Raw genomic sequence first — 57,069 nt, 5'->3', positions numbered from 1 at the left:
GAGATGCCAGCGGCGGCAGATATCACCGAGGTTTGGCAGCAAGACCTAGCTGCGGTCGCTGATTTCGCCGCTGGCCTGGTCGGTACCGATAACTTGCATGCCATCGGCCTACGCGCCGGTGCGGCTCTGCTGGCGGCCAGCAAGATCGACTTCAAGAGCCGGCTGTTGTGGGAGCCGATCGGTGGTAAAACCTTCTTGCGCCAGCACTCGATGCTGCGTCACGTCTCGCTTGAGGAAGCTCCGATTCCCGCTTCTCTGGGCACCGAGCTCGGCGGCACCATCTACCTGCCAGAGCAAGCGCTCGCGCTCTCCGCGGTGCCGAATCCGCGCAAGCTGGCAGCCTCAGAATTGCCCGCTGGCAGCCAGCTGGTGATCGAGGCCGACCAGGACGTGGCGAAGAGCATTTACGCTGTCGCCTCGGTGTTCGCCACCGTGCCACCCACCTCCATCCAGAACCTGATCGACCTACTTCCCGAAACCACCGCTTCGATGGCGCTACCAAACTGGGTTGCCCTGCAAACGGTACAGCTTTCGGTGCCGGGTTTTGCCGGTCAGATCATCGAGGAGATTCTTGAGATCGGTCCGCAGAAACTGCCGGCGGTGCTTTCTCGACCCGCAGACGACGCAGAAACCGCTGCTGGCTCAGCTATTTTGGTCGCTGCCTCGGCGGAACCAAAGGACGGTGTCACCTCGCTCTGGGTACTGGCGGCGCGTCGTCTCGCCGCGCAGGGCTTAGCCACGATCAGGGCGGAACGCCGGGGCTCGGGTGATCTGGGGAACCCGGAAGCTCTGCGTGACCCCAACCCTTATACTCACCAAGCCGTAGAAGACATCGAAAACGTCGCGCACTATCTCGCCGCCAGGTTCGAAGGGCCGGTCACCGGCATCGGGCTGTGCGCTGGCGCCTGGCTGGTGGGGATGGCAAGCCAGAAATCACCGCTGGATAAAGTGGTAATGCTCAATAATGTCGCCTGGCGTGATCGGGTCGACTACTACGAGCGGATCTACTCCGAGAACAACGTCGAAGAGATGCTGGCCGACGAGCGCAGATCGGCCGCCGGGCAAGAAACAAAGACCCTAAAATCACGAATCAAATCTATGCTGCGCAGGTTCGGGCCTTACCGGCTGTGGCTCTGGCTGGGCAAGAAGACCTTGACCAATGCACCAGAAGTGTTGATGGACGCTTCGTCTCGAAATGCCGAGTTGCTGATGTATTTCGGTGACGCCGACTACGGGATTTTCTCGATGGAACGTGGTCAGCAGGGGTTGAAACGCTTACGGAAAGCCGATCGAAAGATCAGCATGCGGGTAGATGCCCCGCTTGACCATGCGCTGTTAGGCCATGAATCGCGACTTAAAGCCATTGAGATCATCGAGGAAGTGCTGCTCACCGAACCCGCCCAGCTGAAGGCACTACGCTAAGAATTAGGCGGCTAAAAGCTGCTGGTAGAGCTTCCGGTATTTCTGCGCAGTCACCCGCTCATCAAAACGCTGCTCGGCGCGACCACGAGCCTGTGCCCGAGCCGCCCGATAGCGGGCGGGGTCAAGCTGAATGAGCTTGAGCATTGCTTCCGCCAGCTCCTCCGGCTGACGAGGAGCCACTAAGTAATCGTTACCGATGGCCAGTTCGGCACAGTCACCAACATCGGTGGTGACAACTGGAAGACCTGAACTTAACGCTTCAATCCCCGCCATTGGCAATGCTTCTCCGTGCGAGCTGGAAATAACCAATCCTCTCGACGTATCGAATAACGGTTTCACCGACTGCACCGAGCCGTGCAGGGTTACTGCATCATCGACTCCCGCTGAGTTGATTAGTTCTGTGATGGCCGGATTATCAGCATCGACGTTCAACCCTGCACAGTGCAAAGCAGCCGCGGGGAATGACTCACGGACAATTCTCAACGCTTGAAAAAGATTCGAATGATCCTTCATTTCGTGCCAGCGCGCTAAATGCACGAAGTTCTGGCTCGATACCCCGTTCTCAACGGACCAGCCGTCCAGCTGAGTGCCATTGAGGATGATGCTCGACTGTGATCGATAGTTGTTCCGCTGCGCATAACGTTGCGCAGAGGCTGAACACGCCACCACAGCGTTGAACCGCCCGCTCAATCGGGCAACGACCTTCCCGACTAGTCCTGAAATAGCGCGGCTCTCATGGGCGCCGCTAGTGTGTACGGTTGAGACTCGCGGAATCTTCAGCGGGCTGAGCAAGCTAATCAGATCCGATTGCATAAGGTGCGAATGGACCAATTCAATGTGGTGTCTTTTCACTAAGCGATTCATAGCGCGGACAGCTCGGGCGGGGAAAACATCGCGTTGCTTCATCCCGACATAACTCACCGAAGTAGCAACTTCCTCAAGCCTGGTTGACAGCGAACCACGGCCCATCAGCACCAGAAGATGAATCTGATCCCGCTCATCTGCCTCCCGTCCCAAGGCCTCGATGAGGGTTTGCGCTCCTCCGGTCTGAGCGTCATTCACCAGATGCAGAATTCGCACGTTAATCTTTCTCTCGACTCCCCTCACAGACTTGTCCGCCGTCTCGAAACTGAGGCTTCGAATCTCGGCGGACAAGTATCTGCGAATGGACTTGCGCTGCAAAGCGCCCAAGCAGAGGCCCCCAATTGACCCTGCTCTCAGTTATAAGTGGGGCAGCCGCCCGAAACGTGACGCAAAAAGTGTAAAGATTTTTACAAATTTCATATTCGCGTAAATGATTTCTGTTTAGGCCGCCAGGAGGGCGCCGCGGCTGATCTCGGGGGCTGCACAAGCTGAATGAATTACTGTTCGACTCTAGGTTTCTAAGTGCTGAGGCGCACATTTGCGGCGTTTGCACCAACTACTTCTTGGGTGCCGTGTCGGTGAACTAGCTGCTGCTGTTCGCTCAGCACCGAACTGGCATTGATGCCAAGGGCTATTGCCAGCCAAAGCGGTGCATAGGTCAGTTCGGTGACAGTGAAAGATGCTACCAAGGTGGCCGCAACCGCCGGCAACAGCATAGCTGCGGTGTTTGCGCCGCGGCTCCCAATCGGGAGAGCCCGGCCGGCCTTGAAGGTCCAGATCAATGTCGCTACCGCAAGCACCAGGAATAACGCAGTGCCGACGATGCCAGTGCCGAACAGCAATTCAACGTAGCTATTGTGCAGGAAAGCAACCACGAAATCACCAGGCGGGGTGGTGAAAGCCTCTGCGATGTATTGCTGGATGGAGCCGATGCCGTAGCCGCTGAGCGGACGTTCGGCGAACAATCTCAAGCCGAGCTGCCAGGCCGTCAACCGGGAGTCAACGTTATCCCCGGCGATGAATTCCTTTTGCTGCAGCGCAGTGCTGATTTGCTCAGAGAAGAACGGCGCTATGCAAAGCGCAAGGATCCCCAGCACCAGGGCGGCCGCGAGCATCTTGAGCCGTTCTCGCCGGTACAGCAGGAAGTAGAGCACCAGTCCCACCCCGATAGCTAGCCAAGTACCTCGAGACAGCGAGCCAACTGCCACCACCAAGCAGAGCAAGGTGGCCGCCAGGAAAACCAGGCGTTGCAGCCGACCCAGGGTACGTTCCCTAGCCAGACCGAGGGACAGGAAAAAAGCAGCCGCCACCAAAACCCCGAAGTCATTGACGTCTCCGCCCACCGGGGTCAGCGCCACCGAGTTCCCCGCCAAGAAAAAGGCGATCACCAAGGCACAGCCGGCCGCGATTGACAGACTGTAAGACTTGGCCAAATTCAGCATGCCAGCGCGCCCTGGAGTGAGCTGATACAACGCAATGAGGGAAAAAGCCCAACCAATAATGGAAATCGAATAGCCGCGCGAGAAGATACTATTGCCAGCGGCTTCACCGGCTATTAGGCTCCAGATTCCAAATGCCAGAAACACCAAGTGCGCCCAGTGCAGGCGCGGGATTCGGGTTCGGAAGAACATTGCGAGCGCCACCCCGGCGACCAGCAGCGCGGCAGACGGTTTGAGCGGTGCAATCGGCCAGTTCGGAAAGGTCCACACCAACCCAATTACCGCCAGGTAGATCGGCATCAGCGCGGCGGGATAATTCACTACCAAAAAAGTGCCGAGCACGCCCAGTACCGCCAGCCCGGCGAGCGGTGCCAGCAGCGCGGCCGCACCAGCCAAGGCGAGCCCCACCAGAGTCAGCAGCACGGTGCTGCGGAGGGGCAACAGCGGCTCGAACGCCGCCTCGTCCCGCGGCCTTCTCATCTGGCCATATCCTGCTGGTAACCATTGAGCGCGTCAAGCTTGGCCTGCCGCCACTGCAGCAGCCGGATGCCGCCCGGCAATCGGGCAATTTTAGCTTTCGCGCTCAACCTGCCCTGAAAGGAAACCAGCGCACTGGCTTCAAACAAGTCTCGCTTTGCCGCATCGAACTCACCGTTTCGCAAGCCATCTTCAAATCGAGAAATCAATCGCAAGGGGGAGCCCGAAGCCAGTCTGCGCTCAGCTAATTCGCGTTCCGCCTCGCTCATGTTTTCGCCCTGGCTTGCCAGTAATTTACGGATCACCACGTCCTCGGCCTGATAGACCTGATCGGTTCCGCTGGACACCGAAGCCGAGGTCCAACGGTAGATCGCTTGCGGCTCCGGCTGCCGAACAATAGTCCAGCCAGCGAAAATCGCGCGCAACCACAGGTCCCAGTCCTCGCAGGAGCGTAACTGCTCATCGAAGGCGCCAAGCTGCTGCACGAGGGCCCGTGGAAAGAGCATAAAAATACTGCCGAAGTTATATTGGATCCCCACCAAGCGCTGCTGCTCGGCCCTTGGATGGTTGTCCCGCAATAGCGGCCGGTCCGCCGCAATGCCGTTCGGGGTGAGCACGAAGGCGTTGCTAGCCACCATGGTTGCGGCCGAATCGGCTTCTTGCAGCATCGACACCGCGCGTTCCAGATAACCTGGCAGCAGCACATCATCAGCGTCGCAGATGGCCAATAACTCACCGCTCGAGATCTCGATGGCCCGGTTCCTGGCCGTTGACTGACCGGCGTTCTGTTGCCCTTGGTAAAGCACCGTCCGGCGCAGGAGTTCTCCCGAGGCAGCACGCTGGTCCAAATCCTGTTCCAGGTAGCCAGCAACTAGCTGAGCGGTGGAATCAGTTGAGCCGTCATCCACGACGACAATCTCAATATCACCTTGATACTCCTGGGTTAACGCACCACTGAGGGTGGCACCGAGAGTAGCCGCCGAATTGTAGGCGGCTATGATCACGCTAACGCTGGGCAGCACGAGCTTGCCTCCGCTTCATAACGCCTGAGGAATCCAGCAAACGATCATAAAGCGTTTCCCATTCGGCGAGAGAGCGATCCAGGGTCATCTCCGCTACTGCCTGACGACCGGCATCGGCCCGCTGCTGTGCCTGCTCTGGATTCTGCAGCGCAATGATCAGGGCGTCTCGGAACGCCTGCTGGTCCCCGGCCGGTACCGTCCAGCCACCCTGGCCGTGATTGACTAACTCTGGGATACCACCGACCTCGGTGGCCACCACCGGAACCCGGTGCGAAAACGCCTCCAACACCACATTGGGCAGCCCCTCGCTGGTCGATGGCACCACCAGAACGGCAGCCTGAGCTAGATACTCCTGAGGGTTAACCTGATCTAGCAGTTGTACGCTTTCTGTGAGCACCGGCTGGCCGGCAATCTGAGCCGCTAGCGAAGCTTTCAACTCCAGCTCATCGGCACTCACCGCCGCTCCGGCCATCACCAATTCAGCCTCCGGGACTGCCGCCTTGATCTCGGGCCAGATATCGAGCATCAGTTGATGCCCCTTACGAAAATCCACCCTGCCCAGTAGTTGCACTCGCCCAGGCTTAGGGGCCCGATCCGGCCAGGCTGGCACCTCGACACCAAGGTAAACGGTATCGGTGCGGGCGGCGCTGGCTCCCCGGCGAATGGCAGCCTCAGTGACTGCACGAGCACAGCCCACCACTAAATCCGCGCAACGGTAAGAGAGCCAGTCAGCAAACTTGAGGATCTTGCCCTTCCATTCATCAAGACCCACTTCGGCCATCACAGTTCGGGCAGCCAGCGGGCCGGGTAGCGATCGGCTTACCAATGGCGCCCAAAGGTTAGGCGTTGGCGCCCAGCTATGCACGATATCGGGGCGACGTTTTTTCAGTTCCGCGCGTAATTGACGGATAAAAGCAAAGTCGATCAGGCCTTTTTTATTCAGAACAACGGTGGGTACTAGTGCGGCGAACTCCGCCGCCAGCGGCCCATCTCGCACCAGAATAACCTCGTGCCGATATTCGGCGTCCTGGCGTGCCACCGCGGTCCGAATCAAGGCGAGCAGCTGCCTCTCGGCACCACCTTGATTAGCACCACTGAGGTGAGTGACTACTCGCGTCACTTTTTGACAGCCCAGTTTTTACGCTGCGAAAACGCCCAGATAGCTGCAGCAAAGACGAGTAAACCGACCACACCGCCAGCCGCGATCAGCAGCACCTTCGGTAAGCCTTGATTCTTCGTTGGCTCTTCGGCTCCGGTTACCACGGTCAGCTTGGCCTGCGCTGGCACCAGCGAATCAACTACCTTCGGCATTTCCGGCATTGACTTCTCATAGGCCCGCGCCACATCGTAAGCCTCTTGAGCAGTGGTGGCACTTACCTGAACATTGAAGATCAAGGGCGAGTTGGGGATCAATCGCTGTTGAACCTGCGCGTTGATCTGATGTCCCACAATTGACTCGACCGTATCGCTGGTGACCGGATCAGCCACCACGGCAGCGATCACCGGGGTCAGCAAGGCGAGCTGCCCCGGCTCGGTGCGTGGTTGCACCCCGGCGGTGGCTGGATTAGCGGTCGAGCTGGCACTAGGGCTCTGCACAATGGCGTAGGTGGTGGAGGCGGTGTAGCTATCCTTCTGCATGCTGCCCGCGACCGCCCCAACGGTCAACCCCAGCAATAACCCAATGATCAAAAGCACGGCTTTGCCCCAATGCCGGGCGAAAAATCCTCTACGAGACTTCAGCTCAGCCCTACTACGACCGACAACCGGCTCTTGCTGAGCGGGCTCGGCTTGTTCTTCCATTGACATTCCTGTCATGCCTTCCATTGTGGTCCCTGACCGCTGAGCAGATGTCGCGACACCCGCCAAAATCCATTTTCTCAGCTGACCGGGCAGTCGGGTCAGCACTGAACCGGCTATCTCTACATCACTTTCCCGCAACGGCTTGATGAACGGGAAGGCGATAGCCAGCATGAGCAGTCCCGCAATCATTCCACCAGCAACCACCAGAAGCGGAGCGGCGCCCAGCAGCAGAAGTCCCAGCCCGGGTAGCGCTATCAGCACCAGCAAGAGCACTGCCCTGGCCACCTCAGCAGCACGCGGCAGCTGCAGACCGGCATAACGTCGCGAGGAAATCATCAGCGCACTCACTACCACCAGCTGCCCCACCGAATTAGCTACTGCGGCACCATAGATCTCAAAGGGTGGGATCAGCAGCAGATCGAGCAGTAGCGTTGCGACCGCGCCAATTGCTTGCGAACTCACCACCGCCCGCAAATGCCCCAAACCAAGCAAGGTGGCACTGACCATTGCCGACATCGGCCCGATCAGCACCGGCAACACTGCCGCGATCAGCAACACGCGCCCCGCGGGTTCGTAGGCTTGTCCCCAGATCAGCACTACCAAGGAGGCGCCGCAGGCCAGCAGGAATCCGGATGCTATTGAGCTGATCACCAGCATGATGCGTTGGGCTCCGGCATAGCCTCGACGCACTTTGTCCAGCAGACCCGCCGCGGCCAGCGCTGAGACGGTCGGTAAGATCACCGGGATCAGTGCTAGTGGAAGTCGCACCGCGACCTGGGTAGCGTTGAATGCGACGTTATAAAAAGCTAGGTGCTCGGGTACCTCGCTGTGGAAGTAAGCCAGGAAGGCCAGCTCGCTGCGTTGCATCACCACGGTGTCCAACAACACCGAGATGCCCCCACCGAAGGCAAAAACGAGTAGCGCTTTGCGAGCAGAACGACGATCCGCCCGATCCAACCGCGCCAGCCGAGCGGCGGGAACCAGCCCCAGCTCGGCGATAGCCCGGCGCAGCAGCCAGATCGTGATGACAGCTGAAAGTGTCGAGGTCACCGACAGTACAAGGACCACGGCGGTGATTCCACCGCCGAAGAACAGCCAGAGAATGGTGAGCGGCACGCCGATGAGCTGCCCACTGAGGCCAATCACACTGGCGGCACGATATTTCCGCATCCCCAACAAGGCCTGCGAGCTCACCGAGTGCACGGTGGTAGCTGCCGCGTAGACAGTCACCGCGAGCCAATCCACCCAGCGTCCTGGCTCGTAGATGCGACCAACCGCAAAGGTGACTCCGGCCGCAATCAGACCGGGGAGGAAACTCGAGCTCAGTGACCAATTCACCAGATAGCGCAGACGCTCCGGCGCTTTGGCACCGAGCGCCTCGGAAACCGAGCGTTGCAGGGCTACCGGCAAACCCAGGGCACACACCACTGAGGCGGTGGTAGCGACGAAAATCATGAAGCTTTGGACGCCTTGTTCGGCCGGACCGAGCAATCGTCCCACCGCAATTGAGAGCAGCAAGGTGAGGAATTGGGGCAGCACCGAAGCCAGTGCGTTCCACGCTATCCCCTTACCCACCGAAGAGACCGAAATCTCCTCCGTTGGGCGCGGGACAGTATCCTCTTGCGCCATAGTGTTACTCATCGATAGTTGAAATTCTCCCCAGTTTTCGCAATGCACCCGCTAGCAGCGGGCTCGGAAGCATGATGGCGTACTCATTGAGCACTTATTACCACGGCTTTCGAGCCCGCTCACCAGTGCGGATCGCCTGCCAACGAGATCACGATCGCGTGCATGGCCAAGCTGGCCTGATCAGGTCTGGCTGTTGAGCGGCCCCCCAAAAAAACTTCCCGCTCGTGGGTTAAGTGTCGGAGGCCGGTGAATCGTGACGAGGAAACAGAAAGATTCTTAGTTCCCCGCAGCTTTAGGGCTCGCTGCGGCACAGATCAGCTTGCCCGGGTTCCGATCGACTTTATTCGCTGGCGTCGCGCCATCAAAGGCAGCAGCCAGGTAGACATCGACCGTGTTATCGGTGCGATCGTCGTGCCGATACTCCAGGCCGGGCAGATTACGTTGCAGATTGAAGGCGGCGGCTTGGCCAGCCGAGCCGGAAACGATCACCCCGGGAGCACTGGTACTCACCTTGCCATCGGCGACTTTGAGCACCCGGTAGCCACGCTTTTTCAGTTCGCTGGCTAAGGTCGCAGCTAAGCCGGTACGCATCGTGCTGTTGAAGACATTGACCGAGACGGAAATATTCGCCGGGTATTCGAAACTGCCACTCGGGCAGAACTCGGTCTTAGCAGCCGTTGGAGTCGCAACCGGCAAGACAATAACCCCACGCCAGACCAGAATGGCCAGCACTGTGACCACGATCAATAAACCGGCCACCAGCGCAAGGCTGAGCCGATGCCAGCGACGGTGATTGCGGCGAATTGGCTCTAGTTCCGGATCCTCGTCGAAGGCCGCCCGCAAATCCTCCGCAGCCACCACCCGGTGACCGTGGTAGACGGTGCCTGTCTCGGCATCGAAATGCAGCTCACCATTGCGCTCAGCACGCTGCAGCCGGGAAAGCTCTGCCCGCCGCTGGCGTTCTGCTTTGCCCCGTTCGCGCCGCAGCTTCCGCGGCGAGAGCTGAGGTTTCGGCGGAATGATCGGTGCTGGTTCTCGATCAGTCATCCAAGACCAGCACGCGGGCGTGCAGGACTGTTCGTTGATGCAGCGCGGTCCGCACCGCTCGATGCAGTCCGTCTTCTAGGTAAAGGGTGCCTTTCCATTGCACAATGTGCGGAAACAAGTCACCGAAAAAAGTAGAGTCCTCAGCCAGTAGTGCTTCCAAGTCCAAGGTGCTCTTGGTGGTCACCAACTCGTCCAGACGCACTTGACGCGGCGCTACGCCGGCCCAGTCTTTGGGCGTCAGATAGCCATGGTCGGGGTACGGTTTGGCATCGCCTACTGCTTTGAAGATCACCTAACCAGCCTAAAGAATTTGTTCCAACAACTGAACTTATTCTTGACGCCGCAGCTTTGTTGTAGCCAAATGGTTACGTTCTCGCTCGCGTTCAGGCGGCAAGTTCCCGTTCGATGGCGCTAGTGATTTCTTCGGCGTCCGGCTCAACATTGGGGGCGAAACGTGCCACAACTTTGCCTTCAGAGCTGATCAGGAACTTCTCAAAGTTCCACTTGATCAGACCGGGCAGGATGCCGTTCTTGAACTTGGTCAATTCGGCATAGAGCGGGTGTTGGTCCTTGCCTCGGACATCTGCTTTTTTACTCAGGGTGAAGGTTACGCCGAAGTTCCGGCTGCAGAATTCCTGGATATCCTCGTCGGTGCCGGGTTCCTGACCGGCGAACTGATTACAGGGCACGCCAAGTACTTCAAAGCCCTGAGCCCGATACTTTTCATAGAGCGCCTCAAGCCCGGCGTACTGCGGAGTGAAGCCACACTGAGAGGCGACATTCACCACCATTACTGTCTTGCCCTGGAAGCGGCCAAAGTCGGTCTCGGTGCCGTCGTTGAGGGTTAGCGGGATGCTGTAGAGCGATGCCTCAGAACCGGTCATCTTATTTTCCTTTACGGTCGATAGTCCCCCACTCGTACAACATCCGGAATGCAGCGCTCTATTCCGGCGGGATAACGGCGGGCCTGTGCTGCTCACCAGCCTAGTCCTCCCGCGAGCGCAGCACCGCGGAACCCAGGCCCGCAGAACGCTGGCGCCGCAAGTAAGCTAAAGGCATCCCAGGGAAGCTGGCGGCACAACATAACTCAGCGGAAGGTTGTTGTCATGAAGCTCGTACTTACCGAATTTGTCTCGCTCGACGGGGTCAGCCAGGGGCCAGGCTCCCCGGATGAAGACACCAGCGATGGTTTCAGCCGTGGTGGCTGGTTCGTACCGCATCTCGATGAGGCCTTCATTGGCATCGCGGCTGGTTGGTTGGACCAGGCGGACGCTCTGCTTTTCGGCAGCCGAACTTACCGGAACTTTGCCCGAGACTGGCCGAACATCACCGATCCCAATGACCCGTTCACCGCGAATATGAACGGCCTGCCCAAGTATGTGGCCTCACAGAGTCTGACCGAAGCCAGCTGGAATCCCAGCACCATCCTTTCCGGGGATGTGGTGGCTCAGGTCGCGGAGCTTAAAGCACAGCCCGGGCGTGAACTGCAGATCCACGGCAGCGCCCGGCTCGCGCAATCATTATTGGCTGCGGGTTTAGTGGATCTGGTGCGCCTGGTAGTCGCACCGGTGGTAGTTGGCAGTGGCCGGCGGCTCTTCCCCCTTGAAGGACCGAACCTCGGCTTGCAGCTAACCAGCACCGAGCACACCCCGGCCGGCTTGGTCATCCAGAGTTACCAGACCACCGGCGACGCCGAATACGGCATCTACCCGGGTTAGCGGTCAGCCAGTGCCTCATTTTTTTCGACGCTGGCAAGACGAGTTGAAACGTACCTTTACCGGCCATCCGCAGTCTCGGCCGGAATGGGTCGAGGAACTCGCCGAGGGAGACGACGCCGGATTTCTCTTGCCCTCCTCCGCAGTGTGGACTGTGCATTCTTCGATGACCACGATTGTCGCCGGGGTGAGGGCTTTACTCATGCAGGCCTTGCACCCGGGGGCGCTAGCTGGCGTGTGGGATCACTCCCGGTTTCGTGAAGATCCTCTGGGTAGGCTGGCTGGCACTATTCGCTGGATCTTTACAGTTACCTACGGTTCCACCGCCGCTGCTCGTGGTGCATCGCAGTGGGTGATTCGGCTGCATGAAGCGGTACGTGGTGAATTCGTCGACGGCCACGGGCTGAGCCGGAGTTATTCGGCAAATGATCCGGAGTTACTGAGCTGGGTGCACATTGCCTTTACTGATGCCTTTCTGAGCTCTTACCAGCATTACGGCTCGACTCAGGTTCCGGCCGATGACTACGTCCGGGAATGGTCTGTGGCCGGCGAACTTATGGAGGTTCCCGAACCGCCGCTGAACGAAACCGAAATGCGGGCCCGCTTGCATCAGTTTTATCTGGACGGTGAACTGCGCTTCGATCACCGCGTCGCCGAAGTGGTTGCCTTCATCCGCAAACCGCCACTCCCCGCCTCCCAGCGGCTGGGTTATCGGATAATTTTCGCGGCCGCAGTGGAATCCTTGGAGCCTCAGTTTCGGGAGTTACTCGGCTTACGAAGGGCGCGCTGGCCTTGGCTGGTGCGGCAAGGCGTTCGCGCCGTACTGGCCATCATCGGGCTTGCGCTTGGCAAGGTAGGACCTTCGGAGCAGGCCGCTCGGCGCAGGCTCGAAAGACTCAGTTTGTCGGACTCTTAGGCTCCAGGCAGTCCTTGAGCACTGAACGCTGAACCACTGCTGCCTTATCGTAAACTTCACAACCCTTGGCGGTTAGTTCGACGAGCATGCTCCGCCGGTCTGTGGTGCAAGCAGCACGAATGACCAGACCAGCCTTTTCCAGGCGGTCAACGATCCGGGAGAGCGCGCTTTGGGTTAGCGGGGAGTCGACGGCAAGATCTTTCATCCTGCATTGCTCCGAGGTGTGTCCAGCGAGCAGATCGAGAATCTCGAACTCGCTACAGCCAATACTGAACTGGCTTTCCAGCTCACGCTCGATGGCGTTCGAGGTGCGTAAATAGGCATCCTGCACGGAGCGCCATTGCTCTACCAGCCCGGAATCTTCAGCATCTCGGGAGGTTTCCACCGCGATGCTGGAGCGGACTCCAACAGTCTTTGTCATGACCGCCACTATACCATGACGAAGAATTAATTTCCATTGCATCATTTTCCTTGTCATTCAATGACGTGTCATATAGTTTGGTCTCATGACCGCGACAGAACTCGTTACCAAGGCGCCCTCGAACGGGCCAGCCGAGGCTAGTCTCCCCCATTCATCTAAATGGTCAGCAGCTCAGATCATGCTGCTGATCGTGCTCTGCACAGTACTGGCCCTTGATGGTCTCGACGTCTCAATGGTCGGCGTAGCACTGCCCTCGATGGGCCGCGAACTTGGCCTGAACACTGAATCCCTGCAATGGATCGTTTCCGGCTACGTGCTGGGCTACGGCAGTTTGCTGCTGCTCGGCGGTCGGATGGCCGACTTACTGGGGCGGCGCAAGATCTTCTTGATCGCCCTGACAGTGTTCGCCGCCGCCTCGCTATTAGGCGGCCTGGTGAATGATCCGACCCTGCTCATCGCCACCCGTTTCATTAAGGGACTTGCCGCCGCCTTCACCGCGCCCACCGGTTTCTCGATCATCACCACGAACTTCGCCGAGGGCAAAGCGCGCAACCGGGCAATCTCGATTTACTCCACGTTCGGTGCCAGCGGTTTTTCACTCGGTCTGGTGCTCGGCGGTCTGATGACAACGCTGAGTTGGCGTTGGACTTTCCTGATCGCGGTGCCGATCGCGGTAACCGCTGTGCTCTTGGGCCTGAAATACATCCCGAAAGATAAGCCCAGCACCGAGGGCGGCCACGATATTGGCGGTGCGATAACCCTGGCGCTGGGCATGCTGGGGCTGGTCTATACCTTGGTTTCTGCGCCGGAGGCGGGCTGGGGTTCACCGCAAACCATTATCGGCTTCGCCGTCTCTGCGCTGGTGCTAGCCGCCTTCGCGGTGATTGAGAACAAGGTCAAGCATCCGTTGATCAGGTTCGGCATTCTGCGCCAGGGCTGGGTAGCACGGGCCAATCTGAGCATTATTGGGCTCTTTGGTTCCTACCTGAGTTTCCAGTTCATTCTGACCATGTACCTGCAGAACGTGCTCGGCTGGTCGCCGCTCGGGATGGCCCTCGCGCTGCTACCCACCGGCCTGATCGTAGTGGCGAGCTCGCCATTCGCCTCCAGGCTGATTGACCGAATCGGCGCCCCTCGGCTGATTATCGCCGGCATGATCGCACTGACCTTGGGCTATGTGTTGTTCCTCCGAGTAGGCGCCAGCCCGAACTACGCGGCCGATATTTTGCCCTCGGTGATTCTGCTGGGCATTGGCTTCGCGCTCGGCTTCCCCTCCATCAATGTGCAAGCTACCGCTGGTATTCACGACGCTGAGCAGGGCCTCGCCGCCGGGCTGATCCAGACCAGCAGCCAAGTCGGCGCCGCACTAGTACTCGCTGTGACCACCGCCCTGGTCACTGGTTCACATTCAGCCACTACTGCTAGTGACCCATCAGCGATGCTCGACACCTTCCGGCCCGGCCTGATCCTGAGCGCCGCGGTCGCCTTGGCTGGGCTGCTGATTGCGGCCGCCCCGAAGCGGCGGGCCAAGGTACTGGCGGTCGCCTAATTCGCAGCACGAGCATGAGCGGTGTTCGTGCGGCCGCGGCCAGACTCGGTCCGGCCGCGCGAACACCAAGCGCCGAAGCATTACTGGAAAGGAAAAACATGACGAACCGGCATTTTGTCTTTATTGAGGGCAGCTCTCGACGGGACGGCAACAGCGCCGCACTGGCTAGCAAGGCCCGCGAGCACCTGCCCGAGGGGGCGACTTCGGAGTGGCTCAATCTGGCTGACCTGCCACTGGCCGACTTCGAAGACCCTCGCGGGCCGGAGGGCGCCTCGCAGGTTTATCCGGATGGCAATGAGGGCGTGCTCTTGGCTGCCACCCTCAGAGCCACAGATTTGGTCCTCGTCTCGCCGCTGTATTGGTACACGGTCTCCGCGCCGATGAAGCGGTATTTAGATTATTGGTCTGGCTGGTTGAACATCACCGGCTTGCGATTCCGCCGACAGATGGCGGGCCGGACGCTGTGGGGAGTCACCGTCGGCCATGCTGACGACCCGGGCCAGGCAGACGGTTTAGCTACCTCACTGAAGTTCAGCGCTGACTACATGGCAATGCGCTGGGGCGGGCTGCTCTACGGCATCGGCGACCGGCCCGGTGACGTACTGCGGGACACCGCGGCCTTGAGAGCGGCGGAGACCTGGTTCTCCGCGGCGCTGGTGGGTGCGGAGTAGCTGTACCGCAGCATTTGCTCGGCCAAACGAGGTGATGAGTAGGCTGAAGGAACGAACGAAAGGCAGGAGCATTATGCAAATCGATCTTTCCGGCAAAACAGCTTTGGTCAGCGGCTCTACTCAGGGAATCGGTTTGGCGATTGCCACCGGCCTGGCCAAAGCCGGCGCACGGGTCGTGGTCAATGGTCGACGCCAAGAATCCGTAAGCGGCGCCGCCCAGGAAATCCGTGACCAGCTAGACGGGGCAGACATCGTCGAACTGGCAGTAGATATTGCTACCGAGGAAGGGGTTGCGCGGGCACTCGAACTCATCCCTTCAGCCGATATCTTGGTGAACAATCTCGGTATCTTCGGCAGCAAGGATGCACTCGAGATCACTGACGAAGAGTGGCGTCAGTATTTCGAGATAAATGTGCTTGCCGCGGTTCGGCTAACCCGTGCTTATTTGCCCGCAATGATGTCCGCAGGCTGGGGCCGAGTAAGCTACATCGCGAGCGACTCCGCAATTGTCACCCCGGCCGAAATGATTCATTACGGCGTTTCCAAGACAGCGTTGTTGGGAGTTTCCCGAGGTTTCGCCAAAGCCGCCGCTGGCACCGGAGTCACCGTCAATTCGGTGATTGCTGGCCCGACGCACACCGGCGGCGTTGAAGATTTCGTCTATGAACTGGTGGACAAAGATCTACCCTGGGACGAGGCACAACGCGAATTCATGCGGCTACACCGGCCGCAGTCCTTGATTAAGCGATTAATCGAACCCGAGGAAATCGCCAATATGGTGGTCTACCTATCGTCTCCCCTTGCCTCCGCAACCACCGGTGGAGCGGTGCGAGTGGACGGCGGGTACGTGGATTCGATTGTGCCGTGACGACACCTACTCCACAGTGGCCCACAACTCATGAGTAGCCTTGACTCATGAGTCGAGTGATCTTCATGTGCGGACCGGCTGGGTCAGGGAAGTCGACCCTCGCTAAGCGATTAGCTGCGACGGAGAATTTGGAGCGTTTATCTTTTGACGTCGAGGCGTGGGCGCGTGGGCACCGAACTATGCCGCTAGATGTCGATAGTGCTGCGCAGATTGAGGATTTCTTGCGTATTAGACTCATCGAATTGATAGGAGATAATCGCGACGTGGTGCTAGATTTCTCTTTTTACTCCCGGCAGATGCGTGAGCAGTGGCGCAGGCTATTGGCACCATTCGGAGTAGCACCAGAAACCTACTATCTGAAGACTGACCGGGCCACCGCATTAGCCCGGGTGCGCGCACGTGCGGCGGACAGCGCCGATGACTTTTGTCTACCAGCGGAGCTCGCCGCTCAATATTATGATCGATTCGAGGAACCCACTGCCGAGGAAGGACCGCTGACGGTGGTGGACACTTCTCACTAACCCATACCAGGTCTTGAGACTAGCCGAGCGCTTCAGCCCTGAAGCGCCGATCCGCTAAGAACTCCGATAGGCGTCACGACGATGCAAAATCGAAACAATCTCGATGACAATTTCGCGTTCGAGAATCGAATAAATGACCCGATATTCGCCGCGGCGTGCTGAAAATAGCGGATAGAAAGGTTCGCCGAGCTGTTTCCCGAGGCGTTGAGGATTCGCCGCCAGGTTGCCGGTAATAAATTCGAATGCCGCCGCAGCCACCTTCTCAGGGAGAGCGTGAGTCAACGCTCTACGTGCGGACTTACTGAATCGGACCTCGTACTTTTGGCTCACGCCTTGATGCGCCCCGACCGAATAAGTTCTTCTCGCACTTCATCGGCGGAGAAAGTCTGATCGCTATTGAACTCAGCGATCCCCTTCCGAACCGCAGCAACAGCATCCGCATCACTCAATATGGCGACTGTTTCGAGCAAGCTGTCATAGTCATCGGCACCGAGAAGCACAGCGGCACGATTGCCGTTACGGGTGATCTCGAACCGCTCATGAGTGCTTGCAGCCGAGTCAACCAGACGTGAAAAGCTAGCCCGAGCTTCTGCCAACGATAATGTACTCATGTACATAATTCTAGCGCATTTGGCGCTGACTTTGAATGAGATCTGAGAAATACAAAGACCCTCGACTTCGAAAAGTCGAGGGCCTGCTGGCGGAGGATGGGGGATGGCTTTCGAACCCTGAGTGGGAAGTGGAGCGGCTGCTGAAGTCAAAAGAACTATGAGACAGCCGCACAACCTGAGACCGACAAGCAAAGCTACTGAGCGGCAGCTGATCTACCGTTGCCAACCCGTCAGCGGTCTATTCACCTGCGTCGGGAGCAGCGTTCTGTATTGCCTCACCGGCATTGAATGGCGAGAATCTTGTATCTGCAGAAATCTTTGCTTCAAGAGACGCGACGATCGCCTCAAACTCGACCCGCGTTTCGGCCTGCACCTCGAGCGCCTCACCGATGCCGACAGCATCTGTGCTGATACGCGAGGCCAATCCGAGCGCGCGGTGACCCTGAATCGGGTCCTTTAGCCCGTAGGCGTGCATATGCACGGTGTCAGAAATGGTGGCAGGTTCGTGGAAGTGATCGAATTTGAATTCTCCTCGCATGTAATCGAGGAACTCGTTTTGGATCACCAACACCAGCTTGCGGTTGACGTGCTCGAACGTGGATGCCTTGTGGTGCATTTGCACAAGGATCGTCTTTGCGGTCATCTTCCAGTTCATGCCGAATGCCTTCGTGGTATCCACCGCCGGATCATTTGTGGCGATCCCCAGGCGTTCAACTACCCGCTGTCGTTCGGGCCATACGGACCCGGTAGTGTCGAGAGTTTGCAACTCGATGCCAACAAAGTCCACGACTTTATCGTTCTTGGTTGAGACGAGGAAGTAGTCAACGTTGCCACCAGGAATCTTGACCTCAGGTACCAAATGAAGTTCGTTCCCCGGCTCATGCAGCGTCAAGAGGTGCAAGCAGTCTGTGAAAATTTGGCCGCGATCCAGCAAACGTGAAGGACAAATTAGGATCGGGGCAGGTGGCTTGCCGAAGCTCACCGCGCATGTGCCGATTGAGATCTCGGGTGCCGACTTCCGAACCTTATAGCATCGCTTGTGCGTAAATGGGCATTCCTGCTCACTCAGGACGGCGCCCCATGGCTGATTCGAGTCGGTCGCGTCGAGTCCGAATAGCTCAATCACGGTGCGAGGAGGAAGATTCACCACGATGTCACTCCCATCCGCTCACGGGCCGCCTGCAAGTAGTTTGCCGAGATGTCGATGCCAATGGACCTTCGCTTAAGTTGCGAAGCGGCTACCATCGTCGACCCGGTACCGCAGAAAGGATCGAGGACTATACCATCGGGCGGACAGGTAGCCAGGATCGGGATGTAACAGAGCTCAACCGGGTAAACAGCGAAGTGCCCCACTTCGCGCGCCTGGGTGTCTTCCGGCAAAATATCCCAAACGTCTGACGGTTTAGTACCTTTTGGATGATACCGGAGGAAGTAATAACCCTTGTCGATCAGCTCTTTTGCGCGCCCTGAGACCTTTGCCTGATCGGAGTGTGTCACTCGCTGTTGCCCGCGAATTACCATCCGAAAGTCTGAAATTCTCCCCTCAGATACATCACTAAGCATGGCTTCCAGGTCCCGGTTAGCATTGCGCTTCTCGACACCCGTGAGAACGGTAGACAGTTCGATCTGTCGCCGATATCGAACACCTGACACGCCCGTCGCGGAGACTACCGCCCCATTGATCACTTTGGCCACACGCCCGGTTGTGCGGATGGAGTCCACGTCATAGTAGTAACCCCGGGATCGTTTCACGAAGTGGAAGATTAGTTCGTGAGTATTGGCGAGCCTGTCCCGAGACTGGTCCATGCCGCCCTTGAGTTTGTTCCAGACCACCTCGTTCCGCAATACCCAACCCTGCTCATCAATCATCTTGATTGCGAGCCGCCAAGGAATGCCAGCGAGAGCCTTCTTGTGGTAACTGTCCCCGATGTTGAGCCAAAATGAACCAGTCGATTTCAGTACACGGTGCATCTCTTGGGTGATCGCGAGCATCTCATCAATGAACTCCGCAGATGACCGCTCTGAACCGATTCCATCCGAATCGTAGTTCCTCTGGCCCCAATACGGCGGCGACGTGATCATCATGTCAACTGACTCATCCGGGAAGCTGGCTAGGACTTGCAGAGAATCACCGTGGATGTAGCCAACTCGTTCATTCCCAGAACGCACAGCTTCGAAGTCGCAGAGCCAACGAGACTCGGGGGTGTCGGATAGGGGTGCCGCCTGTCCAGATTCGAGGAGGTCTGTCATGCATACAATCCTAAACGGCGACTCCGACACGGCGTCCCGGGGCGCACCGCTCGTTCGACGTTCGTCGATGGTCGATGGTCGATGGTCGATGGTCGATGGTCATCGTTATCAGAGAAGCAATCATTCCTAAAGCTACGCCCACGACTCTGGTGAGAGGACCAACAATGGCAAGTTCCAGACAAAACGCGCATGAAATGACTTTGCCTGATCAACCGGTGGCCTTTAGTATCCTGGCCTCAGGTATTCGTTGTTGCACCCTGGGTTCACCAATTGAAATGCTCACCGCGACTGGCACAGAAGGCCCCGCGGTGGGCTTCGATCTTCAAACCAAAGCGGAGCCGGAAGCTAACGAACAGGCGAGGAAAGAACAACGCCGACCGTCACCGAGCTCGGTGCTTCTCAGCTTCGCCGGATACAAACAAGCCCGAGCCCAACCTTCATCTGAACCGGGTTCGGAAAAGAACTATGCCCTCTGACCATCAACAGAGGTCAGAGGGCCAGCGGAGGATGGGGGATTTGAACCCCCGAGGGCGTTAACCCAACACGCGTTCCAGGCGTGCGCCATAGGCCGCTAGGCGAATCCTCCTTTTGCAGCTGCCACGCACCACCCGCAAGGGGCCGGGCGCAGAAGAGCAGACTCCAGAATACCCGAAAGCACAGCTTGCCAAGAAATCCAGCTCATCAGGAAGGATTTTCAGCCCTCAGCGAGCATCAAAGACCCAGAAACGACGCAAGCAATTGCCTTCCGTCCCGGCAGCAGCACCAGCATTGCGAGCAACTTCTACCTCGGCATCAGCCATTCCGCCGTCCGCTAAGCCCCAGACACCAAGCCAGCTGGCAAAAGCCCGACAAATTTTCGGCTAAACTTATTGGCAGCCCCTCGTGCGGCGTCATCCTGCGAACTCCCCCAGGACCGGAAGGTAGCAAGGGTAAGTAGGCTCTGGCGGGTGCACGAGGGGTCCTAAGTTTCTAGGAGCCGCAGATGCCAGCTGGCCGTTTCGCGCCGAGCCCCTCCGGGGAACTGCACCTGGGGAATCTCCGCACCGCCGTGCTCGCTTGGCTTTTTGCCCGGCACACCGACCGCCGCTTCCTGCTTCGGATCGAAGATCTCGACCGGGTACGCGCCGGCTCTGAGGCCGAACAAATCCGTGACCTCGAGGCGATCGGACTCGACTGGGATGAGGCCCCGGTCCGGCAAAGTGAGCGTTCCGAACTCTATTCAGCCGCCATTCAAAAGCTCCGGCAAGCCGATTTGCTCTTCGAATGTTTCTGCACCCGCCGCGATATTGCCGAAGCTGCCTCCGCCCCGCATGCCGTCCCTGGCCACTATCCGGGAACTTGCCTCAACCTCTCCGAGGCCAAACGGGCGAGCCTGCGTCGCGAGCGGCCCGCCGCGCTCCGGCTTCGTGCCGACGTCGAGAACTTCACTGTCCTCGACGGCCTGCACGGTGAATACCGCGGCGAGGTGGACGACTTCGTGATCGTCCGCAATGACGGTGTTGCCGCTTATAACCTCGCGGTGGTGATTGATGACGCTGGCCAAGGAATCGATCAGGTGGTGCGGGGCGATGACTTGCTCAGCTCGGCCCCACGTCAAGCATATTTAGCGAGCCTGCTCGGCTATCAGGTACCGGAGTATCTGCACGTTCCGCTGGCGCTCAACCCGGAGGGCAAACGACTTGCGAAGCGTGACGGCGCGGTGACGCTGCGCCAACTCGGTGTCGAAGCCACTCGCCAGCTGGTTTTCGATTCGCTCAGGCTACCGGCCTCACTGGACCAAGCACTCCAGGTTTTCGATCCGAGGACGCTGCCTCGCGAACCCTGGATTGTGCGAGGATGAAACTGTCGGGCTCAAGCACTAAGGTTTCTTAGGTGACCACTGCTCTTTATCGCCGCTACCGCCCCGACACGTTCGCGGACGTGATCGGCCAAGAGCACGTCACCGAACCGCTGATGACGGCACTGCGCAAAAACCGTGTCAACCACGCATACTTGTTCTCCGGCCCGCGTGGGTGCGGCAAAACCACCTCCGCCCGCATTCTGGCGCGCTGCCTGAATTGTGCGCAGGGCCCCACTGACACTCCCTGTGGCAGTTGCGATAGCTGCATTGAACTGGCCCGTGGCGGCTCCGGCAGCCTCGATGTGATCGAAATTGATGCCGCCAGCCACGGCGGTGTGGACGATGCTCGCGATCTGCGTGAGCGCGCCACCTTCGCCCCAGTGCGCGACCGCTACAAAATCTTCATCATTGATGAGGCACACATGGTGACCAGCGCGGGCTTTAATGCGCTACTGAAAATCGTTGAAGAGCCGCCGGAACACATTAAATTCATCTTCGCCACCACCGAGCCGGACAAGGTGATTGGCACCATCCGCTCACGTACCCATCACTACCCTTTCCGCTTAGTCCCTCCGGAACCGTTGATGGCCTACCTGAACCAGCTCTGCGAGCAGGAGCACGTATCAGTGGCTCCCGGTGTCCTTTCGCTCGTGGTGCGGGCCGGCGGCGGCTCGGTGCGCGATTCGCTCTCGGTGCTGGACCAGCTAATGGCCGGCGCAGGCGAGCAAGGTCTTGACTACGAGTTAGCCGTTTCACTGCTCGGCTATACGCATGCCTCGTTGCTCGACGACGTGGTCGATGCCTTGGCCGCGGCCGACGCCGGGACAGTCTTCCGGGCAGTGGATAGAGTGATTCAGACCGGCCTCGACCCGCGCCGCTTCGTTGAAGATCTGTTGGAACGATTCCGCGACCTGATCATCGTGCAGGCGATGCCGGAAAGCGCTCAGATCATCCTGCGCGGCATGCCAGAAGATCAGATCGCCCGAATGCAGACGCAATCCACCCAGCTGGGTCGAGCAGAGCTCTCCAGGGCGGCGGACGTCACCAACAACGCACTGACCGAAATGACCGGCGCCACCTCACCCCGGCTGCATCTCGAATTGCTCTGCGCCAGGCTGCTGCTGCCCGGCGCGGACCAGAGCGAACGCGGCATCACCGCGCGGGTTGACCGGATCGAACGCCGTCTCAGTTACGCCGCGCCAGCCGCCAATACTGCCGCAGCGCGGGAGCCATCGCAGGCTGCACCGAGCCAGCCGACAGCGGTTACCGCCCCGGTGAGCGGTTCCGTCGATGGTGCTCCCTCGCGGCCAGCCGATGTCCGTTCACAAACCAGGCCAGAGCCACAAACCAGACCCGAGCCCCAGAGCAAGCAAGAGACACCGAGCAGACACGAGTCCCAAGACAGCGATTCTCGCTCCAATCCGACTGAAGCGCCGGGGCAGGTAATGGACCCTGCCCCGGAACCCCGGGAAGACACCGGGCACACGTCCTCAGCGGCTGAGCCAACGACGGGCCAAGCGCCTGTGGATCCTCCCCGTTCCGCACTCGACGACTGGGGACTCCCGGTGATCTCCTCACGCCCGCGGGAGGAGCCCGCGACTAGCCGCGAGGCAAGTGCGCCAGCGGCCGTCGCCGAAAGCCAGCCGACCGTTCAGCCCGCCACTCCCCCCTCGAACAGCACCCCGTCGAACAGCACACCGACTAACGCCGCGAACGCCACCTCGGCGGCGGCTGGCATCGACATGCTGCGCCGGGCTTGGCCTGATGTGCTTGATCAGCTGACCAAGATCAAGCGCTCCAGTTGGGCCCTGATCGCACCCAACGCCACACCGCAGAGCTTCGACGGCCAAACCTTGGTGCTCAATTTCAGCACTGATGGATTAGCCGGCGCCTTCAGCCGGGGAGAACATGCGGAGAATCTCCGGGCCGCTATTAAAACCACCCTCGGTGTGGATTGTCGGGTTGAAGCCGGCAGCGGTGCGCCCACCGGAAGCAGCGAGCCGAGGGGCGCTGCGCCAAACCCAAAAGACCTGACTGAACCCGCGGCCGCCGCCGCGGGTGGCCATGCCGTGCCGGAAGATCCGCGCCAACAGGTCTGGCAACGCCCAACGCAACAAACTGCTGCGCAACCAACTACTACGCGGCCCAATCCCGGCCCCGACGCATCGCCACGTCCCGAACCGGCGCCCCAGGCCGAGCCTGGCTCGCCTAGCTTGCCGACCCGCGCAGCCAGCCCGACGCCAGTTGTTGAACCAGGCTGGGGCGATCTGAACGAAGCCCCGGAGTGGATCAGCGGGGGCGAGGAACCAACCACTGAAGCCGAGCCGCCGGAGGATATCTCGCAGGCCGCTGTTGCCTCGGCTCCGCCAGTCATCATTGAATCAGTCGCGACGCAGCCAGTGACAAGCACCGAGCACCCGGAGGTTCAAACCGCGGCCGCTTCGCAGCGCGACAATGACGCGACAGGCTCCTCAGCCACCAGCACCGAGCAGGAAGCTGGCACCAGCCTTTATCAGCGGCTGAGCCGACAGGCCAAGCTGAGCCAACGCGAGGAAGCCCCCGAACCCGAGGAAACTAAGCCCTACATTGAGGACATTCCGAGCGCCGATGATGAGACGATTGAGGAATCAGGTTTAGTTGGTCAGGCAGCGGTGGAAAGAATTCTCGGTGGCCGTTTAGTTGAAGAGCGCCGCACGACGTCGCGAGGGGAGTAAGCCGTGTACGAAGGAGCGGTTCAAGAACTGATCGACGAGTTAGGTCGGTTGCCGGGCATTGGTCCTAAATCTGCGCAACGCCTAGCATTCCATATTCTGGAAGCCGACCCAGACGATATGAAGCGATTGGTAACCTCGATCGTCACGGTCAAGGAACGTGTGAAATTCTGCGAAATTTGTGGCAACGTCTCGGAGGCGGAGACTTGCAGCATCTGCCGCGATCCGCGCCGTGACCCCACGGTGATCTGCGTGGTGGAAGAATCAAAAGACGTCATTGCCGTTGAGCGGACCCGCAGCTTCCGCGGCCGCTACCACGTGCTGGGCGGCGCGATTAATCCGATTGCCGGTATCGGCCCCGATCAGCTACGCATCCGAGAGTTGCTGAACCGGCTGAGCGACAGCCAGATCGAAGAAATCATTATCGCCACCGACCCGAATCTGGAAGGCGAAGCCACCGCGACTTATCTGGCGCGGATGCTGAAGACTATTGGCATCACCGTAACCCGACTGGCCTCTGGCCTACCGGTCGGCGGCGATCTTGAGTACGCCGACGAGATCACCTTGGGCCGGGCCTTCGAAGGGCGCCGGAACGCACTGAACTAAAATATTGAACGGCGGTGCACACAGCACACCGGGCGAGACTTGGGGGAAAGATGACTGATAGCTGGGAAGCCAAGATCGATGACTTCTGGGCTAATGCCGATGACAGCGATCCCGATAAGGTGCTCCGAGACATTCGGGCGCTGATCGCCGAATGCCCAGAGCAAGACGGCCGGGCTTATTTTGAATTGGCCTCAGCCCACGACTTCTTGGCTAACGAAGCACAAGCTGTGGCGCTCTATCGCGAGGCCCTTCAACTTGGCTTGGACGCCGAGCGAGAGCCACAGGCGAAGATCCAATTGGCCAGCACACTACGGAATCTGGGCCAATCCGGCGAGGCAATCGAGATCCTTGAACAACTGGAGAGCGACGAAACCACCGGAAGTGCGGCTCAGGCCTTCCTGGCCTTAGCGCTTTTCGACTCGGGACGGAAGTCGACAGCGCTCAAGGTGGCTTTGCGCGCTCTTGCACCGACCTTGCCGCTTTACCGCAGATCGGTGCTCGGCTACGCGGACGAACTCCCCGCCGACTAGCACAGCGCGTACCTCAAAAAAAATACTCTGCTGATCGCCCGTCGCTAGCCCTTATGAGGCCCAATCATGCCCGAATCTGGCCAGGCAGTGCCAGACCTTCTTTAACAAATCGGGATCATGATGACCACCGTTTACCGCCTCCCCAACGATCTTGGGAGTCAACCAGCCATCCTGGGCAATTGCCACTCCAAGCTCAACTACGTTTGCCCCGCGAAAGGCCTCGTGCCCACGCAATTGATCGACATGCAACTTAAAGCCGTGATGCCAACTGAACGGGAAGGGCAGTTTTGCAGCCGCTTCGGCAACCGGAGTGTCCCGGAATGAAGGATCAAGTACGAGCTCTGAAACATCTTGATCGAGGCGCATTGGTCCGTGGATATGTGCTTCAATGTGATCGTCGATCACATCTAGAGTGTCCTCTAAGGCAAGCTGGACTAACGGCAGGTGCGCGGCTGTACCGAAATCGGTAGGCTCTGTCACGCTATCTGGATAACAAAAAGTGGTCCTCTCAAGGACGCTAGGCGCCAACTTGAGATGAGCCGAGCCGAAACGCACAGATCCACCCGCAGCATGACGCCGGTAGTTAAGCGAACCATACTTTGGCCGCTGGTCCGCCGGCGAAATATCGTAGTGACCCCCGAAAATCCGATGTTCCCACCGCCAGCGATCTCCCCCAGGATAGGCGGTTAGCCCCCCATTGCTGGTCCCGGTTTCAAATTGGGAACGGTAAACCCCATCGGAGGCTAAGTGATCAAGAAGCGACTTTCCGTTGATCGCTCGATCGGGATGAAAATGGACTGTCACCTCAAGATCAGCGTCTATTCGTGGACCAGCCGGTACAGCCCCGGCCAGATAAGCGAATGCGCGTTCCCAGGCTTCCATTTTTGAATCCTATCTGGACAGCTGAGGGACTCCGAACGCTGCCTCCCTCACCGGGTCCCGCAGAAGCAAGCTCAACCAGCCAGCAAAGCCTCAATCTTTTCGCGCTTGGCCGATAAGGCATCGACTTGCGCCTCAACATCACACAGGGTCTCGCGAATGACCTGCACCACTGAGGGGCACAGGTCGATCTGCGCTGGCTCGGCCGCCATACAAGGCAGAATCGACTCAATCGCCTGCAGGCTGAAACCCGCAGAAATCAATGAACGGATGAATCGCACTTGCGGCACTACCTCGGCGGCATAGTCGCGGTAGCCATTTGCGGAGCGTTGTGAACCAATCAAGCCGTGCTCTTCGTAATAGCGAAGTGAACGCGCCGAGGCGCCAGTCGCGGCAGCAAGATCTCCAATCAACATCCACTCAGTCTACAACTTGACCTTGACGCCAATGTCAAGGTTTATCGTCGCATCATGACACAGCACAGCATCAGCACGCAGCCCGGAGTCCACCACAGCGGCAGTGGCCCGGCAGTCCTCTTTGCCCACGGCGCGGGCGGAGGTTTCCAGGCCAACTTCGCCCCCGTCGTCGAAAGCTGGCAGGCGCAGCGCAGCCTGATCGGCATTGACTACCCCGGTGTCGGTGAGGTGCCACGTGCGCGGCAGCCCCTGCAATTAGCAGAGCTGGCCGACCAGCTGGTCGACGCCGGGATTGCGGCTGGCTTTCAGAAATTCCCAGTCGTGGGGCTTTCGCTTGGCAGCGCAGTGGCGATTACCGCCGCCTTGCGTCACCCTGACCGAGTTAGCGGTCTCATTCTGACAGTTGGCTTTGCCGCGCCAGATGCCCAAACCGAGCTGTTCGGCTCGCTGTGGCAGCATTTCGCGGAGGCTGGGAATCAACAGCAGCTCGCCGAACTTATTCTGTTGCTTTCGGCGCCGAGCGGGGTACTGGACGCCCTGGACACTTCAGGACTGGGCGAGGCCACAGCCCAAGTTACGGCGGGGTACCCCAGCGGCGGCCTGGAACACATCGAACTGGTATCACGGGTCAATCTGAGCGCTCAGCTGACTGAGATTGCGGTACCCACTCTGGTCTTCGCCGCCGGACAAGACAGAATAGTGCTGCCCTCGAGCACTCGTGATCTCGCCGCCGGGATCAGCGGCGCAGAGCTGATTGAATACCCCGACGCCGGCCACATTTTTAACCCGGAGCAGAGCTCGCGGTGGATCACTGATATGCAGAACTTCTTGCAATATCACCAGCTCTAATGGCTGGCTCAGTCAAGCGCAGCAGCTCAGTCGCCAGCCATCGTTCTCGAGACAACTCGAACGGCCTAGCACTGGCTCTGCTGGCTGGCACTCTCTTCGTCTTCCTCAGCGCCGAAATGCTACCGGTGGGCTTACTGCCGGAGCTAAGCGAAAGCTTTGGGGTGAGCCCGGGGAGCGCAGGGCTATTACTCAGTTGCTATGCGGTGATCGCCGCCATTGCTGGCATTCCGATCACCAACCTCACCGCGAGCTGGCCGAGGCGTCGACTGCTGGTGATCGCGCTGAGTACCCTGGCCATCAGCCAGTTGGTCTTCGCGCTGAGCACCACGTTCTGGCTAGCACTGGTTTCGCGCGCGGCCGCAGCCTTACTTCACACCACGGTGTGGGCTGTGCTGCCAGTAGCCGCTAGCAGGCTCGGCGGAAGCACCAGCGGTCGGGCCGCCTCATACGTTTTTCTGGGCAGCGCACTCGGCTTGGTGCTCGGCACGCCCGCGGTCGCGGGGCTCGGTCAGCTCCTCGGTTGGCGGTTGGCCGCAGTACTACTCGCCGTCCTAGCAGCACTGCTGGCAGCATTACTGAGGATCAAGCTGCCCGCCCTCCGAAGCACCCAGCAACCGTCTGATCTCGACAGCCCGAACCGCTGGCTGCAGCAGCTACTGCCGCGGGGGCTCAATCCTCGAGTACTTCTGCTTTGCGCCAGCACAGCAGTCCTGGTGCTTGGCCACTACAGCGCCTACAGCTACTTCAGCGTGATCTTTGCCGAGAAGGGCGGTCCCCAGACACTCTGGCCGCTCGTGCTGGCGATCTTCGGCGGGGCGGGGCTAGTTGGCGTCTTCTGTGCTGGACGTTGGATTGATGAATATCGCCGCAAGGTCTCCTTCACTGTGCTGTTCGGGGTACCCGCCACCCTATTGATCCTCGCGCTGAGCCCGCTGGCCGGAGTCTATCCAGCCACACTCGGCTGGGGCATGGCGGTAGCCGCGGTACCTCTGGTGATGCAATCTGCGGTGATCCGAGCGGCCCCCGGAACCGCTGATGAATCCTCCGCGGCATACGTGGTCGCCTTTCAATTGGGCATTAGCGGTGGTTCTTGGCTCGGCGGTTTATTGCTCTCACAGACCGGAAGCGTCGGAACATTACTGATAGCTGCTGGGCTCAGTAGCGCTGCTGCCCTCATCCTCGCTTGCAATCGGCAGCTGCTCGGCCCGCGGTCTGGCTAACTCATGAATCTGCTTGCCCTTGACCACAATGCTCTGCACTAAGCTGGGGCGCAGAGGAAAGATGAGATGAACCAGCCGCTCCCCCTTCAAAGCGCTAAACCGCCATCGTCGACCGGGAAGGTCACGGTGGTCGGCTCGATTAATGTCGACCAGACCGTCCGAGTACAACGCCTTCCGTCACCCGGCGAGACTCTGTTGGGCAGCTCAATCACGATCGGCCCGGGCGGCAAAGGAGCCAACCAGGCTCTGGCCGCAGCCCGGCTGGGAGCCACCGTCAGCCTGATAGGGGCCGTCGGCGACGACGCTTCCGCAGCCGCGGCCACCGAGCTACTGCAATCCGCCGGAGTGGACCTATCGGCGGTAACCAGTGTTGCTGGCCCCACTGGCTTAGCACTGATCTACCTGGCCGACGACGCGGAGAACACCATTGTGGTGGTCCCCGGGGCAAACGCTGCCATGGATGCCAGCATGGTCGAGACGTCCGCAGCACGGATCGCTGAGGCCGCAGTGGTGGTGCTGCAGGGTGAGATTCCTGCGGACGGCATCGCGACTGCGGTCCGGCTAAGCACAGGTCGGATGGTACTGAATCTGGCACCGGTGGTGGCCCTGGATCACTCACTGATTCGTGCCGCCAACCCGCTCGTTGTCAATGAACATGAAGCGGCTCTGGTGCTTTCCCAGCTAGACGCCGAAGCGGCTGTCCCCGCCGAGGATGAAGCACTGGTTGTGGCATTGCGAGCCCAGGGGGTCCCTGGTGTGGTGCTCACCCGCGGCGCTCAAGGGGCCATCTGTTCCGATCAGGCTGGCACCTTCTCGGTGCCCGCTCCGCGAGTCAACGCAATAGACAGTTCTGGCGCTGGCGACGCCTTCGTTGGCGCGCTCAGCGCTCGGCTGGCGATGGGAGAAACGTTACTGGAGGCTTCGCACTACGCCGCCAGGGTCGGCGCCTTCGCAGTGCAAAGCCACGGCACTCAGGCTTCCTACCCGCACTCAGGTGATGCGCTCCCAGAGGCCTAGCAGTGAGACCCGGCGCCGCAATATTTGACCGCCGATTCACGGCGCTCGCTGATGCCGGATAGGCTTATGGACGTTCCCTTTATCGTCCAGGAGTCAACGCAGCATGGGATTGATCGTTCAAAAATATGGGGGCTCTTCGGTGGCGGACGCCAGCGGAATCAAACGCGTCGCAGAACGCGTGGTGGCCACCCAACAAGCCGGGCACGACGTGGTCGTGGTGGTTTCCGCGATGGGCGACACCACCGACGAACTGCTCGACTTGGCCGCCCAAGTGGCTAACCATCCGCCGGCCCGGGAACTCGACATGCTGATGACAGCTGGCGAGCGCATCTCGATGGCGTTGCTGGCAATGGCGATTAGCGGGCAGGGAGCGGTCGCACAGTCATTCACCGGCAGCCAGGCCGGCATGATCACCGACGGCATCCACGGTAAGGCCCGGATCATTGACGTCGACCCGCACCGGGTCCGCACCGCCTTGGATAAGGGACATATTGCGATCGTGGCGGGCTTCCAGGGGATGAGCCGCAGCACCAATGAGATCACCACAATGGGCCGCGGCGGCTCGGACACCACCGCAGTCGCGCTAGCTGCCGCCTTGGACGCCGACGTCTGCGAGATCTACACCGACGTCGATGGGGTCTACACAGCCGACCCCAGGGTAGTACCGAGCGCCAAAAAAATCGAACGTATCTCGAGTGAGGAAATGCTGGAGATGGCGGCCTCGGGCGCCAAGATCCTGCATTTACGGAGCGTGGAATACGCCCGCCGTTTTGGCCTGCCGATCCACGTCCGCTCCTCATTCAGTGAGCACGAAGGGACCTGGGTGCTACCCAGTCCTGACGATAAAATCATCAGGAGCGAAGGAGTCGCTTTGGAACAGCCCATTATTTCAGGTGTTGCGCACGACCGGTCCGAGGGCAAGGTCACAGTGGTCGGGGTGCCCGACATCCCAGGCAAGGCCGCCGATATTTTCGGCATCATCGCCTCCGCACACTCAAATATCGACATGATCGTGCAGAACATTTCTACTCATGGCTCCGGTCGCACGGACATTTCCTTCACACTGCCGATGGTGGAAGGCGCCGACGCCTTGCAGGCGCTCAAGGATGCGCAGGCCAGCGTCGGTTTCGAGGACATCATCTATGACGAAGAAATTGGCAAGCTGTCGCTGATCGGTGCTGGCATGCGCTCGCACCCCGGCGTTTCCTTCAAGTTCTTCAAAGCGCTTTCCGATGCCGGCGTTAACATCGATCTGATCTCCACCTCGGAGATCAGGATCTCGGTGGTGACCAGAGCCGATCTGCTCGATACCGCGGTGCGCGCGGTTCACCAGGCCTTTGAACTGGACGGCACCGAAGAAGCCACGGTGTACGCGGGTACCGGCCGCTAACTCCGCCCTCAGCGCGGAGTTTCCGAGCGCCACACCATAAGCTGTCAAAGTAGGAAACACCGGGCGGACTGAGGGGCTGAGCCATGGAAAACATCCTTTTGCTTTTGGTGGGGGCGATAGCGGTCACGGTCGCTGCCCGAAAGCTGGGGCTGCCCGCCCCGCTACTGGTCACCGGCGTGGCAATTGCGGTGTCTTTCATTCCGGGGGTGGTCTTCGATATCGACCCCGAGGTCATCCTGACCATTGTGCTGCCACCATTGCTATTTTCGGCGGCGCTGGATATCTCCTTCCAAGACTTCGCCAATTCGCTGCGACAAATCCGCAGACTCGGCATCATGCTGGTGATCCTCACCGCGCTGATCGTCGGCGGCGTGGCCAACATCCTGGTACCCGATATCACCCTTCCAGCAGCACTATTAATCGGCGCCATCGTGGCCCCACCGGATGCGGTCTCAGCCACCGCGATAGGCAAGAAACTCGGGTTGCCCCGCCGAGTCATGACCGTGCTCTCCGGCGAAAGCCTGATCAACGACGCCGCCGCACTGACGCTTTTCAAACTCTTCCTGGTACCGGTGCTGCTCGGCGCCGGCGGCTTCGGCCAGAACATCTTCGGCGAAGGCGCGCTCCTGCTGCTAGTCAATATTGTGATCGGGGTGGGCTTTGGTCTGCTGATCGCCATTGTGGTGCAGTTCATTCGCGAGCGGATTAACGATCCGCTGATCGAAACCGTGATCGGTTTGCTAGTGCCTTTCGTGGCCTATATCTTCGCCGAGCAGATTCATTTCGAACTGAACGGACTGGAATACGCGGGTTCCGGAGTGCTCGCCGTGGTGGCGGCAGGGCTTTCACTCGGCTACAACGCGCCGAAGGCCAGCTACACCATGCGGCTACAAGAGCAACCCATCTGGGCCTCACTCGACGTACTGCTGGAAGCGTTCGTCTTTGCGTTGATCGGCTTGCAATTCAAGACGGTGATCGTGGACGCCATCAATAGCCCGCACGGCCTCGGCTTCAGCTTGGGGGTGGCCTTCATTCTGCTCGGAGTGACCATTCTGGTCCGGCCAGCCTATGTTTTCATGAGCTACTACCGGCGTCGCACGCCCCGCTCCTTGCGCCGTCAGCAGCGCCGGGGCCGGCCCGAAGTGGCGATGAGCTGGCAAGACCTGACGGTGATTTCGTGGACCGGGATGCGCGGAGTGGTGACCCTAGCTTCCGCCGCCACTGTCACCGCGCTCTTCAAACAGGGTCAGAACATCCCGGCTCACGACATCATCTACCTGACCGCCTTTGTGGTCACCATTGGCACCCTGCTGATCCAGGGCGTGACACTGCCGTTGGTGATCAAATGGCTCAAGGTCACCGATCCTGATCAGGCCAAGCGCGACGCCGCCGCAGAACGCGCCCTGGTCAGCAAGACCTACCAAGTGGCACTTGAGGAAATGAAGCCGCAGTGGCAGGCCCTGACCGAGCAGATCGGGGCCGAAAAGACCGAGAAAATTATTCAACGCATTCAACAAATGGCGATTGCTCAAACTCAGGCGCAACAAGCTGACGAAGATCTGGAAGAGGCTGTTGATCAAACCGCGGCGGAAATCCCGGGTAGACCTTCACTGCAACAGCGCAAAGAATTCGGCAAATTCATGAACGACGCTAGACGCCAGATCAACAATATTCGGCGCGAGGTGATTATCCGCGAGCGTGACGCCGGAAACCTCGATGAAGAGGTGATGCGCACCGTACTGACCGAGCTCGATGCGGAGTCCTTCGCGATGGATAAGTCCTGGCAGAACCGGATGCGTGCCTAAGGCAGCTGGTCTCTTTGCTTGGCCGCCCAGGAAGGTAACTCCAGGCGGCTTTTGGTCCTCAGGTTAAGAAGATGGTCTGCCACATCCTGAACTGATTGTGTCCGAGGCCAACTGCCCGGCACAATGACAAGGCGGCGCCCGCTGTGGTGCGCTGTTTTCAGGTTCAATTGACCCCAGAGGAGCGTTGAGGTGGCATCTTCATCAGCGGAAATCCCAGCTGCGCAAGGCGTCGTACCGGAAACGGGTCTGCGCCGTTCGCTGGGGCTAAAACAGTTGATCGGCAACGGCTTGGTATTCATTGGACCGGCCGCACCAGTGGGCATCTTCGGCCCTATCTATGCCAAAAGCGATGGCGCGGTGGTCACGGTGTACATTGTGGCGACGCTGATCATGGCACTCACTGCCATCTCCTACGCTCAGATGTCTCGGGTAGTCCCCGCGGCTGGTTCGGTTTTCTCCTATGCCACCGCTGGGATTAACCGCAGCGTTGGATTCATCGCCGGCTGGATGGTCTTACTTGACTACTTGCTGATTCCTAGCGTTGCCTTTCTCTTCACCGGCTTAGCTATGCATTCCTTCCTCCCCGCGGTTCCGGCCTGGATTTTTACCGCACTGGCCGTGGTGCTGACCACAGCCTTGAACCTGGCTGGTGGTAAAAGTCTGGCACGGGCAGCGATGGCTGTGGTGATAGCCGAAGTCGCTGTGCTCGCCATTGTGCTGATTGGCGTGATTGCAGCTCTGCTTGGCGGCGGCGCTCAGCAGGCACCGCTGGCTCCGTTCATCGGCACGACAGGCTTTTCGCTGGTGGCCGTACTGGGGGCGGTTTCGATTGCCGCGATGGCTTTCCTCGGCTTCGATGCCATTGCGACCTTCGCAGAGGAGACCTCGGGCAGTTCCAGGCTCATTGGCAAGGCGATGCTGGCGTGCCTGGTGATTGCCGGGGTGCTTTTCCTTTTCCAGAGCTATCTGGTGGAACTTATCACCGCGCCCAGTCCGGCTGAGCTCGCTGCCAATCCGGAAGCCCAGGGTACCGCCTTCTATGATGCTGTCCGTTCACACGTCGCTCCTTGGCTAGCGACCTTGCTAGGCATCGCTAAAGCGCTGGGCGCAAGTTTTGCTGGCATGATGGGACTTGCCGCCGGGAGCCGGGTGGTGATGACGATGTCTCGTGACCGACGCCTCCCCGCTCTTTTCGGCCGAGTCAACCGCAACGGCTCAGCCCCCGCGCTTGCAACGATCTTGGTTACCGTTATTACCTTGGCTCTCGCGGTCTGGGCGGCCGCCGAGCCGGACGGCTTAGATCTGCTCTCCTCCACCGTTTCGATTGGTGCGATGAGCGCGTTTGTGTTGCTGCATGCAGCGGTAGTCGGGTATTTCCTGATTAAGCGACGCAGTAGAAGCTACCTGCTGCACCTCGGAGTGCCGGTGTTGTCGATCGTGTTTTTCCTGGTGGTGATCGCTTTCGCGAATGTCAGTGCCCTCGTCGTCGGCGCATTTTGGCTGTTAGCGGGCATCCTGATTGCCATCGTGCAGTATCTCCGAAGCCGTCGCGACGCTTCCGAGCAGAGTAGTGACGCTCCCGCTAGTTCAGGTAGTTCGTGAAAAATTAGAGATCAGATCAATGCAATTCATATTCTGCAATTTTTTGCAGACATAAGGGTTTTCAGGAATAAACATCAGATGTATCGTGGATCCTGTTGCCAGCCCATAGTACAAAGATGTGCTCCGAAAGGGTCCTTGTGAAGAAGTTCCGAGTTCTTGCTGGATTGTCCCTATCCACCGCCCTCGTTTTGGCAGGAGTTACCCCCGCTGTGGCCACGAACGCTTCACCACTCGCCGCTGAGGTTGCCGAACCAGACTCCCTCAATGTTGGCTTTGCTGGCTCCCTAGTCGGCACTACTGCCTACACCACGGCTGGCGAAGAGGCGCTGCGCGGCAGCTTGCACCGAGTGCAAGGCGATGAGCAGCAAATAGCTGGCAGCGGCGTCAAACTAACTGGCGGACAGCAAGGCATCAGCTTCACTCCTGCCGACTGGTCGTTAGCTTCGGCAACGAGCCCAAGCACCGCGACAAAGAACTTCATTGCCGAAGTCCGGTTCACCCCGACCACCGCTCCCGCCAATCTGAGCACCCTACTTTCGGTCGGCGGCAACTTCTCGATCCGTGCGCAAGCGGGCAAACTGAGCTACGGTTTCGACACCCTAGCTAACGGCAGTTGGGCGAACCACTCTGCTTCGGTCGCCTTCCCCGCGCTCAATCAAGAGCACAACCTTTCCCTGCACTATTTGCCGACCACCCAGGGCGTCTCACTTTTCCTGATCCTCGATGGCAAACAGCTACCCACAGTGACGGCGACTACGGGCTTCGGCATCGCCGCGGGTCTAGAGAAAGCTTTCGGGATCGGCAACGAGGTACACCCGAGCGGCACTAATCGAGGCTTTATCGGCTCAATCCGGAAAGTTCGGGTCAGCTCGGGCCCGGCCAGCTACGATCCGACCGTGTTCACCTTCAACACCACTGGTCCTGTTGACCCGAACCAACCCGGCCAGTGCCAAGACTTAAGCCAGCTCAGCCCGGGCAACTACATTCCGGTCAGCGCCACAGACTGCGATCAAGACATCCTGACCAAATCCACCATGGTCCGCCCCACCAGCCAGCAGTGGAACTGGCAGAACGATAAGCTCAGCGCCTTTGTGCACTTCGGCATCAATACCTTCTACAACCAAGAATGGGGCCACGGCACCGAAGATCCGCAGCGCTTCAATCCGACCGGAACCGTCGATACCGATCAGTGGGTGAAAGCACTCGCCGACGCCGGTTTCCGTCGGGTCATCCTGACCGTCAAACACCATGACGGCTTTCTGCTCTACCCCAGCCGCTACTCGGACTATTCAGTGGCTGCCTCCCCCTGGCTGGGCGGTAAGGGCGATATCGTGAAACTCTTCACCGACTCAGCGCACAAGTATGGCCTCCAGGTCGGCCTCTACCTCTCCCCCGCCGATTCGAATCAGGAGATCAAGGGCGTTTACGGCAACGGTAGCCAGGCAACAACCCGCACTATTCCCACCCTGGTGGCGGGCGACAGTCGGGCAAACGATCCCAACCTAGCCAGCTACAACTACCAAGCCACCGATTACGGCGCTTACTTCCTCAATACGCTCTACGAGATCCTCACCCAGTACGGGGCAATCAGTGAAGTCTGGTTCGATGGCTCAAACGGAAATACCGCTAAAACCGAGAAATACGATTATCCCGCCTTCTACGATCTGATTCATAAGCTACAGCCCGGCGCCGTGGTAGCGGTAGGTGGTCGGGATGTGCGCTGGGTCGGAAATGAGAATGGCCAGGCTCGGCCAAATGAGTGGAGTTCATTACCGGTGATTGATCCCGCCGATCAGGGAAAGCTCGGCGAACCCACCGATGGCACCGCGGCCTCGTTGGGTGACCGTCAGACCCTCATTTCGGCGGTCCGCAGCGGCGGCGCGAATGCTTTGCACTGGTGGCCGGCTGAGGCAGATTTCAAACTCACCCAAGGCTGGTTCGCGCATCCAACCGATAAACCTTTGACTGGCAGCCAACTGTTGCAAAAGTATCAGGAGACGGTGGGCCGCAATGCGGTATTCCTGATGAATGTGCCCCCCACCACCAGCGGCTCTTTCTCCGCCGCGTCAGTACAAGCGCTGAAGGATTTCAAAACGGAACTCGACAAGGCTTACGCCGTTGACTACGCGAAGTCACGCCCGGCCAACTCACCCGATGGCAGCACATCGACTGCCCTGGGTGACGGTGATCCGGCGACCTCCTGGACGCCCGGCGCCAATGGCACCGGCAGCGTGACCGTTGACCTGGGCGCTACCAAGTCGGTCAAGCGAATCTCGCTCAGCGAGGCCGTGCTGCAGCACGGCCAAGCCATCGAGGGGGTCACTATCGAAGCCGAACAGGGCGGCAGCTGGCAGAACATTGCCACCGTGGGCTCCATCGGTCAGCTCCGTATCTTGGAACTACCCAGTGCGGTCACCGCGCAAAAGTTCCGGATCAATATCACCCAGTCCCGGGCCCAAAGCTATCTCTCTCAGCTCTCATTGTGGGGCGAGGCTAGCAGCTGATTCGCCAGCCCGTGCGGGCCACGGGAGAATGGAAGTATGTCCAGTCAACTCAGCGCGCTCAGCCCCCAGCAGTGGTTGCCGCGCGCTGAGGCCCATCATGAGCTGGTTGACCAGTACGCCGAACCGTACCTAAAACGTCGCTCGGCCGGTAAGCCACATCCTGTCGAGGACTTCCTGTTCACCTATTACACGCTGAAACCCGGTCAGCTCAGACGTTGGCATCCGGGCAGTCACACCGTCTTACTCGGCGAAGAAGCAATCGAGCGCCTCAACTGGAGGCACTATCGCAGCGCCAACCAAGCGGAACGGGAAGGGCTGGGCCTAACGGTGACGGAACCTGCTGTCATCGTGGACCTCGAGGCGTTCCTGGTGGACCGGGAATCAGCGCTGCGCTTCACCACCGATCTGCTTCGCCGCACCGTGGCACGGCCTGCTCAATTCGGGTGCTTTGGTCTGCACGAATGGGCGATGGTCTATCGCAGCGCTAGCAATGGCGCCCGGCACGAGTACCTAGATTTGCGCCTCGGTGCCGACGGTACCGATCGGGTGGTGGAAGCCAACCGGGTGCGCTGCTCCCATTTCGATGCTTTCCGGTTCTACACACCCCAGGCAGTTCCGCTGAACGAATTGCAACCCAGCCGGGAGACCCAGCGCGAACTCGAGCAGCCCGGCTGCCTGCACGCCAATATGGATCTTTATAAGTGGAGCTACAAGCTGCTGCCCTTGCTCTCTAGTGAGCTCCTGATGTGCACTTTTGAGTTGTCTTGGCGGGTGCGCCGGATGGACATGCAGGCCTCCCCCTACGAGCTGGCTGGCTGGGGGTATCCGGCGATCAAAATTGAAACCGCCAAGGGGAAGGCGGAGTACGTGGCACAGCAGCGCGCCTTCAGCAGTGAAGCCGCTGTACTACGGTCACGGTTGCTGAACGATCTGCGTCAGCGGCTACCGAAGCAAAGCGAGCAGGCCTAGGCTATAGGCATCCGAGAGAGGTCACCATGACATCACCGAAGCAAGCTTCTCGCCTGATACTAGCCGCTATTACCGGGCTAATGCTGCTCTCCTCTTGCGCCAGCCCGGCCGGAAATGGTGGCACTGGATCGCCAGCACCGAGCAATTCAACTGCTTCCAGTTCTAGCCAACCCAGTTCTAGCCAGACCACTGGTGCCGCGGAGACCGCGCTGGTAATAGATGTCAAAGCCACTCCGGAGTCAGCAAGCGTGCAGCGCACGCTGAGCTGTCAGGGAGCAAAGGCACAGGCCGGCTCCACGGTGACCGACCCGGATGCCGCTTGCGCGGCCCTTGAAAACGCCGGCCCGACAATCTTCCAGACCGACGCCAGCCCGCAAAGTTGCACTATGCAAATGGGCGGACCGCAGACTGCCAAGGTTAGCGGCACTTTCAAGGGCAACGCGGTGGGCAAAGAGTTCAGTCAACAGAACGGCTGTGCCATAGCGGAGTGGAAGCTCCTTGAACCGCTCTTTGGCGTTGGTGCCGATAACTCCAAGTAGCAGGCGTTCGACCAAAGCTGACGGAAGCTTGCCCTGGGCAGTGAGCCCTGGGATGATCTAAAGAGAATACATTTCAATTTTGTAATAAATCTCTTGAGGGAGCGTTATGGGACTGTTTGATCGAGCTAAGAACGCCTTCGGTGGGAATCCGACCGGCAGCAATCAGGATTGGGCAGCGCAGGCACAAGCAGCTCAAGAATTGGCCTCTCAGCACCTCCGCGATGCCGGTTACACTGACGGCAGCCAGGTCACGATGGCCAATGCAGCTCAGGTGGGCGGCCAAATGCAGGCCGACCATGACGTGCTCAATGCCTATGGCCAGGAACTCAATAGGATCATCTCGATCGGCACTCCGGGTAGTTCGGTGGTGACGGGCTTAGTCGACACCGGTGAGCGCACCGCCGGGAACCCTTGGTACCAGCTCGAAGTGCAAGTCACCTTGCCTGGCGCAGCTCCTTACACGGTAACCAAACGCGAAATGGTGCCGGCCCAATTCTTGGCGAACTACGCCGTCGGCACCGCCCACGAAGTCGCCGTGGATCCGGCAAATCCGCAGAACATAGCGCTGACCAGCTAACCAGTCGAATGGGTGTCTTCAGAGATCTTTTGAGGCTGGCAGAGGCCGGGGCTCGCCAGCGCGAGAAGACTGATTGGCGAGAGAACCTCCGCCACTCAGCTGATCTTGCCGAGCAGCTCAGCCATCAGCAGCCCGCCAGCCACGGCGTCTCACAGGCCAATCCCTTTGCGAACATGACCATGCACGCCGGGATGCTGCAAGGCAGCGGGACCGTCATCGCGCTGCACAACAGCGGTAAAGACTTCGACGGCGTACCGATCTATGCGGTGGAACTGGAGCTCAACTTTCCGGAGCACACCCCTTATCGAGCTACCTACCAAACAGTGATCGCCCAGGCAGCCTTGCACAACTGGCATGTCGGGGCGACGCTGCCTTTTAGGGTTAGCCCAGACGATCCGAATGCGTTGATGCTGGGCTGAGCTTTGCACTGTTAAATGGCCGGTAGAATGGTGGTGCAAGCTCGCGGAGCGCTGTTAGGCCGACTGACATTTATGGCAGCCAGCAAAGTAGCGTGAGACGGCAACGTTTTACGGCTGCAACCCAGCCTTCGCGACACCCGCTTCTCAAAAACAGGAGTCACCGGATGCCCCGGATCGTTGTCGACGTCATGCCCAAACCCGAAATCCTCGATCCGCAGGGGAAGGCCATTGTTGGGGCGCTACCCCGACTGGGCTTCACCGAGTTCAGTGGCGTCCGCCAGGGCAAACGATTCGAACTGACGGTTGACGGCGAGGTGACCGAGGCTGTGCTGGCCAAGGCCCGCGAAGCCGCCGAAACACTGCTCTCCAACCCGGTGATCGAAGACGTGGTCAATGTTGAGGCCATCAATGACTGAATCTCTGGACCTATCCGCCGCCCGAGTCGGCGTAGTGACTTTCCCCGGCACCCTCGATGACCGAGACGCTGCCCGGGCGGTACGGCTTTCCGGAGCCACCGCCGTCGAGTTGTGGCACGCCGATGACGATCTGCAAGACGTCGACGCGGTGGTGATCCCCGGCGGCTTCTCCTACGGCGATTACTTGCGGGCTGGCGCGATCTCCCGTTTCGCCCCCCTCATGGCCAAGGTCATCGATGCGGCGAATTCGGACGCCAAGCTGCCCGTGCTGGGCATTTGCAATGGCTTCCAAATCTTGACCGAATCGCATCTACTGCCGGGGTCGATGGTCAAGAACGATCATTTGAAATTCATCTGCCGCGATCAGGTACTTCGGGTGGAGAATGCGGCCACCGCCTGGACCAATGCTTACCAGGCAGGCCAAGACATCACGGTGCCGCTCAAGAACCAAGACGGCCAATACATCGCCGATGAAAAGACCCTCGACGCGCTGGAAGCCGAGGGGCGGGTAGTGTTCCGCTATATCGGCGTGAATCCGAATGGCTCCCGCCGTGACATTGCCGGTATCTCCAATGCCGCGGGCAATGTGGTTGGCCTGATGCCGCATCCCGAGCACGCGGTGGAAGCCGGCTTCGGACCGTCCTCTCCGGCTGGCCCACACACCGGCACCGACGGACTGGGTTTCTTCGCCTCCGTCTTGAACACCATCCTGGCAGGAGCTAAAGCGTGAGCATCTCTTCGACTGACCAAACCGCCTCGACCGCTGCCTCGACCACAGCCGCTGAAAAGACTGGTTTCAATATCGATACCGTGGTCAATGCTGCGGCCACTCCCGAGACCGAGCTGCCCTGGGCAGAGCTTGGCTTGAAGGACAACGAGTTCGCCCGGATCAAGGAGATCCTGGAGCGTCGCCCCACCGCTGCCGAACTAGCCATGTACTCAGTGATGTGGAGTGAGCATTGCTCGTATAAGTCCTCCAAGGTGCACCTGCGCCAGTTTGGCGACAAGGTCACCGAGGAGATGAAGGAACACCTGCTGGTCGGCATTGGCGAGAACGCTGGTGTTGTTGATATCGGCGACGGCTGGGCGGTCACCTTCAAGGTCGAATCGCACAACCACCCCTCTTTCGTGGAGCCCTACCAGGGTGCGGCCACCGGCATCGGCGGTATTGTTCGGGACATTATTTCGATGGGCGCTCGGCCGGTTGCGGTGATGGATCCGCTGCGCTTTGGCGCCATTGACCACCCCGACACCGCGCGGCTGGTGCACGGCATTGTTTCCGGTATTGGCGGCTACGGCAATTCGCTCGGCCTGCCGAACATCGGCGGCGAAGTCGTCTTTGACTCGGTCTATCAAGGCAATCCGCTGGTCAATGCGCTAGCCGTTGGCGTGCTGCGGCACGAGGACATCCGATTGGCCAATGCCTCCGGCGTTGGCAACCGGGTGGTGCTTTTCGGTGCCCGCACCGGTGGCGACGGCATCGGCGGCGCCTCGGTGCTGGCCTCCGAGTCTTTCGACGATGCCAAGCCCTCGAAGCGCCCCGCCGTCCAGGTCGGCGATCCGTTCGCGGAGAAGGTGCTGATCGAGTGCTGCCTCGAGCTGTTCAAAGCCTCGATCGTTGACGGCATCCAAGATCTCGGTGCCGCTGGCATTTCCTGCGCCACCTCGGAACTGGCATCCAACGGCGAAGGAGGCATGCACGTGGAGCTGACCTCGGTGCTGCTGCGCGATCCAAGCCTGACGCCGGGCGAAATCCTGATGTCGGAATCGCAAGAACGCATGATGGCGGTTGTCACCCCGGAGAATGTCGCGGCCTTTGAGGCCGTGATGGCGAAGTGGGATGTTGAGTACTCCTGGCTCGGCGAGGTCACCGACACCGGCCGGCTGATCATTGACTGGGATGGCGAGACAATTGTCGACGTCGACCCGCGCACCGTGGCGCACGATGGACCGGTCTACAACCGACCCTTCCACCGACCGGAGTGGCTCGATGCCTTGCAGGCTGATTCATTTGCTGCTTCGGACCAGGCCGAGGTGCCTGCCGACCTGGGCGCCGCCGTCGTCGAGCTGATCTCTTCGCCGAATTTGGCTTCGAAATCGTGGGTCACCGATCAGTACGACCGCTATGTGCAGGGCAATACCGCACAGGCGATGCCGGATGACGCCGGAGTGATCCGAGTGGATGAAAACACTGGCCTGGGCGTGGCTTTGTCCACCGATGCCAATGGTCGATACTGCTACCTGAACCCACGCGAGGGTGCCAAACTGGCGCTGGCTGAGGCCTACCGGAACGTGGCCACCTCGGGTGCGCGTCCGCTGGCCGTCACCGATTGCTTGAACTTCGGCTCGCCCGAAGATCCTGAGGTGATGTGGCAGTTCGCTGAATCGGTGAGCGGGCTGGCTGATGCCTGCCAGGAACTCGGTGTGCCGGTGACCGGCGGCAACGTCTCACTGTACAACCACACCGCCAGTGGCGATAAGACGGTGGCTATTCATCCAACCCCGGTGGTCGGCGTACTGGGCGTGTTTGACGACGTGGCCCGGCGCACCCCTTCCGGCTGGCGCGAAGACGGTCAGGCGATCTATCTCCTGGGCACCACTCGCGCCGAACTGGACGGCTCCGAGTGGGCTAACCTGCGTGGACACCTCGGCGGCCAGCCGCCGCTCGTCGACCTGGGCCGGGAGAAAGAGCTCGCTGAGATTCTGATCAATGCCTCCCGCGATGGCATGATCGACGCCGCCCACGACCTCTCCGAAGGCGGCTTAGCGGCAGCCCTGGTTGAGTCTTCGCTGCGCTTCGGCGTCGGCGCCCGGGTGGGCTTGGATGAGTTGGCAGCCCGCGACGGAATTTCCGTCTTCGAAGCGCTATTCTCCGAATCGCAGGCCCGCGCATTGGTTTCGGTGCCGCGCTCCGAAGAGGTTCGCTTCAATGACATGTGTTCAGCTCGCGGCTTCGAACACCTGCGGATCGGCGTGGTCGACGCCGAATCCGGCGCCTTGGACGTGCCAGGCGCCTTCACACTGAGCCTCGATCAGCTGCGCGAGGCCCACGAAGGGACATTGCCAAAGTACTTCGGCTAGTGGCCCTAGCGGTCGAAGATTTTAGCCAGTTCCTGCAGTTCTTCCTGCACATAACTGGCGTGCGGGTCTTGGGCCGCTAGGCTTTGCTGGATCTCCTGGGCTTCTTCGTTCTGGCCTAGCTCTCTGAGTTGACGTGCCACCGCCCAGCGAGCATTGAACAACTGCTGCGGGGAACCAACCTCTTCGGCGGCGGCTAGCGCCTGATTAAATGCCTCAAGTGCCGCTGTGTGCTTCGCTGCGTCGTGCAGCGACCAGCCCAGATTGTTCAGCAAGGAGACTCGCCAGCGAGCAAGCCGGGCTAAGTCTTCAGTGCCACCCCGGGCAGCTGCTATCACGGCCAGGCCTTGCTGGGTCCATCGAGCTGCGTCCGCGGGCTGGACGATAGCTAACATGTGCAAGGCGTCCACTCTTAAGAAGTCCAAGCCGTGCTCTGCGGCCAGCGCCGCCGCCACTTCAAATGACGGCACCGAATCCGCCGGGATCCCCGCAGAGTTCGTAACTCGACCCGTTTCGAGCGCAAGCCGAACCTGAACCACAGCTTGATCGCTCTGCACGCCGCCCAGCAAATCGCGAGCTTCGTCGAAACGACCCTGCAAACCAAGCGATCGGGCCAGTTGAGTTTCAATTTCAGCCCGTTCAGAGGCTGACAATTGCGATTCGGTCAGATACCGTCGAAATCGCTGCTCCGAACCCAGCGGATCAGAAAAATCCCAGAGCTCATCGAGCACCTGTTGCCTCATCATGCTGCACTACCTCCTCATTCCCGCCGAGTTCGTTGCTGTCTCTCGGATTCGCTGGTAATTACTGGCGAATCCGAGACTAAACCACGAACTCACCTGGTGAGCGCTTCAGCGAGCTGAGTTCCTCGGCTTAGCGGATCCCGGCAAATTCCCAGCCCAGCGTTCCCCCGCGTTAACCCTGAGATACTCGAGCGTCCACTTACTGATTATTGACTATGGCCATGATCCTCAAACACGCTGCAGCGATTACCGCCATCGCAATCGCCCTAACTATGAGTTCAATGGCGGCCGCTCAAGCTCTGCCTAGCGAAAGCATCTCCAGCTACGACGAGCTGAAAATTGCCAGTATGAATGTGCGAATGCTGCCCGCTATCGCCAGTTCAGGGTGGAATCAGTCCGCCCGTGCAGACTTAATTGCCAGGGACAAGGTCGTTTCCGGACAAGACATCGTGGTGTTCCAAGAGGGCTTTGATAACCCCGGCTCCGAGCGACTCCAAGCTAACCTAGCTAAGGAGTACCCCCATCAAACACCGTGGGTAGGCCGGAGCAAGTCTGGGTGGGACCAAACCCTGGGCAGCTACGGTGCTTTGACACCGGAGGACGGTGGCGTGTCCATCCTGAGCCGCTGGCCGATCACGGTCAAGAAACAATATATCTATCAGGACAGCTGTGGCCTGATAGAGCCACTGAGCAATAAGGGTTTTGCTTATGCGCAAATAAGCACCCCGGCCGGAGTAGTCAATATCATTGGCACACACACCCAGGCAGAGGACTCAAGTTGCCGCGTCTCACCGGCAAGCGTTCGCAAGAAGCAGCTAGCTGAACTCAAGCAATTCATCGACGCCCAAAAGTTCCCGAGTAACGAACCACTATTCGTAGTTGGTGACCTGAATATCATTGCCGGAACTGCCGAGGAAGCGTCGTTATACAACGACCTCGACGCAGTCAAACCGGAGTTTGCTGGCGGTCCCTCGTTCGACTATTCCCGGAATTCGATCGCCAAATACTTCTACGGTGAGCACCCTGCCGAGCAACTGGACTACCTGCTACCGATCAAAGGACATCCAGCGCCCAGCAGCTGGAAAAACGTAACTCATCCGGTCCATTCAGCGGCTTGGACCGGCGGCGGCCAGACCTTCACCGACTATTCTGACCACTATCCTGTCTTCGGCACCAAGTAGCCTCCGCCGTCATTCTCGCCGAGTTCGTTGCTGTCTCTCGGATTCGCTAGTAATTACTAGCGAATCCGAAACTAAACCACGAACTCGGCGGGAGGAACCGGGTTACTTGAAAAGGTCGGCAACCCTGAGTAGCGTCTGCCAAACTCCGTAGACCAGTGGCACACCGACCAATACCCAGGCCACGGCCACCTTGAGACTCATTGCTTTCACGACTCGCTCCTTCCCGAAACGCCCTCGACTGCGGGCTCGCTTGGCGCAGTCTTTTCATGGAACCTCGCATTCACCGGCCGAACCAACAAGTTCGCCACAAAGCCGACCACCAATAACGCGACCATGGTCAGTAAAGCAGGCTGATAATTGTGCGCGTTAAGCGTCCCAGGCTTTCCCTGAGCATCCAGAATCCCATTGACGATCAGCGGACCCGCAATGCCAGCCGCCGACCAGGCAGTGAGTAGTCGGCCATGAATTGCACCCACTTGGAAGGTGCCGAAGAGATCACGCAGATAAGCCGGGACGGTGGCGAACCCACCACCATAAAAACTCAGAATAACGAGCGCCAGAATCACGTAGATCACCGTGCTGGAGCTGCCGAAGAATGCCAGGATCAGATACACCACTGCACCGACGCCGAGATAGAGCATATAGATCGGCTTGCGCCCGATCAGGTCCGAGGTACTCGACCAAGCGAACCTGCCGAGCATGTTTCCGATGGAAAGTAGACCAACGAAGCCAGCTGCCGCCGCTCCGGCCACCAAGGAGGTCCCGTTGCTCTGCCTAAAGAAGTCCTGGATCATCGGTGCGGCCTGCTCCAGGATGCCTATCCCCGCGGTCACATTGCAGAACAACACCACCCACAATAACCAGAACTGCGGTGTCCGAATCGCATTATTCGCGCTCACCGAGGCGGTGGTCACCAAAGCTTTACTCCGTACCGAGGCCGGGTCAAAACCCTTCGGAATCCAGCCTTCGGCTGGCACCCGCACGGTGAAGGCACCAGCCATCATATAGACCAGGTAGATGATGCCGAGGGTGAGGAAGAGTTTGCCGACTGCTTCACCGCTCGGCACCCAGTTAGCCGACGAAGAATTGGGGTCAAACCAACGCATTAAAGCAGTAGAGAGCGGACTCGCGATCAAGGCACCGCCACCGAAGCCCATAATGGCCATGCCGGTGGCTAGGCCCGGCCGGTCCGGGAACCACTTAATCAGGGTGGAGACAGGCGAAATATAACCAATGCCCAAGCCGATGCCGCCAATCACGCCGTAGCCGAGATAGACCAGCCACAGTTGCTTGGTGAAGATGCCCAGCGCCCCAATCAGAAATCCGGCCACCCAGAAACACGCTGCTGTGAACATCGCCATTCGCGGTCCATTGCGATCAACCCAGGTGCCCATCACTGCCGCCGAAAGCCCCAGCATCACGATGGCTATCGAGAAAATGACACCTATTTGCGTCTGATTGACCGCAAAGTAGCTGACCAAGGATGTCTTATAGACACTGGTCGCATAAACCTGACCAATGCATAGATGCACGGCGAGCGCAGCAGGCGGAATCAACCACCGATTGAAGCCAGGTCTGGCAATAATACGATCCCGCTTTAACCAATTCATGTGCAGTCCCCTTCGACTCCCCCATGCAGGTAGAGCTGTTAGCGCCTGGATTCCCGCAGACACCGGCCCGGTTTGGGCCTACCCTACCAGTCGTTGCTCAAGAATCGATGACTACTGCCCGCGCGTCCAAAACATCGAGCAACAGCCTGCTGAGCCGCCTAGCGAGCTGCCCGTCCGGGTCCAAATCTGGATCGAATACCGTCACGCTCAGCCCGCAAACTCGCGGCAGCAACACCCGAAGCAGCTGTTCTAGCTGCTGCCAATAGATGCCATCGGGGTCCGGCCCGTCAACCGCGGGCATAATACTGGGATCGAGAATATCTACGTCTAATTGCAGCCAGATGCCGTCGAGGTGCTGCGGCAGGGCAGCAAAAATCTGCTGACCGATGTGTTCGGCGGAGGCCAGAATCTGCGCACTAGTGAACAGTGCCGCCAAGTACCCGCTGACCTCCTCAATTTCCTCATCGCTATCGCGACAGCCAGCATGCACCACGTTTTGAGGAGAAAAATAGGGGCTCAGTCCGCCGATATTGGCGATCTGCGGCCAATGCTTTCCGGTCACCGCAGCCAAGTCTTCACCCGCTAATGACGCACAATGGGATGAGTTTCCTGGGTGCCGAAAATCGGTGTGACCATCCAGATGGATCAGCCCAAAGTGACCTTGGCGTTTCAACTCGACGGCAATGCCAAGCAGAATTGAACAGTCCCCGCCAAGCACCAGCGGCCAGTCGCCCTGACTTCTAATCGCAGCCAGTCTGTCTCCCAGCCTGGCAGCATGTTCGAGCAGCGGTTCCTCGTTACGCAGCCGCTGGCCAGGCCGCCAATCGTCAAGGTATCGACCCGGCAGTACCACCCCGGCGTCACTCGCTCCGGCCGCTAAAAGTCCGGCATACAAGCCGGCTTCGCGGAGGGCTTCAGGAGCCTTAGCTGTTCCTGGCACCGCGCCCGAGACCGGTGGTCGTAACCCGAGGTTGCTGGGCGCGGAGAGGATGCTGAGGCGTTGCTCTGACACTAGTGTGCCGCCAGTTCTCTTGCCGCTTTCAGATAGCGCTTGGTCACCCAGCTTTGAATAACCCGGCTGACCGGTGCACCGAGGGTGTAAATACCCGGCGCCGGGACGCTGAAGGCGAGCACCGAAAAATACACTTCGCCCTGCTCGGAGAGTTCAGCAACAAAGGCTTCCTCGCCGCTGGCAGGGTGGCCGGGAAGCGTCCCGTAGCCAAAACCAGCGATCCGGGCCGAATATTCTGACCAGACCACCCGGCACGGTACCGGTAACCGGAGCGGGCCCCAACCGAAGCCGCAAACCACTGTGCTGCCAAGTTGCGCCTCGCCGTCAGCGCGCGGTCGCAAACCGGCCCGGCGCTGGATCTGCCATTGCCTGATGCCGTCCGCCAAGCTCTGAAAAGCGGCTTCCCCCTGCGCTACCCGGATCCGTTGGAAGACTCGACGATACTCGGCCGGCCAGGGTGCGGTTGCCTCGACTCCCGCCGCGAGCAACTCACGACTCAGCCCAACCTGGGAGTAACTGAGCCGCTCAGTCATCGCTGCCACGCGCCACCAGGCCACGCCAGCCCAGCGCCTCTTGTTGCAGCTTGGTCAGCGAAGAGACCACCAAATCATAGGAATCCTCGATCAGATCCCGGATCGTTTGATCAGGAAGCGCCCCGCTACAGTCAACCGTGTTCCAATGTTTCTTATTCATATGGTAGCCAGCGGTAATCTCCGGGTGAGCTGCTCTGAGTTGCTCCGCGAGCGCTGGTTCACACTTCAAATTCACCGTAAGCGGCAACTGATCCTCACGGTACAAGGCAAACATTTTGGTGTCTCGCCGCGATCCGCCCGGTACCGGGGCATCAATCTTGATCACCGATGTTTCGGGGCCGAAGGGACGATCTTCGAAAGCCCCCGGCAATGCGAGGCAGAAGTCGCGAAGTTCGGCTACCCTCATCAGGACACCGCCAAGAAATCTTCGAGCAAAACCACCTTGAGTCCGGCCGCTCGTTGCGCGGTCAGGAAAGCTTGCAGATCTTGCGGGAATTCTTTCCGGAAGTGCATTAGCACAATATCTCCCGGCGTTAAGGACTTCCCCTCCTGATAGTTCACCCGACCAGCCCGTACCTCCACATTCCAGTCCACGATTGCTTTGATCCCGCACTGGGCAGCCACTTTGCGAAGAGACAGGGTGTAGGGTCCACCCGGCGGTCGGAAGAACACTGGGCGCCGCCCATACTGCTGTTGCTCGTAATCTGACATCTGGCAGATTTCCTTTTTCTGCAGGCCGTGCGGCAGCTTAATCAAGTTCAGCGGGTGCGAAATCGAGTGATTCTCAATCTTACTGCCCTCGGCCAGGAAGCCTTTGAAATAGTCAGGGTTGTTGAGGATGAAAAGCTGGGCAAGGAAAAGGGTCGCCTTGATGTTGTTGGATTTGAGCAGATCGATCTGCTGCTGGGTTTTGTTCGCACCGTCATCGATGGTGAGGAAGACAATCTTCTGCTTGGTTGGCACCTTCGTCAGCACTGGCACCATGCCGTCGTGAATAGCGGGCAAGACGTAGTCCGCCGGCACTTCCGGGAATGTTCCGCCTGGTTCGGCTGATGGCGAGTTGCTCGCTGAGGAGTTGCTTGGCGTTGCGGTGCCTGGTGGCGAGGAGCTTCCCGAGGACGGCGTCGCTGGATGGCTGCTTGGCCCTTGAGCGCTGCTGGACGTGCTGCTTGGGGTGCTCCGGGTGGGAGTGCCGGAGGGCGATGAGGTGCCGGTGGCAGAGGAGGTATTACTCGGCTTAGCCGAGCTAGTGCCTGCGGCAGTGGGCGGGACCCTTAGCGATCCGCTCGGGCCTCCTTCACTGGCCTGCCTAGCGTTGAAGGCATCGCCTGCAAAGCCAACTACCACGATGATGCAGGTGAGGACGAGTAGCCATGAAAAGATACCTGCCCGGAGCTGTGATTGCACTGCTGATTCCTCGCGACTGACTGCGGATGAACCCCCAAGTTTCAGCCTAGCTGATCGGCTAAGCCAATCCGAGCATTGGTGCTTCAATGGCCGGGCAGGCATTCATCACCACTGACAGCCCGGCTGCACTAGCACGTTGCGCAGCAGCTTCGTCGATCACCCCTAGCTGCAGCCAGACGGCCTTGGCGCCGACCGCAATAGCCTGATCGACCACGGCGCCAACACGTTCTGAGTTAATAAAGCAATCGACAACGTCGATAGGCCCGGGGATCTCAGCCAAGGTCGCATAGCCTTTAGCGCCATGTACGTCATCCGCTCTCGGATTGACCGGAATAATCTCTATTCCGAGGCTCTGCTGGAGGAATTTCGCTACCCCAAAAGCAGGCCTTGCAGTGTTACTGGATAGTCCGACAACTGCCCAGCGGCCCTTATCCGTGAGCAGGCTTCGCACGGCGGCCGGATCATTTTGGTGACTCATTTGCCCAGCCTACGCCGTTTTCAATCCGACCGAGGCGGGATGAGCTCTGGCAGGTTTTGTTCCATTGTTGTGCCACTTTCCCTCCACAGCTGCCGCTTTTTCCTTGGTTCCCCACAACGGTGATTTATCGCTTTCTTCCGCTTAGCGGAATTGGCACAGTGAATGTTCAAACGATCCAACTTTCCAAGCAAACTAACCATCCAGGAGGACCCTTGAGAAGAAACCTGAAAAGAAAACTGATCGCTATGATCGGCTTAGTCATCGCGCTTTGCTGCCTCTTGCTGCCTATAGGCCAGGCCAGCGCGATCTCGACTGGCTGGCGGCTGGGCGCTGGGCTGGGGAGTGCCGCGCTCTGGGTTGGACAACAAAGAAACGCTGAAGGCTTATTGGTTTACTGTACCGACTATGAAAAACATTCGCCGGGCGTCAATGAATCCTATGTGGCAGTGAAAGAAGGCAGCTTTGTCCGCAGTGACGGAGTGCGGCTCAGCCCTCAGCAAAATTCGGCGCTTTCCTACCTTCTGCTGCGCTGGGGACGAACGCATGACAATCTGACAGCTGCCGCCGTGCAGTTATCGATCTGGGCGCTCACCTCGCCGGGCCGTTCCTGGCATAGTCCCGGGATGAGCCAGATTATCGCTAAGGGGTCGCTGCCCGCCGCCGCTGTTTCGCTCGGTCTCTCGCTCACCGAGCAATCGCTACGCTTTGCTGGCCCCTATCGAATTGCCATGGCGATGTCCCGCCCCGGAGCCGCTTCGGTGTCGATCCTTGGCGCTTCGGGAGCCTCGGTCCCCGGTTTGGCGGTGCGGCTCAAAAGTTCGGGGACGCTGAGCGTAGCCGGAAAGGATCAGCTTTGGACTTCAACGGCAACGGCGCACATGGTGCCAGTACAGCGCACAGGCTTCGGTGCCGGATCATTGCAGGTTGCGGTTGATCAGGCTCCCGCGGCAGCACTGCAATGGTTGGTGCCAAAAAGCAAAACCACTCAGCGCCTGATCAGCTCTGAAGTCACCTCCCCGGTGCAAGCAACACTGAAGGTTCAAGCCCTTTCAATGAAACCCGTCGTGCATACTGAAACCTCGGCCAAGGTGCTATCGGGAACTGCCGAACTCAACGACACCCTCACGGTTTCCTTAGCTGCTGGTCCGGCTGGAGGGCAAACATGGCTCATTGACCCGCAAAGCAATAAGCCCGTTGAACTGAGGGTGATCTCTATGCTCTGGGGACCCTTGAACGCTAGGCCTCGAGAATCCACTGTGGTTCCCTCCGGTACGCCCCTACTGGGCACCGTGAGTACCGCGGTACGAGGCCCCGGGCGCTTCAGTACTCCCGCACTCACGATCAGCAAACCGGGCTACTACGTCTGGACGGAACGTATTAACCCCAGCAGCGCGATTCCCGCTAGTGCACACGATTCGATTAGGCCCTGGCAAGGTAGCTTCGGGCTTCCGGCGGAAACAAGCCTCTCCCGATGGCGTCCGGCTATTTCAACCGAGCTTTCCAGCCACCAGGGCGAGCCAGGAATTGCTATTTCTGATCAGTTACACCTCAGCGGTTCGATACCAGCGGGGCAGACCGTGCGACTCACGATGTACGGGCCACTCGCCGAACGCCCTCTCCCTGCCAGCCAAGTTCCGGCCGGAAGTAAGATTTTTAAGAGCGTCGAGTTACCGCTCTCCGGGCCGATGAAAGCGGACTTCGGCATCTTGCCGCTACCCGGTTGTTACACCGTGGTGGCAACCGTGGCTGGGTCGACCGAGGTCGTCCCCTTCCGGGGGATATTCGGTGATCCGCAGGAGACCGTCTGTTTGAAGCGGGCCTCCGCGCCAATGCCCCAGCCTCCGCACCCCGGTCCCGTCGCTGCACCTTCAACTGCACCAACCAAACCAGCCCCAGCTACCACGGCTTCTCCGCCTAGCCAGTCCTCGTCGCAGCCCAATCAAGGGGTGGCAAAGCTGGCGAACACCGGCAACGCTGGACTCTTAGCGGTGAGCGGCGGAGCTGGGTTGCTGACCTTGGCTGGCTGCACAGTGTTGCTGCTCAGCAAGCTGAGGCTGAGGCGAAACCGCTTCCTCAGGCAATAACTCGCCAGCGGCTTAAGCTCGCTTTCGCGGCCAATCAGCTAGCTCCTGCCAAACGTCGTGCCCGTTCCCGCAAGCGCAGTTCAAGTAATTGTCAGTTCAAGCAAACACCCGTTCAAGCAAGCGGATATCAGTGCGCGGGAACGATCTCCCGCACTGACTTGATCCGGCGGTTCTTCAGCACCGGGAGAAACTCGCGGACCTCAGCAATTCGTTTCATGGTGACTTCGGAACTGGCAACGCCTTCGGGTTCCTCATTGAGGAAGGCCGTCGGCACACCCATCGGGTCGAGGATGACCGAGTGTCCAATACAATGCTCACTTGTGGTCCCGGCGGCGGCGACCCAGCAAGTGTTTTCGATTGCCCGGGCTTTGAGTAAGGTCTCCCAGTGGTCGATCTTGTGCTCGCCCTTAAACCAGGCGGCGGCAACGCAGAGCAAATCAACTTCTTGTTCGGCAAGCGCTCTAGCCAGCTCGGGAAAGCGCACGTCGTAACAGGTCATCATGCCCACCTTGAGCTCGCCAATCCGCACCACGGTCAGCCCGCCGTCGCCGGGCAAAATCCTTTTGGATTCCTGATAGGAGAAGGCGTCGTAAAGGTGGAGCTTCCGATAGGTCCCTAAGATCGCGCCGCTGGCGTCTATCGCAACCAGGGTGTTGTAAGGACGTTCCTCACCGCTGGACTCATAGCCACCAGCAATCATGGCAATCTTCAGCTCTGCCGCGACGAAAGAGAGCTGCTGAACGAAGATACTCCAACCCGCATCCACGGCAGCACGGAAATCAGAATCCACCTTAGCCACCGAGAACATTGCTTCTTCAGGGAACAGAATCAATTCGCTACCGTCAGATTTGGCTTGTTCGGCTAGACGGCGCATCGTGGTGATGTTCTCGGCCACGTCGCCGCCCGGGGTGAATTGTCCTACGCTGACCTTCATTCGGCCACCTCTTTCCTGAAACTGGTGGTACTCGGTTTAAGTCTGTCCGCTGGCGCTGAGAAAAAGCAACGAGTCCGCTAAGAATCCGCGGCTGTTTCTCCGCTAAGCAACTACCCGCTCAGTGATCAATTCAGCTACCGAATCAGTCATCGATTAAATCGTGCAACACAATGGTTTGATCGCGATCCGGTCCGACCCCAATGGCAGAGAACCTGGTACCCGACATCTTCTCCAAGGCGAGCACGTAGTCACGGGCGTTTGTCGGCAGCTCGTCGAGCGTTTTTGCATCGGAGATGTCCTCAGTCCAGCCATCAAAATATTCGAAGATCGGCTTGGCATGATGGAAATCAGTCAGCGTCATCGGCATCTCGTCGTGACGCACTCCGTCGACGTCGTAAGCGACGCAAACAGGGATCTTTTCGATACCGGTCAGCACGTCGAGCTTGGTCACGAAGTAATCGGTAAAGCCATTGATCCGTGAAGCGTGCCGAGCCAGCACCGCGTCGTACCAGCCGCAACGACGCGGCCGGCCGGTGTTGACACCGAATTCGCCGCCCTTCTTCTGCAGATAGTCGCCCATTTCATCGAAAAGCTCGGTCGGGAAGGGGCCAGCGCCAACTCTGGTGGTGTAAGCCTTGATGATGCCAACCACCCGCGTGATCCGGCTCGGACCGATGCCGGAGCCCACCGAGGCCCCGCCTGCGGTCGGGTTAGAGGAAGTGACAAAGGGGTAAGTGCCATGATCGACGTCAAGGTAGGTCGCCTGGCCGCCTTCCATCAACACGACCTTGCCGTCGTCAAGCGCACGGTTGAGTTCCAGCGTCGTGTCGATAACGAAGGGCCGGAGCCGCTCGGCGAAGTCCAGGAAGTACTGCACAGTCTCATCAACGCCAATGGCGCGACGGTTGTAAACCTTGACCAGCAACTCGTTCTTCTGAGCGAGTGAACCTTCCACTTTCTGGCGCAAAATCGACTCGTCGAAGACGTCTTGAACTCGAATCCCAAGCCGCGCGACCTTGTCCATATACGCCGGGCCGATGCCACGACCGGTGGTGCCAATCGCACGCTTGCCAAGGAACCGTTCGGTCACCTTGTCGAGGACCTGGTGATAGGGCGCCACCAGATGGGCATTCGCCGAAATACGGAGCCGTGAAGTATCCGCACCACGCGCCTCAAGGGCGTCAATCTCTTCGAAGAGCGCTTCAAGGTTGACCACACAGCCATTACCGATCATCGGGATGGCGTTCGGACTCAGAATACCTGCGGGAAGAAGCTTTAGCTCATACTTCTCACCGCCCACCACAACTGTGTGCCCGGCGTTGTTTCCTCCATTGGGTTTCACGACATAATCGACGCGACCCCCCAACAGATCCGTAGCCTTACCCTTGCCTTCGTCGCCCCATTGGGCGCCGACGATCACTACTGCTGGCATGGGAACCTCCCCCATTTCATAGCGATGCCCCTTTCCTCTTGCGTTCGCACCAGGCGAAGTAAGAGTTCCGGGGCTCTTACCTAGCAAGTTTAGCGGACTCAGTAGCTAAGCCGAAGTTTGTTCATCAGCGCTCGAAACCGGACTGAGCCGGTAGCGTCGACTAGCCGGACTGTTGCGCCTGCACCGCCGCCCGACCGAAATCCAGCCAATCAGCAGCCTCAGCAAGCGGAATTTCCACCCAGTCCTTGAAGGGTCGACCCATCCCCGAGGGATCGAAAAGCGTCGCTCCAGGCAGCGAAAGCGCCTCGGCGTGTCGAGCTGAGTCGCGACCGAGCTTGAAGGCCATCTTCTCGCCGTGCAAACAGCCAATGGCTTTCTTATTCAGCATCAGCGCCGCAGCACCGAAGGTTTTGCCCAGCACCACGTCCTGGTCGGCGAAGATTTCGGCAACCGAGTGGAAGGCTGCAACGGCCTGCTCTGATGACTCCATGATGTCCACAGCCTCATCATGCCACCATCGGCAGGGTCACACAGCTATGATCTTGAGTCTCAACGATTTGTTTTGATCCGAACCGGAGATTCTGATGCGATTCCCCAGCATGATCCGCCGTAACCCACACGAACCTCATCGGGTATCAACCCCGCTTGAGTTGTTCTTCGACCTGGTCTTCGTGGTCGCAGTGGGGGTAGCTGGCCGTACCCTCCTGCACAACGAGGCCGCGGGTCACTTCAGCGTCGGCTTGCTCGGTTTTGCGATGGCGTTCTTCGCGATCTGGTGGGCCTGGATGAACTTCACCTGGTTCGCCACCTCCTACGGCACGGACGATTGGTACTACCGGATCCTGACTCTGGTGCAGATGGCTGGCGCTCTGGTTTTTGCCGCCGGTGTGACCGGTATTGCGAACCCTGAGCACCCTAATTTCACCCTGGGAATCAGCGGTTACATCATTATGCGCGTGGCCATTATCCTGCAATGGATCAGAGCCGGGATAGGCGACCCGAGCGGTCGGAAGACCGCCTTTGGCTACGCCATTGGCATCGCCATCGTGCAGGTTTACTGGGTACTCTTCGCGGTCGTAGTGCCGGACGGCATCAAGCCCTGGATGTTCTTGGTCGGGGCTCTCGCGGAGATCGCGGTCCCCGTGGTGGCCGAGCGCTTCAACACCACGCCCTGGCACCGGCACCACATCACCGAACGCTACGGCCTGTTCACCATTATTGTGTTGGGCGAATCGGTGCTGGCCTCCACTACCGCGGTGATCGAGGCTGTGAACGAATCCGAACAACTCGGTGACCTGCTGCTGATTGCCGGTACCGGATTCGTGATTGTGGCCTGCCTCTGGTGGATATACTTCGCGCTGCCACAACACGAGTTGCTGACTAGTTTCAGAACCGCACTGGGCTGGGGCTATGGTCACTACTTCGTCTTCGCGGCGGCGGCAGCGGTTTCCGCTGGAATTGAGGTGGCGCTCGAAGTGGAAACTCAGCACGCCACCCTGGAAGCCGCGGCGGCCGCCGCTACACTCTGCGTTCCGGTAGCGGTTTTCGTGTTCTTTGTTTGGTTATTGGTGGTTCGGCCGCAAGCCACCACCCCGAGCAATGTGGCAATGCCAGCCGCGGTGGTGCTGATCCTGCTCAGTGTTTTCGCACCGTTTTCGCTGCAAATCACGGCGCTGATCCTAGTGGCACTGGTGGCGTTCTTGACCGCCTACGCGGTGCCGCACCGCACCAAGCACCTGAACTGAGCTGCACTGAACTGCACTGAGCCGGGGCGATGTTTCCAGCATGGCCATCCCGGCAGCTAATTCCGCCGCACAGCTCGCTTAGTGGAACTCGGTTAGTGGAAGGTGTAGCCGGAATCCGGGAAAATGGTAGCTCCGGTCATCGCACGATTACTAAAGAGCATCATCACCACTTCGGCCACATCTCGTTCCTGCGGGAGTGAGTGAAGCACAGTGGCGCCTCGATATGACTCGAAGGCGGCGTCCCGTACGGCCTGATCTCGATTGGCCCAGAGATTACCTTCGACGGTGCCCGGGGACACCACATTCACCCGAACCGGTGCTAACTCCACGGCCAAGCCTCTGCCTAGGCCCTCGATGGCTGAGTTGCAAGCAACATAGGCCGGTGCTGCGCCGGGCGGCCTGGCACCAGCGGCACCAGACATCAACACAATAGAGGCATCCGCGCTCAACTTGGGACGAGCATGCCGCACCGCGTTGTACTGGCCCCAAAATTTCGAGACGAAGGGGCTGGCAGCCTGTTCGAGGCTGAGTTCTTCCAGCGAACCAGTCACGTAATTAGCCGCAGTCACCAGCAGGTGATCAATGCTTTCGATATCACTGATGAATCGTCCAATCGACGCCTCGTCTTCGACGTCGACCGCCCCATACTGCACCTTCACTGCTGGGTATTGCTGTTCGATCTGAGTAGCCGCGTTGCTGAGTTTATCGAGGTTCCGGGAGCCCAGGACGAGTGAGGCTCCGGCCTCAGCCGCTGCGAGCGCTACTTGAAAGCCAATTCCGCTACCGCCACCGATCAGCACGACTGTACGGCCGCTTAAATCCTGTGCCACATTTCCCCTTTGAAAAAATTTCGCCGAGTTCGCGGTCAAGTCTCGGATTCGCTAGTAATTCCTAGCGAATCCGAGACTCTCCCGCGAACTCGGCGGTTTGGTGCCGGTCTATTTCTGCAGCTCGACCAAGGCTTGCGGGTCTGAGTCATTGAGGAAAGTAGCCACTCGTTCGGCTTCCTCGGTCTCACCGATCGAGCCGGCAGCCTGCCCTAGGGCGTAGAGCGCCTTCAGGAAACCTCTGTTCGGCTCATGCTGCCATGGGATCGGGCCGGTTCCTCGCCAGCCGTTACGCCGTAGCGCATCGAGGCCGCGGTGATACCCGGTGCGGGCATAGGCATAGGCCTCCACTGTGTGCCCAGCGGTGAGAGCTTCCTCCGCCAACAGGGCCCAAGGCAGGGACGAGGCCGGAAAACTAGCGGCAACGTCGACCGGCTCGGCACCGCCAGCCAATCGCTCAGTGACCTCCGGTTCCACCGGCAGCAAAGTCGGCT

At 59.4% G+C, this 57,069-nt stretch carries 57 protein-coding genes, 1 tRNA gene and 1 other RNA gene (2 of these 59 running past the window's edge); 30 read left to right on the top strand and 29 right to left on the bottom strand.

Features of this window, described 5'->3' with window-relative positions:
• Positions 1-1,422 carry the 3' portion of an alpha/beta hydrolase family protein gene (locus tag UM93_RS15680; protein ID WP_045076436.1) on the top strand. Its footprint begins 228 nt before the window's first position, so the window shows 1,422 of its 1,650 coding nt (coding positions 229-1,650); the start codon falls outside the window, past its left edge; the stop codon is at positions 1,420-1,422.
• Positions 1,423-1,425: 3 nt separating this feature from the next.
• Here the strand turns inward: UM93_RS15680 and UM93_RS15675 are convergent, their stop codons facing one another.
• The 8 genes from UM93_RS15675 to UM93_RS15640 all read right to left on the bottom strand — a co-directional run bounded on the left by UM93_RS15675 (position 1,426) and on the right by UM93_RS15640 (position 10,584).
• Positions 1,426-2,502 (bottom strand): glycosyltransferase, encoded by a 1,077-nt coding sequence (locus tag UM93_RS15675; protein WP_045076435.1) that lies wholly within the window; start codon positions 2,500-2,502, stop codon positions 1,426-1,428.
• A 302-nt stretch (positions 2,503-2,804) separates the two neighbouring features.
• A complete protein-coding gene (locus UM93_RS15670) occupies positions 2,805-4,205 on the bottom strand; it encodes an O-antigen ligase family protein (RefSeq protein ID WP_045076434.1) in 1,401 nt (466 codons plus the stop codon).
• Positions 4,202-5,224, bottom strand: a complete 1,023-nt coding sequence (locus UM93_RS15665; protein ID WP_045076433.1) for a glycosyltransferase family 2 protein — start codon at positions 5,222-5,224, stop codon at positions 4,202-4,204. Before UM93_RS15665 ends, UM93_RS15670 begins: the two co-directional genes overlap by 4 nt.
• Positions 5,208-6,344, bottom strand: a complete 1,137-nt coding sequence (locus UM93_RS15660) for a glycosyltransferase (RefSeq protein ID WP_045076432.1) — start codon at positions 6,342-6,344, stop codon at positions 5,208-5,210. The genes UM93_RS15665 and UM93_RS15660 overlap by 17 nt, the downstream gene beginning before the upstream one ends.
• Positions 6,341-8,665 (bottom strand): oligosaccharide flippase family protein, encoded by a 2,325-nt coding sequence (locus tag UM93_RS15655; RefSeq protein WP_082057196.1) that lies wholly within the window; start codon positions 8,663-8,665, stop codon positions 6,341-6,343. Before UM93_RS15655 ends, UM93_RS15660 begins: the two co-directional genes overlap by 4 nt.
• 264 nt (positions 8,666-8,929) lie before the next feature.
• Positions 8,930-9,700, bottom strand: a complete 771-nt coding sequence (locus UM93_RS15650; protein ID WP_052663846.1) for a LytR C-terminal domain-containing protein — start codon at positions 9,698-9,700, stop codon at positions 8,930-8,932.
• Positions 9,693-9,992 (bottom strand): type II toxin-antitoxin system VapB family antitoxin, encoded by a 300-nt coding sequence (locus UM93_RS15645; protein WP_045076430.1) that lies wholly within the window; start codon positions 9,990-9,992, stop codon positions 9,693-9,695. Before UM93_RS15645 ends, UM93_RS15650 begins: the two co-directional genes overlap by 8 nt.
• Before the next feature lie 91 nt (positions 9,993-10,083).
• Positions 10,084-10,584, bottom strand: a complete 501-nt coding sequence (locus tag UM93_RS15640; protein ID WP_045076429.1) for a glutathione peroxidase — start codon at positions 10,582-10,584, stop codon at positions 10,084-10,086.
• Positions 10,585-10,806: 222 nt separating this feature from the next.
• On the opposite strand from UM93_RS15640, the gene UM93_RS15635 reads away from it, so the two are divergent.
• Entirely contained in the window at positions 10,807-11,418 is a 612-nt protein-coding gene (locus UM93_RS15635; RefSeq protein WP_045076428.1) for a dihydrofolate reductase family protein, read from the top strand.
• A 10-nt stretch (positions 11,419-11,428) separates the two neighbouring features.
• On the top strand, positions 11,429-12,331 hold the full coding sequence (locus UM93_RS15630) for an oxygenase MpaB family protein (RefSeq protein WP_045076427.1): 903 nt from the start codon (positions 11,429-11,431) through the stop codon (positions 12,329-12,331).
• Here the strand turns inward: UM93_RS15630 and UM93_RS15625 are convergent.
• Positions 12,312-12,752, bottom strand: coding sequence for a MarR family winged helix-turn-helix transcriptional regulator (locus tag UM93_RS15625; RefSeq protein ID WP_082057195.1), 441 nt, complete (start codon positions 12,750-12,752; stop codon positions 12,312-12,314). The two genes, UM93_RS15630 and UM93_RS15625, sit on opposite strands and share 20 nt — an antisense overlap.
• Before the next feature lie 85 nt (positions 12,753-12,837).
• Here UM93_RS15625 and UM93_RS15620 point away from each other — a divergent pair, with 85 nt between their 5' ends.
• The 4 genes from UM93_RS15620 to UM93_RS15605 all read left to right on the top strand — a co-directional run bounded on the left by UM93_RS15620 (position 12,838) and on the right by UM93_RS15605 (position 16,361).
• Positions 12,838-14,301, top strand: a complete 1,464-nt coding sequence (locus UM93_RS15620) for an MFS transporter (protein ID WP_045076426.1) — start codon at positions 12,838-12,840, stop codon at positions 14,299-14,301.
• A 14-nt stretch (positions 14,302-14,315) separates the two neighbouring features.
• On the top strand, positions 14,316-14,972 hold the full coding sequence (locus UM93_RS15615) for a flavodoxin family protein (protein WP_199921774.1): 657 nt from the start codon (positions 14,316-14,318) through the stop codon (positions 14,970-14,972).
• 73 nt (positions 14,973-15,045) lie between these two features.
• Positions 15,046-15,840, top strand: a complete 795-nt coding sequence (locus UM93_RS15610; RefSeq protein ID WP_045076424.1) for an SDR family NAD(P)-dependent oxidoreductase — start codon at positions 15,046-15,048, stop codon at positions 15,838-15,840.
• Positions 15,841-15,887: 47 nt separating this feature from the next.
• Complete coding sequence (locus UM93_RS15605) at positions 15,888-16,361, top strand: P-loop nucleotide/nucleoside kinase family protein (protein ID WP_199921773.1); 474 nt, start codon at positions 15,888-15,890, stop codon at positions 16,359-16,361.
• Between the two features lie 54 nt (positions 16,362-16,415).
• On the opposite strand, the gene UM93_RS15600 is transcribed toward UM93_RS15605, so the two are convergent.
• The 4 genes from UM93_RS15600 to UM93_RS15585 all read right to left on the bottom strand — a co-directional run bounded on the left by UM93_RS15600 (position 16,416) and on the right by UM93_RS15585 (position 19,222).
• Positions 16,416-16,691, bottom strand: a complete 276-nt coding sequence (locus UM93_RS15600; RefSeq protein ID WP_045076423.1) for a type II toxin-antitoxin system RelE family toxin — start codon at positions 16,689-16,691, stop codon at positions 16,416-16,418.
• Positions 16,688-16,972: a type II toxin-antitoxin system Phd/YefM family antitoxin gene (locus tag UM93_RS15595; RefSeq protein WP_052663845.1), complete on the bottom strand. Its 285-nt coding sequence runs from the start codon at positions 16,970-16,972 to the stop codon at positions 16,688-16,690. Before UM93_RS15595 ends, UM93_RS15600 begins: the two co-directional genes overlap by 4 nt.
• 238 nt (positions 16,973-17,210) lie before the next feature.
• The gene (locus UM93_RS15590; RefSeq protein ID WP_199921772.1) at positions 17,211-18,122 is read right to left on the bottom strand and encodes a NotI family restriction endonuclease; all 912 of its coding nucleotides are present in this window, start codon (positions 18,120-18,122) and stop codon (positions 17,211-17,213) included.
• Positions 18,116-19,222, bottom strand: a complete 1,107-nt coding sequence (locus UM93_RS15585; protein ID WP_052663844.1) for a DNA-methyltransferase — start codon at positions 19,220-19,222, stop codon at positions 18,116-18,118. Before UM93_RS15585 ends, UM93_RS15590 begins: the two co-directional genes overlap by 7 nt.
• Before the next feature lie 164 nt (positions 19,223-19,386).
• Between UM93_RS15585 and UM93_RS15580 the strand changes: the two genes are divergently transcribed.
• The gene (locus UM93_RS15580; protein ID WP_157874179.1) at positions 19,387-19,698 is read left to right on the top strand and encodes a hypothetical protein; all 312 of its coding nucleotides are present in this window, start codon (positions 19,387-19,389) and stop codon (positions 19,696-19,698) included.
• A gap of 25 nt (positions 19,699-19,723) precedes the next feature.
• Here the strand turns inward: UM93_RS15580 and UM93_RS15575 are convergent.
• Positions 19,724-19,808: transfer RNA gene (locus UM93_RS15575), tRNA-Ser, on the bottom strand.
• 285 nt (positions 19,809-20,093) lie between these two features.
• Here UM93_RS15575 and ffs point away from each other — a divergent pair.
• The 5 genes from ffs (at position 20,094) to UM93_RS15555 (ending at position 24,909) form a co-directional block, all read left to right on the top strand.
• Positions 20,094-20,189: signal recognition particle sRNA small type (gene ffs, locus UM93_RS17545), an RNA gene on the top strand.
• Positions 20,190-20,204: 15 nt separating this feature from the next.
• Positions 20,205-21,062: a tRNA glutamyl-Q(34) synthetase GluQRS gene (gluQRS, locus tag UM93_RS15570; RefSeq protein ID WP_045076420.1), complete on the top strand. Its 858-nt coding sequence runs from the start codon at positions 20,205-20,207 to the stop codon at positions 21,060-21,062.
• 32 nt (positions 21,063-21,094) lie between these two features.
• Positions 21,095-23,776, top strand: coding sequence for a DNA polymerase III subunit gamma and tau (locus UM93_RS15565; RefSeq protein ID WP_045076419.1), 2,682 nt, complete (start codon positions 21,095-21,097; stop codon positions 23,774-23,776).
• A 3-nt stretch (positions 23,777-23,779) separates the two neighbouring features.
• A complete protein-coding gene (gene recR / locus UM93_RS15560) occupies positions 23,780-24,379 on the top strand; it encodes a recombination mediator RecR (protein ID WP_045076418.1) in 600 nt (199 codons plus the stop codon).
• 50 nt (positions 24,380-24,429) lie between these two features.
• Positions 24,430-24,909, top strand: a complete 480-nt coding sequence (locus UM93_RS15555; protein WP_045076417.1) for a tetratricopeptide repeat protein — start codon at positions 24,430-24,432, stop codon at positions 24,907-24,909.
• A gap of 51 nt (positions 24,910-24,960) precedes the next feature.
• Here the strand turns inward: UM93_RS15555 and UM93_RS15550 are convergent, their stop codons facing one another.
• Together UM93_RS15550 and UM93_RS15545 are read right to left on the bottom strand one after the other, a co-directional pair.
• Positions 24,961-25,791 carry a DUF3626 domain-containing protein gene (locus UM93_RS15550; protein ID WP_082057194.1) on the bottom strand — a complete coding sequence of 277 codons (831 nt, stop codon included), beginning with the start codon at positions 25,789-25,791 and terminating at the stop codon, positions 24,961-24,963.
• A gap of 71 nt (positions 25,792-25,862) precedes the next feature.
• Entirely contained in the window at positions 25,863-26,204 is a 342-nt protein-coding gene (locus UM93_RS15545; protein WP_045076416.1) for a MerR family transcriptional regulator, read from the bottom strand.
• A gap of 54 nt (positions 26,205-26,258) precedes the next feature.
• Between UM93_RS15545 and UM93_RS15540 the strand changes: the two genes are divergently transcribed.
• The 14 genes from UM93_RS15540 (at position 26,259) to purL (ending at position 42,592) form a co-directional block, all read left to right on the top strand.
• A complete protein-coding gene (locus tag UM93_RS15540; protein WP_045076415.1) occupies positions 26,259-27,053 on the top strand; it encodes an alpha/beta fold hydrolase in 795 nt (264 codons plus the stop codon).
• Positions 27,053-28,273: an MFS transporter gene (locus tag UM93_RS15535; RefSeq protein WP_045076414.1), complete on the top strand. Its 1,221-nt coding sequence runs from the start codon at positions 27,053-27,055 to the stop codon at positions 28,271-28,273. Before UM93_RS15540 ends, UM93_RS15535 begins: the two co-directional genes overlap by 1 nt.
• A gap of 66 nt (positions 28,274-28,339) precedes the next feature.
• Entirely contained in the window at positions 28,340-29,290 is a 951-nt protein-coding gene (locus tag UM93_RS15530) for a ribokinase (RefSeq protein WP_045076413.1), read from the top strand.
• A 103-nt stretch (positions 29,291-29,393) separates the two neighbouring features.
• Positions 29,394-30,680, top strand: a complete 1,287-nt coding sequence (locus tag UM93_RS15525; RefSeq protein ID WP_157874178.1) for an aspartate kinase — start codon at positions 29,394-29,396, stop codon at positions 30,678-30,680.
• Positions 30,681-30,763: 83 nt separating this feature from the next.
• On the top strand, positions 30,764-32,485 hold the full coding sequence (locus UM93_RS15520) for a cation:proton antiporter (RefSeq protein ID WP_045076411.1): 1,722 nt from the start codon (positions 30,764-30,766) through the stop codon (positions 32,483-32,485).
• A gap of 189 nt (positions 32,486-32,674) precedes the next feature.
• On the top strand, positions 32,675-34,087 hold the full coding sequence (locus UM93_RS15515) for an APC family permease (protein WP_234399330.1): 1,413 nt from the start codon (positions 32,675-32,677) through the stop codon (positions 34,085-34,087).
• A 209-nt stretch (positions 34,088-34,296) separates the two neighbouring features.
• Positions 34,297-36,591 (top strand): alpha-L-fucosidase, encoded by a 2,295-nt coding sequence (locus UM93_RS15510; RefSeq protein ID WP_052663843.1) that lies wholly within the window; start codon positions 34,297-34,299, stop codon positions 36,589-36,591.
• Positions 36,592-36,627: 36 nt separating this feature from the next.
• A complete protein-coding gene (locus tag UM93_RS15505; protein ID WP_045076410.1) occupies positions 36,628-37,560 on the top strand; it encodes a hypothetical protein in 933 nt (310 codons plus the stop codon).
• 26 nt (positions 37,561-37,586) lie between these two features.
• Positions 37,587-38,099 (top strand): hypothetical protein, encoded by a 513-nt coding sequence (locus UM93_RS17335; RefSeq protein WP_052663842.1) that lies wholly within the window; start codon positions 37,587-37,589, stop codon positions 38,097-38,099.
• 106 nt (positions 38,100-38,205) lie between these two features.
• Complete coding sequence (locus UM93_RS15495; RefSeq protein WP_045076409.1) at positions 38,206-38,676, top strand: hypothetical protein; 471 nt, start codon at positions 38,206-38,208, stop codon at positions 38,674-38,676.
• Between the two features lie 8 nt (positions 38,677-38,684).
• Entirely contained in the window at positions 38,685-39,095 is a 411-nt protein-coding gene (locus UM93_RS15490) for a hypothetical protein (RefSeq protein ID WP_045076408.1), read from the top strand.
• A 164-nt stretch (positions 39,096-39,259) separates the two neighbouring features.
• Complete coding sequence (gene purS / locus UM93_RS15485; RefSeq protein WP_045076407.1) at positions 39,260-39,511, top strand: phosphoribosylformylglycinamidine synthase subunit PurS; 252 nt, start codon at positions 39,260-39,262, stop codon at positions 39,509-39,511.
• Entirely contained in the window at positions 39,504-40,241 is a 738-nt protein-coding gene (purQ, locus tag UM93_RS15480; protein WP_199921771.1) for a phosphoribosylformylglycinamidine synthase subunit PurQ, read from the top strand. The genes purS and purQ overlap by 8 nt, the downstream gene beginning before the upstream one ends.
• A 71-nt stretch (positions 40,242-40,312) precedes the next feature.
• The gene (purL, locus tag UM93_RS15475; RefSeq protein ID WP_045077606.1) at positions 40,313-42,592 is read left to right on the top strand and encodes a phosphoribosylformylglycinamidine synthase subunit PurL; all 2,280 of its coding nucleotides are present in this window, start codon (positions 40,313-40,315) and stop codon (positions 42,590-42,592) included.
• Between the two features lie 5 nt (positions 42,593-42,597).
• Here the strand turns inward: purL and UM93_RS15470 are convergent, their stop codons facing one another.
• Positions 42,598-43,335, bottom strand: a complete 738-nt coding sequence (locus tag UM93_RS15470) for a tetratricopeptide repeat protein (RefSeq protein WP_052663841.1) — start codon at positions 43,333-43,335, stop codon at positions 42,598-42,600.
• 218 nt (positions 43,336-43,553) lie between these two features.
• Here UM93_RS15470 and sph point away from each other — a divergent pair, with 218 nt between their 5' ends.
• Positions 43,554-44,513 carry a sphingomyelin phosphodiesterase gene (gene sph, locus UM93_RS15465; RefSeq protein WP_052663996.1) on the top strand — a complete coding sequence of 320 codons (960 nt, stop codon included), beginning with the start codon at positions 43,554-43,556 and terminating at the stop codon, positions 44,511-44,513.
• 102 nt (positions 44,514-44,615) lie between these two features.
• On the opposite strand, the gene UM93_RS18145 is transcribed toward sph, so the two are convergent.
• The 7 genes from UM93_RS18145 to UM93_RS15435 form a co-directional block, all read right to left on the bottom strand.
• The gene (locus tag UM93_RS18145; protein WP_422784961.1) at positions 44,616-44,714 is read right to left on the bottom strand and encodes an MFS transporter small subunit; all 99 of its coding nucleotides are present in this window, start codon (positions 44,712-44,714) and stop codon (positions 44,616-44,618) included.
• A 5-nt stretch (positions 44,715-44,719) separates the two neighbouring features.
• The gene (locus tag UM93_RS15460) at positions 44,720-46,123 is read right to left on the bottom strand and encodes an OFA family MFS transporter (protein ID WP_045076405.1); all 1,404 of its coding nucleotides are present in this window, start codon (positions 46,121-46,123) and stop codon (positions 44,720-44,722) included.
• Between the two features lie 97 nt (positions 46,124-46,220).
• Complete coding sequence (locus UM93_RS15455; RefSeq protein ID WP_045076404.1) at positions 46,221-47,135, bottom strand: arginase family protein; 915 nt, start codon at positions 47,133-47,135, stop codon at positions 46,221-46,223.
• Positions 47,135-47,692, bottom strand: a complete 558-nt coding sequence (locus UM93_RS15450) for a DUF1990 family protein (RefSeq protein WP_157874177.1) — start codon at positions 47,690-47,692, stop codon at positions 47,135-47,137. Before UM93_RS15450 ends, UM93_RS15455 begins: the two co-directional genes overlap by 1 nt.
• On the bottom strand, positions 47,661-48,074 hold the full coding sequence (locus UM93_RS15445; RefSeq protein ID WP_045076403.1) for an MmcQ/YjbR family DNA-binding protein: 414 nt from the start codon (positions 48,072-48,074) through the stop codon (positions 47,661-47,663). The genes UM93_RS15450 and UM93_RS15445 overlap by 32 nt, the downstream gene beginning before the upstream one ends.
• Positions 48,074-49,075, bottom strand: a complete 1,002-nt coding sequence (locus UM93_RS17330; RefSeq protein ID WP_052663839.1) for a polysaccharide deacetylase family protein — start codon at positions 49,073-49,075, stop codon at positions 48,074-48,076. The genes UM93_RS15445 and UM93_RS17330 overlap by 1 nt, the downstream gene beginning before the upstream one ends.
• 58 nt (positions 49,076-49,133) lie before the next feature.
• Positions 49,134-49,553, bottom strand: coding sequence for a CoA-binding protein (locus UM93_RS15435; protein ID WP_045076402.1), 420 nt, complete (start codon positions 49,551-49,553; stop codon positions 49,134-49,136).
• Between the two features lie 245 nt (positions 49,554-49,798).
• Between UM93_RS15435 and UM93_RS15430 the strand changes: the two genes are divergently transcribed.
• A complete protein-coding gene (locus UM93_RS15430) occupies positions 49,799-51,637 on the top strand; it encodes a hypothetical protein (RefSeq protein WP_045076401.1) in 1,839 nt (612 codons plus the stop codon).
• Positions 51,638-51,764: 127 nt separating this feature from the next.
• Here the strand turns inward: UM93_RS15430 and UM93_RS15425 are convergent, their stop codons facing one another.
• From UM93_RS15425 to UM93_RS15415, 3 genes are all read right to left on the bottom strand, one after another.
• Positions 51,765-52,571 carry a carbon-nitrogen hydrolase family protein gene (locus tag UM93_RS15425; RefSeq protein ID WP_045076400.1) on the bottom strand — a complete coding sequence of 269 codons (807 nt, stop codon included), beginning with the start codon at positions 52,569-52,571 and terminating at the stop codon, positions 51,765-51,767.
• 142 nt (positions 52,572-52,713) lie between these two features.
• Positions 52,714-54,003: an adenylosuccinate synthase gene (locus UM93_RS15420; RefSeq protein WP_045076399.1), complete on the bottom strand. Its 1,290-nt coding sequence runs from the start codon at positions 54,001-54,003 to the stop codon at positions 52,714-52,716.
• 160 nt (positions 54,004-54,163) lie between these two features.
• Positions 54,164-54,493, bottom strand: a complete 330-nt coding sequence (locus UM93_RS15415; protein ID WP_045076398.1) for a hypothetical protein — start codon at positions 54,491-54,493, stop codon at positions 54,164-54,166.
• Positions 54,494-54,587: 94 nt separating this feature from the next.
• On the opposite strand from UM93_RS15415, the gene UM93_RS15410 reads away from it, so the two are divergent.
• Positions 54,588-55,748: a low temperature requirement protein A gene (locus UM93_RS15410; RefSeq protein ID WP_052663838.1), complete on the top strand. Its 1,161-nt coding sequence runs from the start codon at positions 54,588-54,590 to the stop codon at positions 55,746-55,748.
• 92 nt (positions 55,749-55,840) lie between these two features.
• Here UM93_RS15410 and UM93_RS15405 read toward each other — a convergent pair whose 3' ends face one another.
• A complete protein-coding gene (locus tag UM93_RS15405) occupies positions 55,841-56,578 on the bottom strand; it encodes an SDR family oxidoreductase (protein WP_045077595.1) in 738 nt (245 codons plus the stop codon).
• 108 nt (positions 56,579-56,686) lie between these two features.
• Positions 56,687-57,069: the 3' portion of a DUF3151 domain-containing protein gene (locus tag UM93_RS15400; RefSeq protein ID WP_045076397.1), read on the bottom strand. Its footprint extends 37 nt past the window's final position; only the last 383 of its 420 coding nucleotides appear in the window; its start codon lies off the right edge, out of view; the stop codon is at positions 56,687-56,689.

This window comes from Psychromicrobium lacuslunae, assembly GCF_000950575.1.
Classification (GTDB): domain Bacteria; phylum Actinomycetota; class Actinomycetes; order Actinomycetales; family Micrococcaceae; genus Renibacterium; species Renibacterium lacuslunae.
This window is presented reverse-complemented; position numbering and strand designations above follow the sequence as displayed.

What these genes read in the sequence shown, in the direction of transcription:
- UM93_RS18145 (WP_422784961.1), bottom strand. Translation starts at nt 44,714, where the DNA reads ATGAGTCTCAAGGTGGCCGTGGCCTGGGTATTGGTCGGTGTGCCACTG.
- UM93_RS15445 (WP_045076403.1), bottom strand. Translation starts at nt 48,074, where the DNA reads ATGAGGGTAGCCGAACTTCGCGACTTCTGCCTCGCATTGCCGGGGGCT.
- UM93_RS15610 (WP_045076424.1), top strand. Translation starts at nt 15,046, where the DNA reads ATGCAAATCGATCTTTCCGGCAAAACAGCTTTGGTCAGCGGCTCTACT.
- purS (WP_045076407.1), top strand. Translation starts at nt 39,260, where the DNA reads ATGCCCCGGATCGTTGTCGACGTCATGCCCAAACCCGAAATCCTCGAT.
- UM93_RS15550 (WP_082057194.1), bottom strand. Translation starts at nt 25,791, where the DNA reads ATGGAAGCCTGGGAACGCGCATTCGCTTATCTGGCCGGGGCTGTACCG.
- sph (WP_052663996.1), top strand. Translation starts at nt 43,554, where the DNA reads ATGATCCTCAAACACGCTGCAGCGATTACCGCCATCGCAATCGCCCTA.
- UM93_RS15615 (WP_199921774.1), top strand. Translation starts at nt 14,316, where the DNA reads ATGAGCGGTGTTCGTGCGGCCGCGGCCAGACTCGGTCCGGCCGCGCGA.
- UM93_RS15535 (WP_045076414.1), top strand. Translation starts at nt 27,053, where the DNA reads ATGGCTGGCTCAGTCAAGCGCAGCAGCTCAGTCGCCAGCCATCGTTCT.
- UM93_RS15620 (WP_045076426.1), top strand. Translation starts at nt 12,838, where the DNA reads ATGACCGCGACAGAACTCGTTACCAAGGCGCCCTCGAACGGGCCAGCC.
- UM93_RS15580 (WP_157874179.1), top strand. Translation starts at nt 19,387, where the DNA reads ATGGCAAGTTCCAGACAAAACGCGCATGAAATGACTTTGCCTGATCAA.
- UM93_RS15415 (WP_045076398.1), bottom strand. Translation starts at nt 54,493, where the DNA reads ATGGAGTCATCAGAGCAGGCCGTTGCAGCCTTCCACTCGGTTGCCGAA.
- UM93_RS15530 (WP_045076413.1), top strand. Translation starts at nt 28,340, where the DNA reads ATGAACCAGCCGCTCCCCCTTCAAAGCGCTAAACCGCCATCGTCGACC.
- UM93_RS15470 (WP_052663841.1), bottom strand. Translation starts at nt 43,335, where the DNA reads ATGATGAGGCAACAGGTGCTCGATGAGCTCTGGGATTTTTCTGATCCG.
- UM93_RS15540 (WP_045076415.1), top strand. Translation starts at nt 26,259, where the DNA reads ATGACACAGCACAGCATCAGCACGCAGCCCGGAGTCCACCACAGCGGC.
- UM93_RS15545 (WP_045076416.1), bottom strand. Translation starts at nt 26,204, where the DNA reads ATGTTGATTGGAGATCTTGCTGCCGCGACTGGCGCCTCGGCGCGTTCA.
- UM93_RS15435 (WP_045076402.1), bottom strand. Translation starts at nt 49,553, where the DNA reads ATGAGTCACCAAAATGATCCGGCCGCCGTGCGAAGCCTGCTCACGGAT.
- UM93_RS15555 (WP_045076417.1), top strand. Translation starts at nt 24,430, where the DNA reads ATGACTGATAGCTGGGAAGCCAAGATCGATGACTTCTGGGCTAATGCC.
- UM93_RS15670 (WP_045076434.1), bottom strand. Translation starts at nt 4,205, where the DNA reads ATGAGAAGGCCGCGGGACGAGGCGGCGTTCGAGCCGCTGTTGCCCCTC.
- UM93_RS15595 (WP_052663845.1), bottom strand. Translation starts at nt 16,972, where the DNA reads ATGAGTACATTATCGTTGGCAGAAGCTCGGGCTAGCTTTTCACGTCTG.
- UM93_RS15425 (WP_045076400.1), bottom strand. Translation starts at nt 52,571, where the DNA reads ATGAAGGTCAGCGTAGGACAATTCACCCCGGGCGGCGACGTGGCCGAG.
- UM93_RS15505 (WP_045076410.1), top strand. Translation starts at nt 36,628, where the DNA reads ATGTCCAGTCAACTCAGCGCGCTCAGCCCCCAGCAGTGGTTGCCGCGC.
- UM93_RS15585 (WP_052663844.1), bottom strand. Translation starts at nt 19,222, where the DNA reads ATGACAGACCTCCTCGAATCTGGACAGGCGGCACCCCTATCCGACACC.
- gluQRS (WP_045076420.1), top strand. Translation starts at nt 20,205, where the DNA reads ATGCCAGCTGGCCGTTTCGCGCCGAGCCCCTCCGGGGAACTGCACCTG.
- UM93_RS15490 (WP_045076408.1), top strand. Translation starts at nt 38,685, where the DNA reads ATGGGTGTCTTCAGAGATCTTTTGAGGCTGGCAGAGGCCGGGGCTCGC.
- UM93_RS15410 (WP_052663838.1), top strand. Translation starts at nt 54,588, where the DNA reads ATGCGATTCCCCAGCATGATCCGCCGTAACCCACACGAACCTCATCGG.
- UM93_RS15650 (WP_052663846.1), bottom strand. Translation starts at nt 9,700, where the DNA reads ATGACTGATCGAGAACCAGCACCGATCATTCCGCCGAAACCTCAGCTC.
- UM93_RS17335 (WP_052663842.1), top strand. Translation starts at nt 37,587, where the DNA reads ATGACATCACCGAAGCAAGCTTCTCGCCTGATACTAGCCGCTATTACC.
- UM93_RS15635 (WP_045076428.1), top strand. Translation starts at nt 10,807, where the DNA reads ATGAAGCTCGTACTTACCGAATTTGTCTCGCTCGACGGGGTCAGCCAG.
- UM93_RS15625 (WP_082057195.1), bottom strand. Translation starts at nt 12,752, where the DNA reads ATGACAAAGACTGTTGGAGTCCGCTCCAGCATCGCGGTGGAAACCTCC.
- UM93_RS15640 (WP_045076429.1), bottom strand. Translation starts at nt 10,584, where the DNA reads ATGACCGGTTCTGAGGCATCGCTCTACAGCATCCCGCTAACCCTCAAC.
- UM93_RS15430 (WP_045076401.1), top strand. Translation starts at nt 49,799, where the DNA reads ATGATCGGCTTAGTCATCGCGCTTTGCTGCCTCTTGCTGCCTATAGGC.
- UM93_RS15420 (WP_045076399.1), bottom strand. Translation starts at nt 54,003, where the DNA reads ATGCCAGCAGTAGTGATCGTCGGCGCCCAATGGGGCGACGAAGGCAAG.
- UM93_RS15495 (WP_045076409.1), top strand. Translation starts at nt 38,206, where the DNA reads ATGGGACTGTTTGATCGAGCTAAGAACGCCTTCGGTGGGAATCCGACC.
- UM93_RS15520 (WP_045076411.1), top strand. Translation starts at nt 30,764, where the DNA reads ATGGAAAACATCCTTTTGCTTTTGGTGGGGGCGATAGCGGTCACGGTC.
- UM93_RS15605 (WP_199921773.1), top strand. Translation starts at nt 15,888, where the DNA reads ATGAGTCGAGTGATCTTCATGTGCGGACCGGCTGGGTCAGGGAAGTCG.
- purQ (WP_199921771.1), top strand. Translation starts at nt 39,504, where the DNA reads ATGACTGAATCTCTGGACCTATCCGCCGCCCGAGTCGGCGTAGTGACT.
- UM93_RS15525 (WP_157874178.1), top strand. Translation starts at nt 29,394, where the DNA reads ATGGGATTGATCGTTCAAAAATATGGGGGCTCTTCGGTGGCGGACGCC.
- UM93_RS15655 (WP_082057196.1), bottom strand. Translation starts at nt 8,665, where the DNA reads ATGAGTAACACTATGGCGCAAGAGGATACTGTCCCGCGCCCAACGGAG.
- UM93_RS15460 (WP_045076405.1), bottom strand. Translation starts at nt 46,123, where the DNA reads ATGAATTGGTTAAAGCGGGATCGTATTATTGCCAGACCTGGCTTCAAT.